Genomic DNA, 54,947 nt, shown 5'->3' with positions numbered 1-54,947 from the left:
ATCTGGAGCTCCCCAAGTACCTGCTCTGGTACATCCTGCCGCAATCGGTGGACTGGATCCTGCTGGCGGTTCTGGCGGTGTTCCTGCAGGCGATCAGCCCGCACAAGTTCATCGGCTGGGGCCTGATGGTGATCTATCTGGTCGCCACCATCACCCTCTCGAACCTGGGATTCGAGCACAAGCTCTACAATTTCGGCGCCGTCACCGACACGCCCTTCTCCGACATGAACGGCCAGGGCAAGTTCTGGATCGGGGCCTGGTGGCTGCGGCTGTACTGGACGGCCTTCTCGGTCGTGCTGCTGGTTCTGTCCTATGGCCTGTGGCGTCGCGGAACCGAGAGCCGCCTGTGGCCCCGCCTGGTGCGTCTGCCGAGCCGCATGACCGGCAAGGCCGGCGCGACCCTGGCCCTGGCCCTGACGGTGTTCGTCGGAACCGGCCTGTTCATCTACGTCAACACCAATGTCTGGAACACCTACCGGACCAATATCGACAACGAGAAATGGCAGGCTGACTACGAAAAGACCCTGCTGCCGTTCGAGACCCTGCCCCAGCCCAAGATTGTGTCGATGATGCTGGACGTCGACCTCTATCCGGGCGAGCCGCGCGTCGACACCAAGGGCTCCTATGTCCTGGAAAACCGCACGGGCGCGCCCCTGAAGGAAATCCATGTCCGGTTCGACCGCGACCTGACGGTCAAGGGCCTGTCGATCGAGGGGGCCCGGCCCAAGAAGACCTATGACCGGTTCAACTATCGGATCTTCGCCTTCGACACGCCGATGGTGCCGGGCGAGCGGCGCAAGATGAGCTTCATCACCCAGCGCGCCCAGAAGGGCTTTCCGAACAGCGGCGCGGAATCGCGGGTGGTCGCCAACGGCACCTTCCTGAACAATATGGAGATCGCGCCGATCCTGGGCATGTCGCGCGACGGTCTGCTGACCGATCGGGCCAAGCGCCGCAAATACGGCCTGCCCGCCGAGCGCCGTGTGGCCAAGCTGGGCGATGTCGCGTCGCGGCAGTTCAATGGTCTGCGCAAGGACTCCGACTGGGTGTCGTCCGACATCACCGTCACCACGGTCAGCGACCAGACGCCGATTGCACCGGGCTACAAGGTCTCAGACCAGGTCAGGGGTGATCGCCGCGTGGCCCGCTTCGTCACCGAGGCCCCGATCCAGAACTTCATCTCGATCCAGTCGGCCCGCTACAGGATCGCCAGCGAGACCTACAAGGGCGTCGATCTGGCGGTCTATTATGACCCGCAGCACCCCTGGAACATCGACCGCATGAAGACGGCGATGAAGGTCTCTCTGGACTATATGGGTACCGAGTTCAGCCCCTATCAGTTCCGCCAGCTGCGCTTCCAGGAGTTCCCCGACTACGCCCAGTTCGCCCAGTCGTTCGCCAACACCATTCCGTGGTCCGAAGGCCTGTTCTTCATCTCCAACTACAAGGATCCGGAAAAGATCGACATGGTCACCTATGTCGGGGCTCACGAGATCGGCCACCAGTGGTGGGCTCACCAGGTGATCGGTGCCGACCAGCAGGGCGGGGCCATGCTGTCGGAGACCTTCGCCCAGTATTCGGCCCTGATGGTCATGAAGCGGATGTATGGCGAGGCCCAGATCCGCAAGTTCCTGAAGTTCGAGCTCGACAGCTATCTGCGCGCCCGCGGCGGCGATCCGCTGGAAGAGCAGCCGCTCTACAAGGTCGAGGCCCAGCCCTATGTCTATTATCGCAAGGGCTCGCTGGTCATGTACCGGCTGCAGAGCGAGATCGGCGAGGCTGCGGTCAACCGGGCCCTGCGCAAGCTGATCGCCCAGTACGGGTTCAAGGGCGCGCCCTATCCCAACACCCTGGACTTCATGACGGCGATCCGGGCCGAGGCTCCGGCCGACAAGCAGGCCCTGATCACCGACCTGTTCGAGAAGATCACCCTCTATGACCTGAAGACCAAGGCCGCGACCGTGAAGAAGCGCGCCGACGGCCGCTTTGACGTGACCCTGACGGTCGAGGCCAAGAAGCTGTATGCCGACGGCAAGGGCAAGGAGACCGAAAGCCCCCTGAACGAGACCATGGACATCGGCCTGTTCACGGCCGAGCCGGGCAAGAAGGACTTCAAGGCCGACAAGGTCGTGCTCTATCAGCGTCGGATGATCCGTTCGGGGACCCAGAACCTGACCTTCACGGTCGACAAGGCCCCGAAGTTTGCCGGGATCGATCCCTACAATACGATCATCGACCGCAACGGAGACGACAACACCCTGAAGGTCGACGGATGAGTGAGGGTGGACTGAAGCTGGACGCGGCGGCGTTCAACGCCTTTCTGCGGGGGGCTTTCCCCGAGGGCGATGGGGACGCCTTTCCGACCGTGGTGGAGGTGGCCGAAGGCCGCGTCCTGATGCGCCAGCCCTTTGCGACCCGGCAGTTGCGACCCGGCGGCGTGATCTCCGGCCCGACCCTGATGGCCCTGGCCGACACCGCCGCCTATGCGGTGATCCTGACCCATATCGGCGAGGTGCCGCTGGCGGTGACGACCTCGCTGACGATCCACTTCCTGAGGGGCTGCAAGCCGGGCGACCTCTATGCCGAGGCCACCCTGCTCAAGCTCGGCCGCCGCATCGCGACGGCCGATATCCTGATGTGGACGGAATCGCGCGAGCGCGCCGCCGCCAAGGCGACGGTGGCCTACGCAATTCCCTAGGCCTCGTGACTAGTTCACGAAGCCGTTCTTCAGACCCTCGGCCTTGTTCAGGTGTTCCTGAATGGTCGGGGCGGTCTCGGCGGCGAAGGTCTTGATGACCGGGGTATCGCCGTCCTGAGCGTAGCGCTGCAGCAGGTTCAGCATCGCCTGATGCGCATCGACCTGGCTGTCGGCATATTTCTTGTCGAAGTCGTCATTGCCGGCCTTGGTCAGGGCGTCGAGGTCATCCTGCATGTCCTTGGTCAGGGCCATCGGCAGGGTGATTGCAGCACCTGACGCCGCAATGGCGACCTTCAGGGCCTCGGCGGTCTTGCCGTGAGCGGTCTCCATCGACTTGGCGAAGGCCTTGACCTGGGCGTTGGTCGAGCGCGAGGCGGCCAGCCTGGCGGATTCGATTTCGAACAGGTTCAGGTCAGCGGCCTTCAGGGCGAAGACCTCGGCCTTGGTCTCGTCGGCCAGGGTCGGGACCGTGGCGACGGGGTTGGCATCCGGGGTGGCGGCCTGTTCCGATGGCGTTGCGGCACCCTTGGATTCGGTGGCCTTGGGCCCGCAGGCGGTCAGGCTGAGGGCGGCGAAGGCGGTACCGATGAGGAGGAGATGGCGGGTCATGACTGTCTTTCCCTGCGCGTTTTTTCTAGAGGTTGAAGTCCGGCAGGCGTCGCGCGGCGCCTCTGGAGGGAAGAACATCACAGGGCCGTGATCGGTTCCGTGCGCGCGGGGGAAGTTCGACATGGCACAGTCACCGCTGACAGGGCTGAGGGTCATCGAAATGGGCTCGCTGATCGCGGGTCCGTTCTGCGGCCAGATCCTCGGGGACTTCGGGGCCGAGGTGATCAAGCTCGAGGATCCCAGGGCCGGCGATCCCATGCGGCAGTGGGGCCGCAGCAAGCCCCAAGGGCTGTCGCCCTGGTGGCCGGTGATCGGCCGCAACAAGAAGTCGGTCACTGTCGATCTGCGGACGGACGAAGGCCGCGACCTGGCCCGGGCCCTGATCGCCAAGGCCGATGTCGTGGTTGAAAACTTCCGCCCCGGCACACTGGAGGCCTGGGGCATGGGCTATGAGGCCCTGTCGGCCGACCATCCGGGCCTGGTCATGGCGCGGGTGTCGGGCTTTGGCCAGACCGGGCCCTATTCGCACCGGGCCGGCTATGCCCTGGTCGGCGAGGCCATGGGCGGCCTGCGTCACATCACCGGCGAGCCGGACCGCAACCCGGCCCGGGCCGGGATCTCGATCGGCGACAGCCTGTCGGGCCTGAATGCCGCCCTCGGGGTGATGATGGCCCTGCATTCGCGGGATCGCACCGGTCGGGGCCAGGTGGTCGATGCGGCCATCTATGAGAGCGTGCTGACTGTGATGGAGAACCTGATCACCGAATATGACCTGACCGGCTATATCCGCGAGCGCTCCGGGGCCGTTCTGCCCGGCATTGCGCCCTCGAACGTCTATCCCACCAAAACCGGCGAGCTGATCCTGATCGGGGCCAACCAGGACACCCTGTTCCGGCGGCTGTGTGACCTCATGGGCCGGCCCGACCTGGCCGATGACGTTCGCTACAAGGATCACGCGGCGCGGGGTGCCCATCAGGGCGAGCTGGACGCCCGGATCGCCGCCTGGACCGCCGATCAGGAGATCGAGACCCTGCTGCCGCGCCTGGAGGAGGCGGGCATCGCCACCGGCCGGATCTATCGCGCGCCGGACATGCTGGCCGATCCGCATTTCGCGGCCCGCGAGTCCATCGTCACCGTGCCGCATCCGGTCTTCGGCCAGGTGAAGATGCAGAACGCCTTTCCGCGCCTGTCGGAAACCCCGGGGGCGGTGCGCTGGACGGCGCCGACCCTCGGCGAACATACCGACGCCGTCCTCAGCGAGGTGGCGGGGCTGAGCGACGCGGCGATCGCGGGCCTGCGGGCGCGGAAAGTGCTTTGAAGGGGTAGAGCCGTCTGACCGCGGCTTCAAAAATCTCCGCTCTCCCCGGCGAAGGCCGGGGCCCAGGTTCAGCCTGAGCCTTTGGAGTGGATGCGCCATCGACCTCGTCAGGGTCGACAGCCTGTCTGGGTTCGATCTGGGTCCCGGCCTTCGCCGGGAAGAGCGGAATCAAAAGGCCCTAGTGCCGCCCCGTCACATCCGCGATGGCCCGGGCGATCTGGTGCACATTGTAGGGCTTGCGGACGATCGGCGCGTCAAAGCCCATGGGTGCGGCCTTGTCTGCATAGCCGGTGGCGAACACGAACGGACGGCCCTCGCGGCGCAGGATCTCGGCCACCGGCGCGACGGACTGGCCATTGAGGTCGGCATCGAGCACCGCCACGTCGAAGTCCTGGTCCAGCATCGACAGGGCCTCGCCCAGTTCGGCGGCGCAACCGACCACCACCACCCCGGCATCTTCCAGCCCGGCTTCCAGCTCCAGGGCCAGGAGCAGGGAGTCCTCAACGATCAGGACCCTCAGTCCGGCTATGGCGCCGGGCCGGATGTTTTCATCGGCGGCGATCAGGGTCTCGACGATCCGTTCGGGCGCGGCGGCCTTTTCCGGTTCCGGCGGCGGGCCGCTGGCCAGGGCCTCGGGCGCGGCCTGGATCAGGGCGCTGACCCCGCTGCGGCGATAGTCGATCCGGGCGCTGCCGCCCAGTTCACGGCCCACCACGTCCTCGACGAGGGTCGCGCCAAAGCCGCGGCTGACCGGCTCGCTGGCGGGCGGGCCACCGCTTTCAAGCCATTCCAGCGCAAAGCCGCCCTCGGGCGACCGCCGCCAGACCACCTCGACCTTGCCGTTCTCGGTCGACAGGGCCCCGTACTTGACCGCATTGACGGCCAGTTCGTGCAGGGTCAGGGACAGGGCCGAGGCCGCGCGGGGCGTCAGGAACAGTTCGGGCCCGTCCCAGCGGGTCTGGGTCGGGGCCAGACCGCCCAGCTCGGCGGCGGCGATCCGTGCCAGGGTGGCCCCCCGCCAGCGGGCGGCGCTGAGCAGGTCGTGGGCCGAGCTCATGGATTTCAGCCGGCCGGCAAAGGTCTTGAGGAACACGTCGAGGGACGACGACTTGCGGGCCGAATGGGCAGCGACCGACTGCACGACCGCCAGCAGGTTCTTGATGCGATGGTCCAGCTCGGCCAGCAGGCTCTCGCGCTGCTCGTCCTGCTGCTTGCGGTCGGTGATGTCCTGGATCACGCCGATCAGACGGGTATGGTCACCCACCGCGTCGGGCATCATCACCCCGGCGGCACGGTTCCACTGCACCCGCCCCTTGTCGTCAGGATTGCGGCGGAACTCGACCTCATAGCGGCCGCGCTTGCGGAGCTGTTCGTCCACGCCCCGCTGGATCTCGGCCCGGTCGTCGGCATGGACATAGCGGAACAGGGCCTGGCCGTCCTCGGCGGGGATCACGCCGACGGGCAGGTTGGCGATCTTGGCCAGGCGTGGACTGATCCGGTAGATGTCGAGGGTGCGGTCCCATTCGAACTCGCCCAGGCTGGCTGCGCCAATGGCCAGGGCCAGGCGTTCGGTGTCCAGCGAGCGCAGCCCGGGGGGAACAGGTTCTGCGGGGTCGTGGAGCAGGGCCTCCATGGCCAGGGCCGCGAGATCGGTCAGGGCCTCGAGCGCCTCGGCCCCCGGCTCGGCTCGCGGACAGGCGTCCTCAACGGCCAGATAGCCCACGACGGAGCCGTCGGGATGGATCAGCGGTGCGCAGGCGAAGAACCCGCCAGGGCCATGGGCCTGGCCAAGGGCCGCCAGGCTGGCGTCCGCGCCGGCGGTCTGGCCGAACAGGGGTTCGCGCCGGGCGATGAGCTGGTCAGCCGCCGAGCCGGCACGCGGTCGCACGCTGTCCTGACCGCCGCCGAAACTGGCCTTGCAATGCAGTTGGGCCCCGCCGATCAGCCACAGGCTGGCGCGCGGGACATGCAGCCGGCCCGCTGCCAGGCGCATCAGGCGCGCAAAACGTGGATCGTCGCCGGCACGCTCAAAGGCCTTCAGCGCCTGGGTGGCGCGAAGCCTGCCGGCTTCCCTGTCGGCATCGGTTGTGGAACGGGCGTCGTCCATGCTTCGACCATAGACCGGCTTCGCGTCAGACGCGAGTGCTGATACAGATTCCGCAGTGGTGAAGCTTTGTCCCGCGCGCTATCATGGAACCGCTCGGCGGGGCTCCGCGTTCACCGGGCTGACAAACTGGCCGCCCGCCTTACGGGCCGCGTCAAGAACCGGAGATGACCATGCCTGCTGATGCGCTGAAGACCGCCGCCAAGGACGCCGAGAAGGTGAAGAGCGCAGCCGCTGCAGGCGTCGAACACGCTGAACAGAGCTTCGTCGAGGCCGCTGCTGCGGCCAAGGCCTCGCTGGCCGAAGCCGCCAAGCGCGTTGAAAAATCGGTCGCCGAAGGTCTGGATACCCTGCGGGCCCAGAGCCGTACCTATTCCGACACCGCCGGCCAGCAACTGGACGACGCCCAGCGCTATGTCACCGAGCGGGTGCGCGAACGCCCCCTGACCGCCACCCTGGCCGGTCTCGGCGTGGGCGTGCTGATCGGGCTGCTGCTCGCCGGCAACCGCAACAACAACCGGTGATTTTCGAAAAGACCCTGATGACGCTTGCAGCAGCGGCGGCCATAGCGGCCGCGGCCGCCGTCGGCGTGTTCGCTGCCGCCTTCGCACTCTATGCGGTTGTCGAGACCTGGCTGGGCCCGGCCGGAGCCGCCGCCGTGGTGGCGGCCGTGGCCGCCCTGATTGTGGCGGTCGCCGGCCTGCTGGCGGCCCGCAAGGCCGAGTATCGCCAGGCACCCCCGGCCGGCGCGACGCCGGACGCCTTCAGCTTTGCGGAGAAGGTCGTTGATGTGGTCAAGGACCGGCCCCTGCTGTCGCTCGGCGCGGCCCTGGCGGCCGGTGTCTTCGCGCTGAAAAATCCGACCCTGACGGCGGCCGTTGCCAAGGCCTTCATGGAAACCCGGCAACCGCCCCGCTAGATCCCCGTTCGGCGTTCCCATCCTCCTCCTCCCCCCTCCAGGGAACGCCTTCCCATGGAGTAAGCATGTATAAGCTGCCCGAGCTTCCCTATGCCTATGAAGCACTGGAGCCGATCGTTTCGGCCAACACCCTCCACTTCCACCACGACAAGCACCATGCGGCCTATGTGACGGCGCTGAACGGCCTGCTGGACGGAAACGACCAAGGCAGCCTGGAGGCCGTCATCCGCGCCGCCGGGCCGGGCAAGGTGTTCAACAATGCCGCCCAGGCCTGGAACCACGCCTTTTTCTGGGACGCCATGAGCCCGGACAAGACCGCGCCCGGTGCAGACCTGGGGGCGGCGATCAGCCAGGTCTTTGGCGACATGGCAGGCCTGAAGACCGCCTTCGTCACCGAGGGTGTCGGCCATTTCGCTTCGGGCTGGGTCTGGCTGGTCGTCGAAGGCGGCACCCTGAAGATCATCTCGACCCATGATGCGGCTACCACCGTGACCCAGGACGGCGTGACCCCCCTGCTGGTCTGCGACGTCTGGGAGCACGCCTACTATCTGGACCACCAGAACAATCGGAAGGGCTTCCTCGAGGCCTGGTTCGACAGCCTGGCTAACTGGTCCCTGGCCGACCGACAGTTCGCGGCGGCCAAGGGCGAGGGTGAGGCCTGGGCCTATCCGGCTCCGCAATAGCCAAACAGACGGCAACGGCGCGGCCCCCGGGGTCGCGCCGTATTGCGGGTCAGGCCGCCGGCCGCCGATCAAAGGCCCAGCTGCGCCAGACCGTGAAATCCGCCTTGCCGAAGGCTAGGGCCGTCACGCGGATTTCGCCGGGATCGATCTCGATGAGGTTGAAACTGGGCGGCACGCCCCGCTCGCGCAGCGACAGGGTGCCGGACACCACGGCCAGGGTCCGGCCATCGCCGAACGGATAGGGTGCCGCGAACGGCGTATGGATATGGCCTGACAGCACCAGATCGGCACCGGCCCCCGTCAGGTGGCGGGCGGCGCGGCGACCACCGTGCACCTCACTGCTCATCGGCTCGCCGGTCAGTTCCATCAGGGGATGATGGCAGACGACAATCCGGGCATCCCCGGCGGCTGTGGCCAGCCGGCCTTCGAGGTGGCGGATCTGGCGGACCGAGATCGCGCCCTTGGACCAGTTCCAGCGTAGCTGTGCGCGGCGGGCAGTATTGACGCTGAAGACCGACAGGCCCGGTGCCTGCCAGGCGGTGCCGTCAGCGGGCCCGAACCGGGCTTCATAGCGCCGCCAGGGCGTGATCAGGCGCTCAACCAGCTCGCCGGGCCCGGCATAGGGGGTGTCATGATTGCCCGGTGTGGCGAACAATTGGCCGGGCGCGCGGTCAAGCCAGGCCCGGGCGGCGGCGAACTCCGCCTTCGCGCCGTCGCGGGTCAGGTCACCGGCCACCACCAGCAGGTCGGGCTTCTCCTGGTGAAACCAGGCGAGGGCCGCCTCGACCGCCGCCGGGTTCTCGCCGCCGAAATGCAGGTCCGACACCTGGATGATCTTGAAGGTTCTGGTCACGCGGGCAGGGACACTGCCCGGAAGGCCCTGGGGCGAAAGCGGATCTGGACCTCGGAGGGCAGCCGGATCGGCTCGCCGTCGAGAATGGCGGGGATCTGACCGGCGGCCCACACCCGGCCCACCCGGCAGCGCTCGACCCTGACCGAGGGATCATCGCGCCAGTCGCCGGTCAGGGCACTGAAGCCCAGGCGAAAGGCCTCGATGGCATTGGCCGGATCCAGGGCCGCCGCCTCCAGGGCCCGTTCGTCCTCGTCCAGGCCCAGGGAGACCAGGGGACACATCAGGGTCAGGGCCTCGGCCTTCTGTCGCGGGCGACCATCCAGGGAAAAGCGCAGGCGGCCTGAAAAGGCCCGGCGAAAGGCCCGGTGGGCCCGTTGCAGGGTCAGGCCCAGCTTGCCGGCCCGGGCCGCCTCGCGGGCGTCGGCCCACAGGGCCGGGCTGCCAAGGATCGCCGCCACAAAGAACAGGTGCCCTTCGACCTCGCCGCCGGAGACCATGCGCGGCGTCCCTTCGGTCAGGCAGGCCGCCATGGCCTCGGGCCAGGAGCGGTCGCCATAGAAGGCGCGCGGCAGCATGTTCATGGTCCCGCCGGGCAGGGGGGCGATGGGCGGCCCGTCAGGACCCGACAGTTCGGCCGCCGCTCGCGCCGTGCCGTCGCCGGCGATCAGATAGATCGCGTCCGGGCCGGAATCGATCACCTCGCGCAGACAGGCCAGCAGGTCGTCGCCGGGCACATGCACCGACCCGGCCACGCCATGGTCGGCGAGGAGGCGCTCAGCCACGGCCGGCGCATCGACCCCGACAGAGCCGGCCGCGACATTGGCGATGATCTCGATGCGCCGCATGGCTGCTCCGCTGCAAGGCCCCGGTCTCTAACGGCCAAGCTTTGCAGGGGTTCCTGCCAAAGAGGGCTGGCTCCGCGCGCCGCAGACTGGCGGACGGTCGTGTCGAGAGAGGGGGGGGTGCGGAGGCAGCAGGTCAGCTTGCGCTGGCCTCAAGTCGGGGGGGCGTCGCCGCCTCCGCATCATCAAAACGCGATGGGGGAAGCCTGGTTCCGCAAGCGGTCACTTTTTCCGGGCGGGGGAACGCGGCTCGGACAAGGCCGCCCGTCCAGCCCGGTCACGGAACAGGGCGGGGCTGCGAACGTTGTCTGGGTGACGGTCAACCGGGCCGTTGGTGAAGCAAGAGAGCGTATCGTGACCAGTCGCGACCGGGCCGAACAGGGCGGGATGATTTTCTACACGCTGCCGACCCGACGCCAGAGAGCGGCCCGAACCCGCTTCCTGGCTCTGATGGTGATCGCGGCCATGGCGCTGTCGGCCGGGGTTATCCAGGCCTTCAATTCGCGACCGCCGCCGGTCGAGATCCTCGCCTTCGCCCCGACCCAATGACAGTAACAAGGAGTACTCCATGACTGCCGACATTCAACCAAGTCCGCCCCGCCTCAACGCCACCCGGGCGCGACAGGGCCGCTGGGGACAGCACATTTTCTGGATCCTGGTCGTCTCGACCGTCCTGGCGGCCCTCGCCCTGTTCGGGGCCTGGGGCTTCCGGGCCGATGATCTGGCGTCGGTCGAACACAACAACGGCGTCAAGAGCCCGGCCGAGGCCCAACGCTATGACACACCGCAAAGCCCGGCGCGCCAGAGACCGGCCGGCTGAGTCCGGCCCGATCGCCTCTTCCCGGTCACCAACGGCTCGCCTCGCGGGTGGCCGTTGGTGACATCGGGATCAGGCGGCCTTGCGGCTGCGGCGGGGATGGAAAAACAGCGCCTGGCCGATCGCCGCCTTCACCGTTTCCGGCTGGAAGGGCTTGGTGATCAGGAAGGTGGGTTCCGGCCGCTCACCGGTCAGCAGGCGCTCGGGGAAGGCCGTGATGAAGATCACCGGCACGTCGAGACGGGCCAGGATGTCCTTGACTGCGTCGATGCCGGATGAGCCGTCGGCCAGCTGGATGTCGGCCAGGACCAGGCCCGGCATCTGGCGCGACACGGCCTCCAGAGCTTCACTGCGGGTGGCGGCGATATCAGTGACCTCATGGCCCAGTTCGCGGACCAGGGCCTCGATGTCCGCGGCGATCACCGGTTCGTCTTCGATGATCAGCACGGTGGTGGCCAGTTCGGCGTCGATCTCGGTCTGGGCCTCCGAGATCAGGCGCTCGACGTCGCCGAAGGCGCAGCCGAGAATCTGGGCGGCCTCGGTCGGGGTGAAGCCTTCCAGGGCGGTGAGCAGGAAGGCCTGGCGCGAGCGCGGCGCGATCCGCATCAGCCGCTGTGAGGCGTCATCGGCGGGCGAGGCGCGATCGTCCTGGCGGGCCTCAAGCTGGGCACCGGTCGACAGCCAGATCGCATGGAAGACGTGATAGAGCGCGACGCGGGGCGACAGGCCGGCGTCCAGCGAGCGGTCGCCGGAGGCCAGGGCCTCAAGCGCGACCCGGACATAGTGATCGCCGGTGGCCTGGTCGCCGGTCAGGGCGCGGGCGTAGCGACGAATATAAGGCAGATGCGGTGCCAGCCGGGCAAGCAGACTCATGACCCCTCCCGATGCGGTGTCGTCGTAAAGAATGCGAAGTCATGACCAAGCTGGGCCATTCCAACCCGACTAGAACGCGGTCTTGGGAAGCCGGTTCCGCCTTTTGTGGAATTTTGCCAATCTAGGGCCAAGCTTGTGGAACCCGATACGGAAACTCGCGTTGTCGTCTGGCAGGACCATAATCGGCCAAAGGGGGCGGACACCGCAGGTTTGCGGTGTCGTCGAGGACATGATCGAACACGTACCCATGGAAGATCACCGCATGCGCGGCACCGCGCTGGACGAAACGCGCCTGCGCCAGCAGGCCATCGGCGTGAAGCTGCGCCAGATGTTCGACGAGGTCGTCAATGAGGCGGTCCCGGACGAATTCCTCGAGATCCTGCGAAAGGCAGACCAGCCGGCCGGCGAGCCATGAGCCCGCCGGACACGGAAGCCCAGGTCGGTCGCTCGCCCTTTGACCCGCCGCGCGATCAGGCCTTCAAGCGCGAGCTGGTGAAGCTGATCCCCCATCTGCGGGCCTTTGCCCGGACCCTGACCGGGGATCCGACCGCTGCCGACGACCTGGCCCAGGACGCCATGATGAAGGCCTGGGACGCGCGGGCCAGCTTCCAGCTGGGCACCAATATGAAGGCCTGGACCTTCATGATCCTGCGCAACCAGTTCTATTCCGAAAAGCGGCGGTCCTGGCGTCAGAGCCAGCTTGACCAGGAAGCCGCCGAGCGGACCCTGGTGGCGGTCGATGACCCGGAGGCCCCGGTCGCCCTGGACGAATTGCGTCTGAGCCTGGCCATGCTGCCGGCCGAGCAGCGGGAAGCCCTGATCCTGGTCGGGGCCGGTGGCTTTGCCTATGAAGAGGCCGCCGCGATCTGCGGCTGCGCCGTGGGCACGGTCAAAAGCCGGGTGAGCCGGGCCCGTCGGGCGTTGCAGGCCATTCTCGAGGCCGGGGCCTATGATCGCGACGGCCGATCGGCGGGCGAGGCCATGGGTTCGATCCTGGCCGATGCGGAGCGCCTGAGCTCCCTGCGGTGAGAGCCTTTCGTCGCCCGGGCGCGGAGGCTGTAAACTCGATCCGCGTGCGGCTGGCGGTGGCCCTGTTTATCGCCCTGCTGCCGGTGCTGTTGCTGGGCGGACTGCAATCGGTCTTTGCCTTTCGGGCCGAGGCGGATCTGCGCCGGCAAAGCCTGGAACTGGCCGCCGGCCGCAGTGCGGCCATTGCCCGGGCCCGGATCGAGGCGGCCGGGGTTCTGCTCCAGACCCTGGGTCCCGGTTCGGTGGGCCTGGAATGCGCCCAGCGCCTGGCCGATGTGCGCAAGCGCCTGCCGGGCTATGCCAATCTGGTGCGGTTCGACGCCCGGGGCCGGGTGGTCTGCGCCGCCGGAACCACGCCGCTCGACCGCCAGAGGGCCGGACGGATCTGGTTTCGCGAACTGGCGGCCGGTTCCAGCCTGGTGGTGGCCAGTTCACCGGGCGCCGTCTATGCGGCCGAACCGTCAGTGGTCGCCGCCGTGCGGGCCGACGGTCCGGACGGCCGGTTCGACGGGGCCATGGTCGCGGTCCTGACCCTGCGCAGCCTGCGCCTCGAAACGGCCAACCGCTTCATGCCCGAAGGGGCCGAGATTGCCCTAGTCGACTCGCATGGAGCGGTGTTTGCCTCCACCGAGGCCGGGGCCTTCGACACGCCGCCCCAGGGCTGGCGGGAGACGGCCTACCAGCGCGGGGCGGTGCAGTGGTCCGGCCGGGATCGCCAGAACCGCCGCCGGGTCTATTCCGCCGCGCCCCTGACCGAGAGCGGGGTCTTTGTCCTGCTGTCGGCCCCCGCGCCGGGCCTGCTGTCCTGGGCCTGGATCAATCCGATCTCGCGCCTGATCCTGCCCCTGCTCGCCTTTGGCCTCGCCCTGGGCGCGGTGCTCTATGCCACCGAGCGCGCGGTGATCCGCTGGATCGTCTATTTGCAGCGGGTGGCCGCCATCTATGCCCGGGGGCGGTTCACCGTCCGGCCCCTGCAGGCCAAGCGGGCCCCGCCCGAGATCCGCGAACTGGCCGCCACCCTCGACGACATGGCCGCGGCCATCGTCGCCCGGGACGCCTCGTTGATGGACAGCCTGGCCGAGAAGGACGCGCTGATGCGCGAGATCCATCACCGGGTGAAGAACAACCTGCAGATCATCACCTCCCTGCTCAATCTGCAGCAGCGGGCCCTGGCTGATCCGGCGGCCCGGGCGGCGATGAACGACACCCGCCAGCGGATTACCGCTCTGGCCCAGATCTATCGGGCCCTCTATCACGGACCCAATCTAAAGCAGGTGGACCTGCGCGCCTTTCTCGAGGAGCTGACGGCGCAGGTGCTGATCGGCGAGCGGTCCGGGACCGGCTGCGTGCACACCCGGGTCCATGCCGACCCCCTGGTCATCGATCCCGATCGGCTGGCCCCCATTGCCCTCTTTGCCGTCGAGGCGATCTCCAACGCCCGGAAACATGCCTTCGCCGACCGGGGCGGGACCCTGTCGGTGCATTTCGTCGTGCGTGGAGACGAGGCCGAACTGTCGATCGGCGACGACGGCCCCGGCCTGCTGGAAGGGCTGGGCGAGGGGGTTGGCCGTACCCTGATGACCGCCTTTGCCCGTCAGCTTCGCGGCCAGGTCAGTTTTGAGGCCAGCCCCGGGGGCGGCCTGCTCGTCCGCCTGGTCTTCCCGACGCCGCAGCTTCCGGCCCCGTCCGGAACCTAGCGTCACCGGGGGCGTTTTCTGGGGCGACACTAGGTCCCAGGCCCAAACGGGCCAGTCCACCGGAGAACATCATGCGCAAGTTCATCATCCTGGCCGCTCTCGCCGCCAGCCTGTCGGTCGCTGCCTGCAATACCGTCGAAGGCGCCGGCAAGGATGTCTCATCGGCCGGCAAGGCGGTAACCGACACGGCCAAGGACGCCAAGAACTAGGACCTCCGGGTCCGGGACACGATCAGGCTCGCAACGCCCCGGGGCGTTGCGGGCCTTTTTTCTGGGATGAACTGGCCTCAGGCCGCCGCTTCGGCCTGGCGGGCGGACCGGCGGACAAAGACCCCGGCCTGGTCTGAAGCTTCGAACAGCTCTGTGGCCGCGAAGGGCAAGGCATCGTCCGGGCCCAGCACCAGGACCCCGTCATCGGCCAGGCGCGCGGTCAGGCTTTCGATGATCCGGCCATGATACGAGGGCTCAAGGCCGTCCAGCACATGGCGCAGCAGGATCACATCGAACCGGCCGAGGGCGGACAGGTCGCTGAGCAGGTTGATCCGCTTCCAGCGCACGGACTGACGAATGCGCGGCGAGATCTCCCAGGTGTCGTCCTGGTTGGCGAAGTGCTTGACCAGCTGGGCGATGGGCAGGCCGCGCTGGACCTCGAACTGGGTGTAGAGGCCGCTCTGGGCCTTTTCCAGGCAGCGTTCCGACAGGTCGGAGCCGAAGAATTCGAATTTCGCGCCTGGCTCGACATCGCGGCAGTCACCGGCCGCCATGGCCAGGGAATAGACCTCCTGGCCGGTCGAACAGGCAGCGCTCCACAGCCGGATCGGCTGGTCGCGACGGGCCCTGGACAGGGTCGGGAGCACCGTGTCGCGCAGATGGGCAAAGACCGCGCGGTCGCGGAAGAACTGGGTCTCGTTGAAGGTCAGGGCCTCGATGACCGCCCAGATCAGGCGCTCCTCGCGCTTGCTGCGCAGGGTGGCCATCAGGGCATCGATCGAATCGAAGCCTTCGCGGCGAGCCAGGGGAGCCAGGCGGCTTTCGACCACATAGGTCTTGTCGACATCGATGTGGAGGCCGGCGCGGGCGCGGCCGAGGGCGGCCAGGAGTTCCATGTCTTCGGACGTCACAGCAGGCCCGCCTCGGCGAACTTCGCCGCGATGATCTCGCCGTCAAACGGCTTCATGATGTATTCGTTGGCTCCGGCCTCGAGGGCCGTGCGGATATGGTCGACGTCGTTCTCGACCGTGCAGAACACCACGGTCGGTCCGTCGCCACCCGGCTCGTTGCGCAGCTGGCGCAGGAATTCGATGCCGTTCATCACCGGCATGTTCCAGTCGAGCAGAACAGCATCAGGCATGGCGGCGCGACACCACGCGAGGGCCTCCATGCCATCGGCGGCCTCGGCGATCTCAAAGCCGATGTCCTCGAGGACCCGGCGGGCAACCTTGCGGATCACCCGGCTGTCGTCGACCACCAGACAGGTCTTCACGGCATGCTCCAATCCCAGACACCCATCGTCGGGCACCGAGGTTAAGGAGCGGTGAGCATGAGCCCCGAAAGGCGCGCTAGCCTGTGGATCAGGGTCAGGCCGGGACCCAGCAGGCCAGGCTGATGCGATCCTCGGCCGCCTCGACGGCGACCTGACCGCCCGCAGCCCGCACCAGGGCGTGCAGATAGGCCGCCTGCACCCAGGGTCCGCCGAGCCCTTCGGTCAGGGCCTCGCCGCGCAGGCCGGCCAGGACCTCGGGCCGCAGGCGGGCGCGGTTGCCGACGGCGTCGGCGGTGATCAGGAACCGGCCCTCGGCCGTGATCCCCTTCAGGGTGGCGATGCCACCGGCCGGCAGGGCGCTGGCGGCCAGCTGGGCGATATTGAGCACCGCCCGGGCCGCAGCCTTGTTGATCGCCTGGGATTCAATGGCCCAGACCATCTGGGGCCGCACATGGTCGAACACGCCCTGGGCCAGTTTTTCGAGCTCGCGCGAGTCGAAGGCCTCCGCCGAGGCCGAGGCCCCGAAGGCGACGCGGCAGAACTGCAGCAGGTCGGCCAGCTTGCGGGCCGAGGAGGAGATCAGGCTCATGGCGTCTTCGCGCATGTCCTGGGCCGAAGGGTCTTCGAGCAGGTCGAGGCCCGAGACGATGGCGCTGGCCGGACTGATGAAGTCGTGACACAGGCGGGCGGCCAGCATGGCGGCGAAGTCCGGCCCGTTGACGTCAACGGTCGTGGTCGGGGCGGGCTCGAGGGGCGTGTCGGTCATGAGGCCGGAGTTTGGCGTGATTTGAGGCTTTGGCAAACCGGTCGCGCGGCTTATCAGGGCTGCGTCATGGATCCGTTTCTCGAGCCTGGCGTCTTGGTGCGCCACCCTGACCAGCCCGACTGGGGCCTGGGACAGGTGCAGTCGGTGATCGGCCATCGCGTGACCGTCAATTTCGAAGACGCCGGCAAGCAGACGATCGACGCCCAGCGCGTGACCCTCGTCTATGTCGGCGACGACCCCAGAGGGTCGTGATGAGAGGAAGTTTTATGGCCGCGTCCGATCTGTCACCCGCCGACCTGCCCCTCGCGGACTGGGGCCGGGCGCTCGCCCTGATCTGCGAGGAGGCCGCGACGGTCATCCTGCCGTTCTGGCAGACGGAGCTGAATGTCGAGCACAAGGCCGATTCCAGCCCGGTGACCGAGGCCGACAAGGCCGGCGAGATCCTGATCCTCAAGCGGCTGGCCGAGGTCTTCCCCGGCGTGCCGACGGTGTCGGAAGAGCATGCCAGCGAATATGGCGCGCCGGAGGATATCGGCCCGCGCTTCTTCCTGGTCGATCCCGTCGACGGCACCAAGGCCTTCGTGCGCGGCGATCCCAGCTTCACGGTCAATATCGGCCTGATCGAGAACGGTGTGCCGGTGGCGGGGGCGATCGTGGCCCCGGCCACGGGCGAAGCCTGGTTCACCACCGCCGACGGGGTGCTCAAGCGCCAGGCTCCTGGCGGTGCTGACGCCCCGGTCCAGGTCCGCCCCTGGCCGCAGGGCGCGGCCGTGGCCCTGGTCAGCCATACGATGAAGCCGGAACGCGCCGCAGAACTGGCGGCCCAGTACGGTTTTGACCTGCGCACGCCGATGGACAGCTCGATCAAGATGTGTCGCATCGCCGAGGGATCGGCTGACATCTATCCGCGCCATGGTCCGACCATGGAATGGGATACGGCGGCCGGCCACGCGATCCTTGTCGCGGCCGGCGGCCGGTTCACCGCACCGGACGGCGAGGCCTTTGTCTATGGCAAGGCCGACCAGGGATTCCGCAACGGCTGGTTCGTGGCGCGGGGTAAATAACAGCCCTCTCCCTATGGGAGAGGGTCTTCTATTCGCGACTCCGTCGTCAGGATGGTCCCGGCGGAGGCGGCGATGATGCAGCCTATGGCCAGCCATTGCAGCGGGGCCAGGCGTTCGCCCAGCAGGGCCAGGCCGGCCAGGGCTCCGACCGCCGGTTCGGCGCTGAGCATGACGCCGAAGCTGCGCTTGGGGATGCCCTTCATGGCGATCATTTCCAGGGAGTAGGGGATGGCACTCGACAGCACCGCCACCATCAGTCCCATCAGCAGCCAGCGCGGATGGAACAGCTCGGCGCCGGCGCTGACCAGGCCGACAGGCACGACGATCAGGGCCGCCGTGCTCATGCCCAGGGCCACGGTACGGCCCGCATGCAGATGGCCGGTGCGCTTGCCCAGCACGATGTAAAGCGCCCACATCACCGCCGCCGCCCCGGCAAAGCCGACCCCGACCGGGTCCAGGCTGCCGGCTCCGGCCTTCAGGGGCAGAAGCAGCAGCAGGCCCAGGACCGCCAGGCTGATCCAGACGAAATGGATGAGCTTGCGCGAATACAGCAGGGCCAGACCCAGGGGCCCGGTGAACTCGATGGCGATGGCCAGGCCCAGGGGGATGGTCCGCAGCGACATGTAGAAGCAGAGGTTCATCAGACCGATGACCGCGCCATAGAGCGCCACCGTCTTCAGGTCGGTCCGGGTCAGGGGGTGGCGCCAGGGCCGCCAGAGCGCCAGCAGCACCAGGGCGGAGAAACCGACCCGGTAGGCCGTGGTGCCTGTGGCCCCGATGGCGGGAAACAGCTGCTTGGCGAAGGAGGTCCCGACGCACAGCGTCACGATCGCCCCGAACAGGGCGGCATAGGGGGTGATGGATTTGAGGGTCAGCCCGGACATGGGCCGTTCTTAGGGAACCTGGGGCGGTGGTTCCAGTGCGGTAAATACTGGCCCCCTCCGGGCCTGCGGCCCTCCTCCCCCGGAGGGGGAAGATGAGTTCATCCGCCCCCTACGGGGGCGGACGGCTGCGCAGCAGCCCGGTGGGGGCAAGTCCTTGAATCGCTACTTTTTCATCCAGCCGCCGTCGAGCGGCTTCCAGTAGTAGCCCGGGGCCAGGCGGCTGTAGAGTTGCTTGGCGGTGGCCTGGCCGGCGGCTTCGGGGGTCACGCCGGTGCGGGCGGCGATCTCCTTGTAGGCGGCGGCACGGCCGATATTGATCTCGGCGACCGAGGCGCGCAGGGCGTCGTCGCCCCCGGCCACGATACCGAGATAGCCGTCGGCCTGTTCACCCACCACGCCGGCCGCCTTGGCGGCGTCAACAGTGGCCTTGGCGGCGGAGGACTGGGCCAGGACGGCGCCTGTGCCCAGAGCGGTCAGGGTCAGGCCCAGGGCCAGAACCGTCAGTGTCTTGCGCATCATCTCGGGTCCAGTCCTAGAACAGGTTGGGGTTTTGCTGGATCAGGCTCTGGACTTCCTTGTCCAGACGCACCCGGACGTCGGCGTCCAGCTTGGCGTAGATATTGATCGGGTCGACCTTGACGCGGATCGTCGGCGTGCAGGCGGCCAGCGCCCCCGTCGCGATCAGGCCCAATAGCAGGGCGCGCTTTTTCATGCGGGTGTCTCCAAGTTCGGGTGGACGGTGACCGGTCATGGCTGAACCGGGTCTGAACGGGTCTCGTTTGGGTCTTCACCCCGGTAGGCGCGTCGCCAGGCCGCCAGCAGGTCATCGAGATTCAGCGAGGTGTCGAGGGTCAGGTCGACGGGCGTCCTGGCCGGCAGGGCGATGCGCTTGTTGAACGCCTTGCCGCGCAAAAGGTCCAGCAGTCCGATCCGGGCCTTTTCAGCGACCTTGGGATCGTGCTCGCCCTTGATGTGGAACAGGATCGCCAGCCGCCCCTGGTCGGTGCTGTTGACGCTGGCCTCCAGGGTCGTGAACGACAGGTTCTCCATGGCCTGATAGGCGAAGTCCTGAATGGCATTGACGGGGGCTGCGGCCGGGGCGGGCGCGCCGGGACTGTCGCCGCCCGGGGCCTGGACCCCGGCCTGAACTCCGCTCAGGGCCGCGCGCGACAGGGCCAGGCGGCCCGGACGGATGGCGGTGATCCGGCCCTCCAGCAGGCGAAAACCCTTGGGGCCGAGCTCGAACGGCAGCCGACCGTCGACGACGGCGTCCAGCTGGATCTTCTCGACCAGGGACGAGGCGGCGATCAGTTCGCCCAGATCCATGTGCTGGACGACAATTACCCCCCGGATCGGCTGGCCCGGCTCCAGGGAGACCTCGGTCGGCTCGATCGAGACCCGGCCCTTGGCGGCCTCGAACACGGCCGAGTCGATCTGCAGCGCCTCGGACCCGAGGCGGAAGGCGGCGGCAAATCCGTCCAGCGGCACGAAGGCGTCGATCCGGCTGACCCTCAGCCTCTGGTCGGGCGCACTGACCAGGGGTGCCAGGCTGGTGAAGTCGATCTTGCCCTGCAGGTCGGCCACGACGCCGATCGGGCTGGTGAAGTCGAGAGGGCCGACCGAAAGCCGTCCCGAGCTCCGCATGCCGTCGGCGTCCCAGACGAACAGGCCGGTCAGGCTGGCGGGACCGGTGGCCTGTCTTGCCCCGGCGGCCAGCGGCGACAGTTCGCCGGGTTGCAGGCCGTCCGGCTGGAAGGCCAGTCTGGAGGCATCGAGCTCGGCCCGGCCTCGCGCCTGGGCGACGTCGTGGCGCAGGGTGATCCGGCCCAGGGGCTGGCCGAGCGGGGTGGCGGCGTCGAGGCCGCCGGTCCAGAGGCCGTTCGATAGGGCGAGGCGACCGGTGGTCCGGATCGGATTGAACCGCCGGCCTTCGGCGACATCGCGCAATGTGCCCTGATCCAGGCGAACCTCGGCGCGCATCGACCCGCCGGCATTGTCGGCGCTCAGGCTGCCGGCCCCGCCCTCGACGCTGGCCTGGGCCTCGTCCAGCGAGACGGTCAGGTCGCTGAAGCGGGCGGCGGTGGTCCAGAGACCGCTCTCGACGGTGAGCAGGGGCCCGGACCCGGCGCAGAGGGTCGCGCCGGGGTGCGAGAGAGGCGTATCCCCCATGCGCAGGCGCACGGCGGTCAGGGGCTGGCAACGGGCCAGGGTGAAGGTGGCGCGCGACCCCGAAACCTTGGCCAGGCCCTCGAACCGTCCCGCCAGGCCCTGGAGCGGCGCGATATCGAACTGGTCGCCGGCCAGGGTGAGGGGCGCGCTCAGGACAAGGCCGTCCCAGCGCCAGTCCGGCACCTCAAGGTCCAGGCTGGGCAGGCCGCCGCCGGACAGGCTGGCGACCAGGTTGCCGTGCATCCGGCCGTCTGCCGCGTCCAGCAGCGGACCCCGGGGCGCGGCGAGGCTGGCCCGAACGCCCGGCGCGGCGTTCAGGCTGATCGGCCGGCTCAGGCCAAGGCGGGTACGGCCGTCGCCCAGGGTCAGGCTCAGGCCCGGGGCCTTGAGCTCGAAGGTCTGCAGGGCCTGGGTGGCGGCGCGGACATCGGCGGGATCGGGCAGGGCACCGGCCAGGCGTTCGGCGTCGGGCCGGGACAGGCCGCTATCGGCCTCCGCCGACCCGGTCAGGTTCAGGTCCGGTCTGCGCAGGAGGCCATCGGTCCGGCCCCGGGCCTCGACCACCAGGCTGGTGAGGGCCAGGCTGCCGCGGGCCGCGCGGCTGGCCCCCAGCTGCAGGGCCAGGGGGCCGCTGGCCCGCAGACCGTCCGGCTCGGCGGCCAGGCTCAGGTCGGACAGCTGCAGCTGCCCCGCTGCCTCCCTCAGGGCGATGCCGCCGGCCAGGGCCTGTTTGGCCTCAGCCTGGATCTGGCCCCGGCCCCGGGCGGCGATCCTCTCGTCCAGGCGCTCGGCCACGAGCTGATCGAAGTCGAGACCGAGGCCGATCTCGCGGGCTTCCAGACCGGGGGCCTGCAGGGCCTGGCCATGGGCCTCGCCGACCATCCGGCCGCTGAAACGGGGCTGGGTCAGGGAGCCGTCCAGAGCGCCGATCAGGGCCAGGCTGGCCGCAGCCCTGTCGCTGCGGATATCGCCCGTCCGGGCCGAGCCGGCCTTGATCATGGCGCGCAGCTCGGCCGGGCCCCTGGCCGAACGGGTCGTCAGGTCGGGATAGGCGATTTCGGCGTCGATCTGGCCCTGGGCGTCTTCCAGTTCGACCGTCTCGGCGACCAGGGCGTCGAGGTCGAAGCGGGCGGTGACGGCCAGGCGGTCGCCGCGCTTGCGGGCTGTCAGCAGGGCGCCGCGCGCCTCGATCAGCAGCTGATCGGTGACATAGCGCGCGCGACCCAACCGTCCGTCGAGGTGCAGCAACTGGCCCTTGTCGAGACTGGCATCGCCGGTCAGGCGGACCAGACCGCCGGGTGTGCGCAGGTCGAGGCGGGCATTCTCGACCAGGATGGCGGGGCCGCCGGGCCCGGACCGGCGCGGGGCCTTCAGCAGGTCGTTGACCAGGGGCTGCAGCGGGCCAAGGTCGAGACCCTGGTCGGTCAGCCTCGCCTTCAGGCGCGGGCGCACCAGGCGCACGGCGCGGGTTTCAAGCGCGAGGCCGCTGCCCGGTTTCGCCCCGGCCATCCAGGGCGCGCGCAGATCATAGGCCACCTCGATCCGCTCTGCCGTGAAGCTGGGATCATTGCGGGGCCCCAGCCGCACCGAACCGGTAAAGCCGCTGGCGTCGAGCTCGTCGACCGTGATCACGGCATCGACGCCGTGCGCCTGCAGCCAGCTCTGGGCCAGGTCGCGGCTGATCTCGCGCCGGCCGCCATGGATCAGCAGGCCGACGGCGATGACACCCAGCATCGACAGCGAAACGGCCTCAAGCCCGGCATCGACCCACCACGCAGAGCGTCGCCGCCCCGGCAGGGGCGGTGGCCCGTCCGGGCTCGAGGGGGCAGGTTGGGTCGTCGGCTCGGCCATCAGGTCCTGGTCTGAATGCAAGCCCCCCGGCTCGGGTTCCTGTCTAGAGGGCCGAGCCTAGCGACGAAAGCCCAGAACATCCTGCATGTCGTAGTGTCCGGGCGGCTGGCTGACGGCCCAGACCGCCGCGGCCACGGCCCCGCGGGCGAACAGGCCGCGGTCAGTCGCCGAGTGCGACAGGGTCAGGACCTCCTCCTCGCCGGCGAAGAGCACGCTGTGCTCGCCGATGATGCCGCCGCCGCGCACGACCGAAAAGCCGATGTCGCCCTCGGTGCGGGGCCCGGTGACGCCGTCGCGGCCCCGGTCGGACACCGCCTCCAGATCGACCCCGCGGCCCTCGGCGGCCGCCTGGCCCAGCATCAGGGCCGTGCCCGAGGGGGCGTCGATCTTGCGCTTGTGATGGGCCTCGAAGACCTCGATGTCCCATTCGCTGGCCGGCAGGGCTGCGGCAGCCTGTTTCACCAGGCCCATCAGCATGTTGACGCCCAGAGAATAGTTGCCCGAGCGGACGATGGCGATCTTGGTCGCCGCCACGTCGATGCGGGCGATCTGGTCGGGGGTAAAGCCGGTCGAGCCGATCACCACGGCCGGCCCGCCGCGTGCCGCACAGGCCTCGGCCAGCAGCACCGAGGCCTCGGGCAGGGTGAAGTCGATCACCGCCTGGGCGGCCTCGAGGGCGACGTCGCGCGTCACCAGGTCCTCGCCGGTCGCCTCGGGACGGTCGAAGCGGGCCACGGCACGGGCCAGGGCGTGGCCGTCCAGGGTTCTGGCGACGGCCTGGCCCATGCGGCCCAGGGCCCCGGCAATGGCGATGTTCACGGGCTTGGTCATGAGTGCCTAGTCACCCATTCTGCGGGCCCCGGTCAATCGCGGATCGACGTCGCGACCGGGGTCTGACGGTCCGGAAGGCCAAGCCCAACAAGCGTTTGCGCCCGTTTTTATCCCGCACGGCAGGTTGTGAGGCCGGAATCCCGCCGCTACGGTGTCGTCACATAAGGGCGCTCCGCATCGACCGGCTCGTCCCCTCCACTGTCATGCAGGACGGAACCGCGGGTTATGAGCGACACCGAGAAGAAGACCTTCACCGACGCTGAAGCGCTGGCCTTCCACCGCTACCCGACCCCCGGCAAGATCGCCATCGTCCCGACCAAGCCGATGGCCACCCAGCGCGACCTGTCCCTGGCCTATTCGCCCGGCGTCGCCGTTCCGGTCCACGCCATCGCCGCCGATCCGGACATGGCCTATGAATATACCTCCAAGGGCAATCTGGTCGCCGTCATCTCCAACGGCACCGCCATCCTCGGCCTCGGCGACCTGGGGGCCCTGGCCTCCAAGCCGGTGATGGAGGGCAAGAGCGTCCTCTTCAAGCGCTTCGGTGACGTTGACTCGATCGATATCGAGATCACCACCAAGGACGCCGACGAGATCATCACGGTGGTCAAGAACATCGGCGTCACCTTCGGCGGCATCAATCTGGAGGACATCAAGAGCCCCGAATGCTTCCGCATCGAAACCGAGCTGCAGGAGCTGCTCGACATCCCGGTGTTCCATGACGACCAGCACGGCACGGCGATCATCTGCGCCGCCGGCCTGATCAATGCCTGCCACATCACCGGCAAGCGGCTGGAGGACGTCAAGGTCGTGCTCAACGGTCCGGGCGCGGCCGGCATCGCCTCGATGGAACTGATCAAGGCCATGGGCGTGAAGGCCGAAAACGTCATCGCCGTCGATTCCAAGGGCGTGCTCTATCGCGGCCGCACCGAGGGCATGAACCAGTGGAAGAGCGCCCACGCGGTCGACACCGACAAGCGCACCCTGGCCGAGGCGGTCAAGGGCGCGGACGTTCTGCTGGGCCTCTCGGCCAAGGGGGCCTTCACCCCCGAGATGATCGCCAGCATGGCCCCCAACCCGGTGATCTTCGCCATGGCCAATCCCGATCCGGAGATCACGCCGGAAGAGGTCCACGCCGTCCGCAGCGACGCGATCATGGGCACCGGCCGCAGCGACTATCCCAACCAGGTCAATAACGTCCTCGGCTTCCCCTACATCTTCCGCGGGGCCCTCGACGTGCGGGCCCGCCGCGTCAATCACGAGATGAAGATCGCCTGCGCCAATGCCCTGGCCATGCTGGCCCGCGAGGACGTGCCGGATGAGGTGGCCGCCGCCTATCACGGCCGCCAGCTGAAGTTCGGCCCGCAATATATCATCCCCTCGGCCTTCGACCCGCGCCTGATCTGGTATGTGCCGCCCTTCGTCGCCCAGGCGGCGATGGACACCGGCGTGGCCCGCAAGCCGATCGAGGACATGGACGCCTATCGCGCCAGCCTCGCCCAGCGCCTGGATCCCACCGCCGGCTTCCTGCAGAAGATCGCCGGGGCCGTGCTGGCCAATCCCAAGCGCATCGTCTTTGCCGAGGGCGAGGACCCGTCGGTGATCCGCGCCGCCTATGCCTACCAGACCGGTGGCTATGGCAAGGCCATCCTCTGCGGCCGCGAAAACCTGGTGGCCGAGAACATGCGCGTCGTCGGCCTCGACCCCGACACCGCCGGCCTCGAGATCATCAATGCCCGCCTGTCGGACCGCAATCCCGACTATGTCGAGGCCCTGTACAAGCGCCTGCAGCGCAACGGCTATCTGAAGCGCGACGTCCAGCGCCTGATCAACCAGGACCGCAACAGCTTTGCCGCCTCGATGGTCATCCATGGCGAGGCCGATGGCATGGTCACCGGCGTCACCCGCAGCTTCGACCAGGCCCTGGAGGATGTGCTGCGCGTGGTCGATCCCGCCCCCGGCGGCCGGATCATGGGCATGTCGGTGGTCCTGGCCAAGGGTCGCACCATCTTTGTGGCCGACACCAATGTCACCGAGCTGCCCGAGGCCGAGGAACTGGTCGAGATCGCCTGCGAGGCGGCCCGCGCCGTCACCCGCCTGGGCTTCAAGCCGCGCGTCGCCTTCATGAGCTATTCCACCTTCGGCAACCCGATGGGCCTGCGCTCGGAAAAGGTCCGTGAGGCTGTGGCCATGCTCGACGAGATGGATGTCGACTTCGAATATGAGGGCGAGATGCCGCCCGAACTGGCGCTGGACCCGGAAAAGCGGGCGAATTACCCGTTCATGCGTCTGACCGACAGCGCCAATATCCTGATCATGCCGGCCATCCACGCCGCCTCGATCTCGACCAAGCTGGTCCAGAGCCTGGGCGGGGCGACGGTGATCGGGCCGGTGCTGCTGGGGCTGAGCAAGTCGGTCCAGATCACGCCGCTGAGCGCGTCGGTGTCGCGGATTTTGAACATGGCGATGATGGCGGCTTATGACGTGCCGGCGGAGGAAGGGTAGGGGGAGTAGCTTGCGCTTAAAACTATCATCGGTTGTTCAAATCGGATTTACTCCCTCACGAGGTAGGGGGCGATAGATGATTACGATAGGAATACGGGCGGCGCCGAAGGAGGTCACCTTCGCCATTTACGACGCGAAGGAAAACGTCGTCATCAATGTTGAGGCCATCAAAATACCCGCCGCTTTGCATTGGCCCGAAAGCTTGAAATATCTGCGAAGCAACCTTCTAGATATTTTAAGAGAGTATAAAATTGATCGAGCGGGCATTAGGCTAGCAGAGACAAATGCCCAATCTGTAAACTATGAACGAGTTCATATTGAAGGTGTAATACAAGAGGCGTTTGCAAGCAGCGAATTGACCGGGTACTATGCGGGGCCGATTGCAACAATCGCAAAACGTGTGGGGGTCGAACGTACTACCATAAAGAAAATGGTGGATGATGGAATCAACCATTTCAATATTGAGGGATGGGGGAAACTTAGCGACAAACAGCGCGAGGCCGTGCTGGCAGCGATCGGAGCGGCCAATGTTTAATGCGCTTACTAAGGCTCAAGTTTCATTCGAGCTTGGAGACGAAATTGGTGGCGAAGGAAAGAATTCTCACACCTATAAAGCACACGATCCGCAGCTTGGCGCCGATATCGTCGTAAAGAAGATAGATAAAACAAGCATCGCCGATCAGGCAGCCTATTTTTCAGAATCTCGCGCTCTATATGCGAGCGCCCATCCTAACGTTGTGCAGGTGCATTACGCTTGCGAAGATGATGATAGCATTTTTGTAGCGATGCCTTTCTACCAAAAGGGATCTGTAAAAAAACTCTTGGGAGATAGGCACGTCACAGTGCGTGAGATTGTGCAGATTGGATGTCAAATCCTGTCAGGGCTGCACAATATTCACTCCAAAGGACTCGTGCATTTCGACATTAAATCTGACAACGTGCTACTTTCTGACCGTGGGGAAGCATTGATATCTGATTTTGGCTTGTCGAAACCACTAAAGAATGGATTTGCTACTCCGGAAGGGATATACGAACCCAACTTCCCTCCCGAAGCGTTGACTACTCATGAATTCGACGCCAGTTACGACGTCTTCCAAACTGGACTGACACTTTACGCCATGTGCGTCGGAATAGCGGCTTACAAAGCCCAATATCTTGCTTACTTTGCGAACGGTTCATTTGATGGTGCACGGTTCGTCGCAGACATTAAAAAGGGCACCTATCCGGACCGTGGCGCGTTCCCTCCGCATATTCCCGCTCGGTTGAAAAAGATCGTGAAGAGATGTCTCGAGGTAAATCCAAAGGACCGGTACGGGGCCGCCCTCCATGCGATGAACGATTTAGCCCAGGTGGAGGGCGCCGAGTTGGATTGGCTATATTCCGAGAAAAATGGCGACCGACTCTGGAAAAAGTCCACAGACGACTCCACCTACGAGTTCACGGTTTCTTCCGATTCATCCTCGAAACTGGTTAAGTCCGTTAATGGCGGCGCTTTCAGAAACCAAACTGCCGGCTCGATGAAGGCACCTACTGCCAGAGATATCTCAAGGATTTTAGGCACCTACTAGGTGATGTCGAAAACCAAAAATAATCCTGCGGCTTATCGACAACGCGCGGACATTGCGAAGCTCGCGTCTTCGCCTGGCAGCAAAACTGTGCCTAAGCGTTTGCCTAAATCGAAGCAGGCGTTGCTCGTTTCTTTGTTTGGAACGGCAGGCAACCAGAAGGCTGGATACGTGCCTTTTGGACGCTTAGTGCGCAAGTGACGCGTCGAGAAGCCATCCGCCCCTCAGCGGATGACGCCACGTCCTGAAACCCCTGGTGGAACTGGAGCTCTGTCTGAGGGGCTCGTCAAGGACGACGCGGAGCGTCGCCGCGACGCGGCCGCCAGAGGCGGTCCTTGACGAGACCCTCAGACAGAGCAGGCTCGCCTCCAAGGATTTAGGGCGCGGCCTCGCCGCTGGCGGGCTTTGCGCTTTCGCCCCCCCTCTCAAACGTCATTCCCGCCACAAGGGCGGGAATGACGGAGGTATGGGGATTGGCCGTGCTGTATCCCCGTTCCTTCGAGATCAAAGCCCAGCCTGATCAACCCCTTGTCAGAAACTTGATCGCGCCAATCCGACGCGCTGAAACCGGCCGCATAATCATCCCACCTCGTCGCTAGGAAAGGGCGCAGGGCCAGCGACCGTTGCGGCGGCGGGGGGTGATCGAGCGGGACTGGGCCTCAGGGGGATACTGAAGCGCGTCCGGGGACCTGGTTGCTGGCCAGACCCGCCCGCCGTCGGCGTGGTTGAAGGCAAAAGGGCGTGTCTGGCTGTAAGCCCGTCCTCTTCGACCGCTGGACTGAGCTGGAAACGGCGCGGCCCGGGTCCCGGTAAGGCCTCAACAGGGCCACCTGGCGGGAGGCTGACGGATAACGACCACGTGGAGCGCACGGCTTCGTCGAAACGGTAATCACTCTCTCTTATCCGGACGTCGTCCGGACGCTCCGCGACCCTTTCCATCCCTTCAGCGAGCGATCGCGTGAAGCGGCGACCTCGCGCCTCTTGCGTCCGGACTGCCGCGCACGTAACTCCGGCCCATGAGTATCCGCGCCAAGATCTGTGGCCTTTCGACACCGGAGGCGGTCAGTGCCGCCGTCGAGGGCGGGGCGGCCTATCTGGGCTTTGTGTTCTTCGCCAAAAGCCCGCGCAACCTGACGCCGGAGGCAGCCGGCCGGCTGGTCGAGCCGGTCCGGGGCCAGGGGGTGCGGACCGTGGCGGTCACGGTCGATCCCGACGATGTCCTGATCGACCGCCTGATGGCGACGATGAAGCCCGACCTGATCCAGGTGCACGGCAAGGAGACGCCGGCCCGGGTGCGCCAGATCGCCGAGCGGTCCGGGGCCGGGGTGATCAAGGCCTTTTCGGTCTCGTCGGCCTCCGACGTCGATCAGGCCCGGGCCTTCGAGCCGGTCACCGAGCAGTTTCTGTTCGATGCCCGTCCGGTGGAAGGATCGGCCCTGCCCGGCGGAACCGGCGCAAGGTTCGACTGGACCCTGCTGGAAGGCCGGCGATTTTCTCGCCCGCATTTCCTGGCCGGAGGGCTGGATCCGTGGAACGTGGCCGACGCGATCCGGGTGTCGGGGGCCCCGCTGGTGGACGTTTCCTCTGGCGTGGAGCGCGGTCCCGGCCTAAAGGACCCGGCTCTGATCACGGCGTTCCTCGATGCCGTCAAACGCCTGTAGCTCTGCCCAGCCTTTGGATGATCTCGTGAACGCCCCCTCAAAGCCCAACGACTATTCGGCCTATCCCGACGCGGAAGGCCGCTTCGGCGGCTTTGGCGGCCGCTATGTGGCCGAGACCCTGATGCCGCTGGTGCTCGACCTGGGCAAGGCCTATGCCGAGGCCAAGGCCGACCCCAAGTTCCAGGACGAGCTGAAGAGCTTCAACACCCACTATGCCGGCCGGCCCAGCCCGCTCTATTTCGCCGAGCGCCTGACCGAGCACTTCGGCGGGGCCAAGATCTACTTCAAGCGCGACGAGCTGAACCACACCGGCTCGCACAAGATCAACAATGCCCTGGGCCAGATCCTGCTGGCCATGCGCATGGGCAAGACCCGGATCATCGCCGAGACCGGGGCCGGCCAGCACGGCGTGGCCACCGCCACCGTCTGCGCCCGCTTCGGCCTGCCCTGTGTGGTCTATATGGGCGCCACCGACGTCGAGCGTCAGAAGCCCAATGTGTTCCGCATGAATCTTCTTGGGGCGGAAGTCCGCCCTGTGACCTCGGGCACCGGCACCCTGAAGGATGCCATGAACGAGGCCATGCGCGACTGGGTCACCAATGTGCATGACACCTATTACCTGATCGGCACCGCCGCCGGTCCGCACCCCTATCCGGTCATGGTCCGCGACTTCCAGAGCGTGATCGGCACCGAAGCCCGCCAGCAGATGCTCGAAATGGAAGGCCGTCTTCCCGACGCCGTCGTGGCCTGTATCGGCGGCGGCTCCAATGCCATCGGCCTGTTCCATCCCTTCCTGGCCGACGAGGGCGTGCGCCTGATCGGCGTCGAGGCGGCCGGCCACGGCGTCTCCACCGACAAGCATGCCGCCTCCCTGACCGGCGGCCGTCCCGGCGTGCTGCACGGCAACCGCACCTATCTGCTGCAGGACGACGACGGCCAGATCATCGACGCCCACTCGATCTCGGCCGGGCTCGACTATCCGGGCATCGGCCCCGAGCACTCGTTCCTGCACGAGATCGGCCGGGCCGAATATGTCTCAACCACCGACGAGGAGGCCCTGGCGGCCTTCCAGCTGTGCTCGACCCTCGAAGGCATCATCCCGGCCCTGGAACCGGCCCACGCCCTGGCCCGGGTCGGCGAGATCGCCCAGGAGCTGGGCAAGGGCAAGATCGTGGTGATGAATCTCTGCGGTCGCGGCGACAAGGACATCTTCACGGTGGCCGAGGCCCTCGGGCGCAAGATCTAGGACCTATCCAGCGTGACCAAAGACCGTATCGACCGTCGCTTCGCGGCGCTGAAGGCCGAGAACCGCGCCGGTTTCGTGACCTATATCATGGCCGGTGATCCCGATGCCGCCACGACCCTGTCCGTACTCAAGGGCCTGCCCGGTGCCGGTGCCGACCTGATCGAGCTGGGCTTTCCCTTCTCCGATCCGATGGCCGAGGGCCCGACCATCCAGCGCGCCGCCCAGCGCGGCCTGAAGTCCGGCATGACCCTGCAGGGCACGCTCGACCTGGTCGCCGCCTTCCGCGAAGGCGACAGCGACACCCCGGTCATCCTGATGGGCTATCTCAATCCGGTCCTGAACCGGGGCTTTGAAAGCTTCGCCGTCGCCGCGGCCACGGCCGGGGTTGATGGCCTGATCATCGTCGACTGCCCGCCGGAAGAGGCCGACCCGCTGTCGGACGCCCTGGAGGCCGAGGGCATCGCCCTGATCCGCCTCGCCGCCCCGACCACCGATGATGCGCGCCTGCCGATGGTGGTCCGCCGCACCTCGGGCTTTGTCTATTATGTCTCGGTCGCCGGCGTTACCGGGGTCAAGTCTGCGGACGCGGCCGATGTCGCCCCGGCCGTCGAACGCCTGCGCAAGGCCTCGGGCCTGCCCGTCGCGGTCGGCTTTGGCATCCGCACCCCGGACCAGGCCGCGGCCGTCGCCCGGGTCGCCGATGCGGCGGTTGTCGGATCGGCGCTTGTGGATGAAATCGAATCGGCGGCCCAGTTGAACGAAAATGTGACTGAGAAGGTCCTTCTCAAGGCGTCGGAGCTGGCTAAGGCTGTACGTTCTGCGCGCGTCGGGCACGAAGTGAGGCTTTAAGGCTATGGCTATGGCTGAACCCCAGGACCCGAAAAAGGGCGACAAGAAATCGGCGGCGGAAGGCCGTCGCGGCGGCTGGCTGTCGCGCATCGCCCCCGGCGTGCGCGGGGCCTTTGCCAAGCGCGAGACGCCCGAGAACCTCTGGGTCAAGTGTCCCGATACCGGCGAGATGATCTTCCGGTCCGATCTGGAAGCCGCCCTGTGGGTGACTCCGGCCGGACGCCACATGCGGATCGGGCCCGAGGCCCGCTTCAAGTTCACCTTCGACGACGGCGTCTATGAGACCCTGCCGACCCCGGCCGTGCCCGAGGACCCGCTGCATTTCTCGGACGGCAAGCCCTACAAGGACCGCCTGATTGCGGCCCGCAAGGCGACCGGAGAGCCCGATGCCATGGCCATCGCCCATGGCCTGGTCGGCGGTGCGCCGGCCGTGGTGCTGGTCCAGGACTTCGCCTTCATGGGCGGTTCGCTGGGCATGGCCGCCGGTGAAGGCTTCATCGCCGCCGCCCGCGCCGCCCTGGAACGCGAGCTTCCGCTGGTGGTCTACACCGCCGCCGGTGGGGCCCGGATGCAGGAAGGGGCCCTGTCCCTGATGCAGATGGCCCGCACGACCCTGGCCATCAATGAACTGAAGGACGCGGCCCTGCCCTATGTGGTGGTCCTCACCGACCCGACCACCGGCGGCGTGACGGCCTCCTATGCCATGCTCGGCGATGTTCACCTGGCCGAGCCGGGGGCCCTGATCGGCTTCGCCGGTCCGCGCGTCATCGAGCAGACCATCCGCGAGACCCTGCCGCCGGGCTTCCAGCGTTCGGAATATCTCGTGGAAAAGGGCATGGTCGACCGCGTCACCCCGCGCAAGGAGCTGCCGGCCGTGCTGGGCTCGATCCTGACCACCCTGATGATGGGGCGTCGCCGGGCGGCCTGACGCGGAAGCGAGCCTCGTCCTTCGACAAGCTCAGGATGAGGCTTGACCCTGACGCCGGGCGTTCAATTGACCTCATCCTGAGCTTGTCGAAGGACGAGGGCGGATCCCCCTGATGACCGACCATCTACACACCCACGACGCCGCCCTGGCGCGACTTCAGGCCCTGCATCCCAAGCTGATCGACCTGTCCCTGGACCGGATGTGGCGGCTGTGCGCGGCCCTGGGCCAGCCGCAGGACCGACTGCCGCCGGTGATCCATGTGGCCGGCACCAATGGCAAGGGCTCGACGGTCGCCTATCTGCGGGCCATGGCCGAGGCGGCCGGCCTGAAGGTGCATGTCTTCACCTCGCCGCATCTGGTCCGCTTTGCCGAACGCATTCGTCTGGCCGGGACCCTGATCACGGACGACCACCTTGCCGAGGTGCTGGAGCGGGTCGAGGCGGCCAATTCCGGCCTGCCGATCACCTTCTTCGAGATCACCACGGCCGCCGCCCTGGTCGCCTTCGCCGAAACCCCCGCCGACCTGTGCATCGTCGAGGTCGGGCTGGGCGGGGTGCTGGATGCGACCAATGTCGTGACCCCGGCCGTCAGCGTCATCGCCCCGATCGACCTCGATCACCGCGAGTTTCTCGGCGACACCATCGGCCAGATCGCCGCCGAGAAGGCCGGCATCATCAAGCCGGGGGCCCCGGTGGTCTCGGCGCGCCAGTGGCAGGAGGCCGAGGATGTCATCGACACCGCCGCCGCCCTGGCCGGTATCGAGCCGGTGATGATGGGCCGCGAGTTCGACGCCTGGAACGAGCGCGGCCGCCTGCTGGTGCAGATGCCGGATCGCCTGCTCGACCTGCCCGCGCCGTCCCTGCCCGGCGATCACCAGTTCGCCAATGCCGGTCTGGCTGTCGCGGGGCTGCTGGCCCTGGCCGATCCGCGGATCGACGAGGCCGCCATGGCGGCCGGGATCGCCGGGGCGGTCTGGCCGGCGCGCTTCCAGCGCCTGACCGCCGGACCCCTGGCCGTTCAGGCCAGAGCGGCCGGCGCGGACCTGTGGCTCGACGGCGGGCACAATCCCCATGCCGGTCAGGCCGTGGCCCGGGCTCTGGGCGATCTGGTGGCCCGCGACGGCCGGCCCGTAGTGCTGATCTCGGCCCTGCTGGCCAACAAGGATGCCACCGGCTTCTTCAGTCCCTTCGTGCCGCTGAAAGCCGAGGTCTATGCGGTGAGCTTCGCGGCTACGGCCGCCGCGCCGGCCGCCCAGACCGCCGCCGCCGCCGAACTGGCCGGATTGCGGGCCCATGCCTGCGAGACTCTGCAGGACGCCCTTGCCAAGGCCCTGGCCCTGTCGCCGGTCCCGCATGTGCTGATCTGCGGTTCGCTCTATCTGGCCGGCGAGGTGCTGGCGATGAGCGAGGAGACCTGGCCGCAATGAGCGGCTTGCCGACCGCCGTGACCCCGGCAGACCTCTCGGGCTCGCCGGCCCTGGCCGGGGCGCTCCTGGCGCTCAACAATGCCCATGCGCGGGAACTGTCCTGGCTGGAGCCCGGGCGACTGTCGGATCTTGTGGACCAGGCGTTCGTCGCCTGGCGGATCGGCCAGGCCGAGGCCCTGCTGCTGACCTTCGACCAGGCCGCCGACTATGACAGCCCCAACTTTCTGTGGTTCCGCGAGCGCTATCCGCGTTTCGTCTATGTCGACCGCATCGTTGTGGCGGAAGAAGCCCGGGGGCGGGGTCTGGCGCGGCGGCTCTACAAGGACCTGTTCACCGCGGCCCAGGCGGCCGGGCACGAGCGGATTGTCTGCGAGGTCAATGCTGATCCGCCCAATCCGGCCTCCGATGCCTTCCATGCAGAGCTCGGTTTCGTGCCGGTCGGAACCGCCGCCATCCACGGTGGGGCCAAGACGGTGACCTATCTGATGCGGGAATTGCGCTACCCGCCGGCCTGAGACGGGCGTAAGGCTCGTTCACGCCGATAGGGCGGCACGGCCCGCTGGACATCCCCGGCCGGCGCGCCCGTCCTGGCAGGAGCCGCCGATGGCCAAGGGTCAGAAGAAGTCCAACAAGGAAGTGCGCAAACCCAAGGCCGACAAGAAGGCCGCCCCGGTCTCGGTCTCGCCGTTCATCGTCACGCCCGCCAAGAAGTAGGCCTGAAACCAAACCGCCCACCCCGCGAGGCGGGATGGGCGGCTGGATTTCAAATTCGACAGGTCGGCTCAGGCGGGTTGCTGGACGCCGGCTTCGTTCAGCCATTCCAGGATCTTCTGCTTGGGCATGGCCCCGACCTTCATCGAGGTCATCTGGCCGCCGCGGAACAGCATCATGGTCGGAATGCCGCGCACGCCGTAGCGCGACGGGGTCGTGGGGCTGTCCTCGATATTGACCTTGGCCACCACCACGTGGTCGGCGAGCTCTTCGGAGATCTGCTCCAGGGCCGGGGCGATCTGTTTGCAGGGACCGCACCATTCGGCCCAGAAGTCGACGAGCACCGGCCCTTCAGCCTGCAGCACGTCGCGTTCGAAGGTCTCGTCGGTCACCGTCACGGTGCTCATGGGGTCTGCTCCATCTGGGCGCGGATCCCCTCCCGATTCCGGGCAAGGAAGGCGCGAAAACAACAATGCCCGCGAGTCGGTCGCGAGCGCTTATTCAAGATGTAGGAGGCGGCCGCTCTCCCGGCAACGGGTTAGCCGATCCGCCGCAGGGCGTCGGCGATCACCTTTTCTGGAACCGGCATCAGTTTGGGACCGTCGGTCCAGACGAGGGCCCCTTCCACGGGGCGGTCCGGAAAGACCTCGCCCAGCACGGCGACATAGACCGCCATCTGGGCCAGATAGGCGGGATCGGCCTGTTCGATACTGTCGGGTGCCGGACGGTTGGTCTTGTAGTCGACGACCAGAACCCGCGTGTCGGTCACCACCAGCCGGTCGACCCGGCCCGAGATCGCCAGGCCCTTGGGCAGCAGGGCGCTGGTCCCGGCCAGGGCCACCTCGGCGCGCGAACCGGGCCCGAACACCGCGGCGAAGCGCTCATCCTCCAGCACCCCGAAGGCGGCGGCAGCCATTTCGGCACGCTGGTCGTCAGCCAGATCGCGCTCGGCGGCCAGCAGGCGTTGTCCGGCCGCGCGACGCTCGGCCGGTGCCACATCGGGCAGGATCTGCAGCAGGCGGTGGATGATCTCGCCGCGCCGATAGCGGCCCAGTCCCTCGACCTTGGCCAGGGGCGAGGGGGCCGGGGCGCGGCTGTCGGCCTCGTCCTCGATCCGCGAGGGCGCGGCGTAGCGCGCGGTGGCGGGTTCCGGCGTGGCCAGACCCTGCGCCCAGCCGGGCAGGGGCATTTTCATGGCCTCGGCCAGGGCTTCCTTTGGCTGGGTCCTGGGATCGGGTCCATAGCGCAGGGTCGGTGCCTCGGGATCGCCGATCTCGCGGACCTCGGGCGCGATGTCGGGGTGGGCGAAGGCCGCCCTGGCCGCCGCGTACCAGCCCCCGACATTCTCGTCCTTGGTGCGGGCGTCGATGCGGCCGCACAGGATCAGTCTGTCCCGCGCCCGGGTCAGGGCCACGTAATAAAGACGCAGGGCCTCTTCGGCTTCCTTCCTGTCGCGCAGTTCGCGGGCGCTGGTCGAGGCGGCGCAGTCGGCGTTCTTGCCGGTCGACCAGAGGACACCGCCCTCAGCCGTCGCCAGCAGCGGTGAACCGCCGGCACCGCGTTTCACCGTAGTCTCGGGCAGGAAGACGATCGGTGCCTCCAGGCCCTTGGAGCCGTGAGCGGTCATCACCCGCACCTCGCGGCGGGCGCCTTCCATCTCGCGCTTGACGATGATGTCCAGGGCCGCGAAGTCGGCGACCAGGGCTTCCAGGTCGCGGATATTGCGCTGCTCGGCGGCCATCACCTGGGCCAGGAACTCGTCCAGCGCTTCGTCGGCCTCGCCGCCCAGGCGGGTCAGCACCTTGGCGCGATTGGACAGGCCGGCGGCGTCGACCTTGCCCAGCAGGGTGGCGAAGAACTCGAACGGCTGGCGCCTGCGGCCCTCGACCAGGGCCCAGGCCAGCAGGTCGCTGGCGGCGGTCCAGCGCGGGTTCTCGTCGGCCCGCGCCGACAGTACCGACCACAGGGTCTCCTTCCGGTCCTTGGCCAGGGCGTAGACGTCCTCGTCGGTCAGACCGCAGAACGGGCTCTTGAGCAGGGCCGCCAGGGTCAGATCGTCGTCGGGGAACAGCACGAAGCGGCCGAGGGCCAGCAGGTCGTCGAAGGCGATATGGGCCGACAGCGACAGCCGGTCGGCCCCGGCCACCGGCACATTGCGCCGCTTCAGCGCGCGGATGATCTCCTCGAACAGCACCTTGCGGCGCCGGACCAGGATCAGGATGTCGCCGGCGTGGGCGGCGCGGCGCTTTCCCGTCTCCTTGTCGTGCACCTCGTCGCCGCGATCGAGAATGCCCTTGATCTCGGCGGCCATGGCCTCGGCCAGACGGCGGTTGGCGCTGTGCTCGGCCTCGGCGTCGAGCGGTGCCTCCCAAGCGTCGCGCTCCTCGCCGGGCCTTTCGCGGGTCAGGGGCCACAGGTCGACGCAGCCGGGTCCGTCGGTGCGGAAGGGCTGGTGGGTGACCACATCGTCGCCGGCCGGGGGTGGCACGCCCTCGCGGGTGGCCGGGTCGGAAAACAGGGCATCGACGAAGCTCAGCACTTCACGGGTCGAGCGGTAGGACATGGTCAGGGGCACGCCCATGCCGACCTGACCCACCGCCTCGATCTGGGCGATATAGGTCTGGGTTTCGCTCAGCAGTCGCTGTGGATCGGCCCCCTGGAAAGAATAGATCGACTGCTTCTCGTCTCCGACCACGAACAGGGTCCGCACGTCGCGGCTCCTGCGCCAGCCGCCCGCGCCCGCCCCGGCAAAGAAGTCGGCGGTCAGGGCCCGCAGGATCGCCCACTGGTCGGGGGCAGTGTCCTGGGCTTCGTCCAGCAGGATGTGATCGACCCCGCCGTCCAGCTTGTAGAGCACCCAGGCCGCATCGACCTTTTCGGTCAGCAGCACCTTGGCCGCCTCGATCAGATCGACGAAGTCCAGCGCGCCGCGCGACGCCTTCTCCAGCCGGTGGGCCTCGATATAGAGCGACGCCAGCCGCAGGGCACCGGCTGTGTCATGCGCCACCCCGGCGGCGCGGACCTGCTGGCGAACGAAAGACAGCCGGTCTGTCTCCTCCAGCAACGCCTCGCGCAGATCCTCCCGTGCCTTGAAGGTCGTGGTCGTCTGCAGGTGTTTGCGGGGCTCTTCCTTGTCAGTGAACAGCGCCGAGAGGGCGTCGTCGAAGGCCAGGGTGGCCAGGGTTACGCGCATCCGGGCGGCATGTTCGGTGTCGCGGGCCTTGCCGCTGGACTCCAGCAGGCTGGCGCAGGCTTCCCACAGGTCGGGATCCAGCTCGTCCATCGCCCCTGCGGCGACGGCTTCGGGGTCGGTGGGCGCGTCGAAGCCGCAGACGCGCCAGACATCCTCGATCGCGCCAGTAAGGTCGCCATGCCGGCCCAGATACTCGGCGATCGCGCCGCGCCGGATTTCGAAGGTTCCGAACATCGACTCGAAGGCCGCGAAGTCCAGCGCCACCGAGAACCGGGCATAGGCCTCGGCATAGGCGTCGTCGTGGGTGTCGACATAGGTCGCCACGGTGCGGCGGGCGGCGCGGGCCACGGCGGCCCCGGCCGAGTCGTCCATCACCACAAAGCCCGGCGACACCCCGGCCTCCAGCGGAAACCGCCGCAGCAGCTTTTCGCAGAAGGCGTGGATGGTCTGAATCTTCAGGCCGCCGGGGGTTTCCAGGGCGCGGGCGAACAGGGCGCGGGCCTTGGAAAGCTCGCCGGCGTCAAACGTCGCCTCCGGCGCGCCGACCAGTTTGGACAATTCCGTGCGCAGCGCGCCGTCGGCGGTCACCGACCACTTGCCCAGCCGTTCGAACAGCCGTCGCTGCATCTCGGCGGCGGCGGCCTTGGTGTAGGTCACGCACAGGATCGCCTCGGGCGTGGAGCCGGCCAGCAGCAGTCGCGCCACCCGGTCGATCAGGGTCTTGGTCTTGCCCGATCCGGCATTGGCGGTGACGAAGGCCGAGATGGCTGGATCTGCGGCGATGCGCTGGGGGTCGGGAAGGCCGGTCATAACGAAGATCCTCCCCCTCTGGGGGAGGTGTCGCCGGAGGCGACGGAGGGGGCGAGCTGGAGGTCGGCCGCGCTGGCCCCCTCCGGCCCTCTGGGCCACCTCCCCCAGAGGGGGAGGATCTGTTCAGCGTTCCTCATTCACCCTCCCCGTCATCGCCGCTGGTCGACCATTCGAACACCCGCGCCAGGTGGGCGTAGTCGCCGGGGTGGTCCTTGACGAACTGCGGCGCGGTGCGTGAGCGATAGGGCTGGGCCGGGTCGTCGTAGCGGGTGATCAGGGTGCGCAGGCCGTCCAGCGCCTCGAACGCCGCCTGCTCGCTGTCGGCGGCCGTGACCCGCACCTCCTCCAGCCCCGCCGGCTTGCGGCCGGTGACGCGGACATAGGTCAGGTCGCCGGGCTTGCGACCGGGCAGATCCGGAAAGCCGCCGTTCAGCAGGATCGCTGCCGTCAGGGTCAGCTGCGGCGAGAAGCCGGTCTCGACCTGCTTCTTCGACGGCGCCGCGCCGGTCTTGTAGTCGAGGATGTGGGCCAGGCCATCGGCGGTGGGCTCGATGCGGTCAGCCTTGGCGGTCAGGGTGAAGTCCCGGCCGTTGATCGGGAAGGTCAGGCGGCCCTCGGCTTCGACGATGATCTTTTCGGCCCGCGCCCGCCGGTCACGCTCCCAGTCGGCGACCCAGGCGGCCGCCTCCTTGGCAAGGGCCCGCTCACGGGCCAAGGCCGTCGGCGGCATGCCGGCGGCGACCAGCTCGCTCATATAGAGCGCCTCGAAGATGGCGGAGGCGTCGGCGGGGACCGGTCCCGGATGCTGCTCAGCGAATTTCTCGAAGGCCGCATGGATGGCGGTGCCGCGGGCCCGGGCCTCGACCGGCTCGTCGGGACGCTCCAGCGGATAGAGCTTGAGGATGTCGCGGGCCCAGACGGCATAGGGATCGCGGGTCAGGGCCTCGACGCGGGTGACGGCCATCCGGCGCGGCCGCTCGGCGACCGGCGGGGTCGGGGCCGGGCGGGCGTAGGGCGCATAGGGCTTCGGCGCGTCGAGGGTGCGGGCCCAGTCCAGGGCGTCCTGGCGCTGCGGCAGTTTCAGGCCCGCGCCCTTGGCCAGGGTCTTCAGCCGCCACAGCCAGCGGGACTCGACGGCGGGGGCACCGGCGCGCCGCTCGCAATGGACAAGGATGACGTCTGGTGCGCTGGCGGCCTGGGCGAAATCGTGGGCGGTCAGGCCGACCCGGCGCTCGGGCGGCGGCAGGCCCAGCTTTTCGCGCATGGGCCGCGACAGGAACGGATCGATCGGCGCGCCCTGCGGCCAGATGCCTTCCTCCAGCCCGGCCAGCACCAGCCGGTCGGCGCGGACCAGGCGGGCCTCGATGGCCCCCAGGATCCGCAGGCGCGGATGGGTGGCGCCGCCCACACGCAGGGTCTCCTCATTGACCAGCCGGTCGAGGATGTCGGCGAAGGCTCGGGGACTCGCTTCAGGCAGGACAACCCCGTCCTCGATCAGGGCCGAGAGCAGGGATCCCAGACTCTCGCCGGCCTGGCCGACCCACAGGCGGTCGGGGCCGGTCAAGGCCTCGAGGGCTTCGGTCAGGGCGAGGGCCGCTTTGGCGGGTGGTGCCAGCCCATCGACATAGGGCGCAGCGGCGTGGTCGACGGCGGCGAGCAGGCGCTGGGCCAGAGCTTGCGCGGTCGGGTGTTCCGCCAGCTTCGCCAGCAGGGCCTCGGCCGAGCGCGGAGCGGGGCCGCGCAGGCCCTTCAGCTCCAGCGTCGTCGAGGCTTCCAGGTCATCTTCTGATCGCACCAGCGGATGCTTGGCCAGGGCCAGCAGGCGCACGGGGTCCAGTGGGTCAGCGACCAGACCGGCCAGGTGCTGGGCCAGGATCGCGGCCGGGCTGGCGGCCAGGGGTGCGCCGGCCGAGCTGTCGGGGATGACGCCCCAGCGCAGAAGACGGGCATTGACCCGGCGGGCCAGGGTCTGGTCGGGGGTGACGAGGGCGGCGGTGCGGTCAGGATCCTCAAGGGCTTCGCGCAACAGCAAGGCGCAGGCGCTGGCGGCCTCCTCTTCGGTGCGGGCCGAGATCAGCGACAGGCCCTTCAGCCCCTCGGCGACGGGGTCGAGATCGGGGGCTTCGGCACGCAGGCTTTCGATCTGGGCCAGCCAGTCGGCCGTGGCCTCGGCCGGACGCAGGGCCTCGTTGACGATGCGGCGACGCCAGCGGCCCCGGCTGTCGCTCTGTGGAAACCACGGCCGGACATCGGCGCGGGTGATGCCGGCCCGGTCCAGCAGGCGGCGCATGGCCCCCTGCGGATGCTGCTCGCCGACCTTGTCCCAGGCGCTTTCGGCGAGGTCTTCGTCCAGACCGGGAAGCACCACGGCACCCAGCGGTGCGGCGGCGACGACGCGCAGCAGGTCGGCGGTGGCGGGGGCGGTACCGGTCGAACCGGCGGCGACCAGGACCTCGGTCGGCGGATGCTCGGTCCAGCGTTTGGCCAGGGCCCGCAGCAGAAGCACGCGGCGGTCGGCGACGTCGATCAGGCCCAGCTCTGTCAGCCGGGCAGGCCAGGCGGCGAGAACGGCTTTCAGGAACTTCGCCGAGACTTGCCAGTGTTGGGCCAGATCGCCGTCGGCCAGGCCGTCGAGCCTGCCGTCGGTATCGATCTCCTCGATCCGGCAGCTGTCGAGAAAGTCGGACAGGGCCTTGGCCATTTCCAGGGCCTGTGATGCGCCGGGGGAAAAGTTCAGGAGGTCGGCATGATCGACCACGATCCGGGCCAGTTCGAACCTGCGGCGGCGCGATGAGATGGCGGGCGGCAGGTCCAGGGCCAGATCGCCCGGCTCGAACGGCGGCTCGCCCTCGTCCAGGTCGCCCAGGGGGCGGATCTGAGGAAGAAGCAGGGCCTTGCCGTCACTGGCGGCCAGCAGGGCATCGGCCACGGCGCGCGCGCCGCGTCGCGTGGGGGTCAAGAGGGTGGCCCGCGGCAGGGCTTCGGGCCCCAGATGCGACAGCGCGGCGAGAAAGCCCCGGGCCAGGTCGTCCACGAATGGGCGATGGGCCGGGATCGAGAACCAGCGCGGCCCCTCTCGGCCGAAGGGACCGCTGACGGTCATGCCAATCTGGCTTCGGCCAGGTCACGGGCGACCGGATCTCCGACATGCATCCAGAGGCCATCGGGCGCCACGCCATGCACGCGTCCCCGGGCGGCCAGGTCTCGCCAGATCGGCGTCAGGGAGAAGGGGCCGTCGGGGCCGTCGGCGGTGATCGCCGGCTTGCAGATATGCACCCCGACATAGACCAGCGGTGCCATCTCTCCCGAGCCCTTGAACCGCACCATCCCGTCGTCGAGGAAGACGTCACCGCTGTCGTGGAACCCTAGCGAGCCCGCCGTCGGTGCCAGCATCAGACAGACGTCCATGGTCCCGGCATCCCAGGCCTCGGCCACCGCTTCCAGGGCCGGCACGCCCTCCTCGATCCAGACCGAATCGATATTGGCGACCCAGACGGGGCCTTCGCCCAGCAGGGGCAGGGCCTGCTTGATGCCGCCGCCGGTCTCGAGCGCTTGCGGGCGTTCGTCCGAGATGACGATCTGCGGCCCAAGACCCCTGGCCTGACGAGCCATCAGGTGGGCCTCCAGCCGGTCGGCAAAGGCGTGGACGTTGACCACGGCGGTCTCGACTCCGGCCGCAACCAGGCGATCCAGCATGTGGTCGATCAGGGCCCGGCCTCCGACCTCGACCAGGGCCTTGGGCCGGTCGTCCGTCAGAGGGCGCATGCGGGTGCCGAGACCGGCGGCCAGGACCATGGCGATCTTCGGGGCGGTGCTCATCGGCGGGCTTCCGCCGGAACGTGGGTGTCGAACCAGGCCTTGAGGTCCTTGAGGGCGGGATTGGCGAAGCAGACGTCCAGATAGGTCCACAGCCGGGGAATGAAGTCGGCATAGCGCGGCTTGCCGTCGCGGGTGACCAGTCGGGCGAAGATGCCGAGGATGCGGACGATATTGAGCGCGCCCAGGGCGTGATAGTCGGCCATGAAGGCGGTGCGATCGAGGTCCGGACGGGCGGTCAGATAGCGGTCGAGGCACGCGGCCTCGCGCTCGGGCGAGACGGTGCGCCGCGCATCGTGCAGCAGCATCGACAGGTCCCAGGCCGGATGGGCCAGAACGGCGTCCTGGAAGTCGAGCATACCGACCCGCGCCGGACCTTCGCGCTGAGGCAGCCAGATCAGGTTCTCGGCGTGATAGTCGCGATGACAGAAGACCGTGGCTCCGGCCTCGCCGATCGCGCGGATCGGTGACCAGAGCGCTTCCCAGTCTGCCAGGGCGGCAGCGCCGAACGCCAGGTCGCGATACTTGGGCTGCCACTCGACGAAGATGTCATGGGCGGTCTTCAGGGCCAGGTCATCATAGGTCAGCAGCGGCCAGGCCGAACCGTCAAAATCCAGCGTCTTGGCGGTCGGCGCGGCGTGCAGGGCCAGAAGGCCGTCTATGGCAGTGTCATAGAGCGGGGCCTCGTCGGTCCCGGTCTCGATCAGGCGGGCATAGAGGTCGTCGCCCAGGTCTTCCAGCACAGCGAGACCGGCGGAGGGGTCGGCGGCCAGCACCTTCGGCGCGGACAGGCCCTGAGCGTTCAGCCAGCCGGCGCAGGCGACAAAGGCGTCCACCCGGCCCGCCGCGAGACGGGCGAGGGCGTTATAGCCGAGCGTCGCGCGTACGGCGGGCGTGGCGTTGGGTGGGCAGGGCGCAGTCTCGACCGACGGCGGTTGGTCCATGAAGATGAAGCTGGGGCCACCCTCCCGGTGCAGGCGCTCATAGCTGCGGGTCGAGGCATCGCCCCCCAGGCTCTCGCGGCGGACGTCGCCATAGCCGTGGGCCATCAGAAACGCGGCCTTGGCCGTCTCGCGCTCAGAACTCAAGGGTACGTCCTTCAAATCCGCCGTGCCGGGTGAGGGTGACGCGTCGCGCGTCGCCGTCGAGGGCGATGTCTATATCGAGCCGGTTGAGGGGCAAACGCCCTTCCAGCCTCTGGGGCCATTCAATCAGGGCAACCCCGCTGTCGAGCGCCTCGTCGAGGCCGATCTCATAGGCCTCGTCCGGATCGCTCAGGCGGTAAAGGTCGAAATGGGCCAGGGGGAAATCGGCCGTCTCGTAGAACTGCACCAGGGTGAAGGTCGGGCTGGGCACCTCCTCGTCCGGCGTGGTCAGGGCGCGGATCAGGGCCCGGGCCAGGGTCGACTTGCCAGCCCCCAGCGGACCGGTCAGGCACAGGGCGTCACCGGCCTTCAGGATGCGGGCCAGGGCCATGCCCAGGGCCTGGGTGGCAGCCTCGTCAGGGAGGACTCGGGGGGTCACGTCGGCAAACTCTCGGGGTGCGGTTGCAGATCCTCTTCCACATAGCGCTTCAGGAGGACCGTGGCTGCCGTCGAGTCGGTCGGCAGGTCGTTCGGATCGATCGGGCGGCCCACGGTGAGGCTGAACGGGCGCCCCTGCTTGTTGAGCAGTTCGTGGAACAGGGTGATGTCGCGCAGTTCCCGCGAATAGCGGTCGAACAGGTGGAACAGGGTCGACCACGGGCCCGCCACATGCACCGGCAGGATCGGCGCAGCATGTTTGCGGGCGATGGACACCGCCGAGGCCGCCCAGGGCGGATCGCTCAGCCGACCTGTAGCGTCCTTCACGGCCAGTCGCCCGGCCGGGAAGATCATCAGGGCCCGTTCGGCCTCCATGGCCTCGCGGGTCTGGGACAGGGTCAGGCGCAGGCGGTCGCGGGTCCGCTTGGCCTCGACCCACTCGACCGGAATCAACACCTCGTCGAACCTGGAGCAGACCCGGTGGGCGTCGGCATTGGCGTAGAAGACGATGTCCGGACGCACGGCCTTCAGGGCGTCATAGACCGCGACCCCGTCGGCGATCCCCGTGGGATGGTTGGCGACGACTATGACCCTGCCGGTGGCGGGCAGGTGCTCCAGCCCCCGGACCTCGACCTTGAGGGCCAGCAGGTCGGAGACATGGTCCAGCGCGCTGCGGCCGCCTAGGGGGGCGATGGAATCGGCCATCCGGCGGGCCCGGCCATAGCCCAACAGGCCATATAGAGGGGGCCTGATCCATGGCCAGAGCGGCGAGGCCGTCAGGCGCGGCGCGCGCTCGGCGATCAGGGTGTCGACGATGTGGGGCTCTGACGCGTTGAGCATGGGGCGAGCTTAGCCTTGGCCGGGCCCGCCTGTCAGAACATTTGACGCGCTGCGCCTGAGGGTTGAGCTTGTGAGCCTGGACCGGTGTCTGGAGGAACCGATGAAGACGTTCATGCGCTGGCTTGCAGCCGCCGCCGTGCTGGCCGTGATCGGGTTCGGGGCCTTTGCCTACTGGAACCTCGAACTGCGCTGGCAGCCCAAGACCATCACCCGTCACCAGGCCGAGATCGCCCAGATCCTCGAGCAGTCCGGCTGGGTGTCGCCGGGACTGCCGGGCCCGAAGCTCTACATGGTCAGCTTCCGCAACTGCCCGGACTGTGCACGCTTCAAGGCCGGGGAGTTTCCGAAACTGCACAAGGCAGGAGTCGATACGCGCCTGATCGAGATCGCGCCGGCCGACCGCAATGGCGTCACCAAGTCCACGCCGGTCGAACGCGCCACGGTAGCCGAGCTATGGGTCAACCGTAGCTGGAGCCTTGCTGAACGCTGGGACGCAACCCCCGTCGAGGCCTGGACCGCACCGGGGATCAAACCGGCCGACGGCGACATCGCCCGGACTGCGGTCATCGAGGCCGGCCGGGCCAATGTCGACAAGCTGATCCCGCTGCTGAAGGCCAACGGCGTCAGCTTTGGCTGGCCGCTGATGGTCTGGTGGACCCCCGACGGCCAGATGAAGGCCTGTGCCTGCGAGCGCCCCGAGACCTATCGCTTCCTGCGCAAGGATCTGGGGGCATGAGGCGTGGCCTGACCCTCGCCCTCGGCGCGATCATCGCTACGGCATGGATTGGACCGGCCCAGGCCCAGCCGGCAGGACCGAAGCCGCTGGCGGCTCTGGCAGCGTCCGGCGGGCCCGCCCTGACCGGCCGGGTTCTGGTGGCGGATACGGAGCGCATCCTGTCGGATGAACGCGCCGGAGCCTATGGCGCGGCACCTGTCTGGCCCTGGGGCTCGGTGAGCAAGCAGGTGGCGGCGGCGCTGGTCATGATCGAGGTCGATCGGAAGGCGCTCTCGCTCGACGATTCGGTCACCTCGCGCTGGAAGGCTTTTCCCAATGCCGCGACCGGGGCCGTGACGGTCCGCCAGTTGCTACGGCATACCAGTGGCCTGCCCAACCCGGATGAGACTCCGGAAACGGGCGGGATCCCGGCCTTCTACCTGCGCCGCGATGCCGGGGCGGCTGCGTCGAACGCCGATGCAATGGGCTTTTGCGCCAGCCCGGCCAAGAATCCGCCGGAGACCCGGTTTGAATACAACAACTGCGACACCCTGGTTCTGGCCGGGGTGCTGGAGGCGGCGACCGGCAAGTCCTATGGCCGCCTCCTGGCCGAGGCGATTGCCCAGCCCCTCAAACTGACGTCCCTGCGCCTGGCCAGGCCCCAGGAGCGACCGATCATCGCCAGGGCCAATGGCCAGTCCGTGCCGCCGGTCAATCTTGCCACCTTTGGTGCCGCCGGGGCCCTGCTCGGATCACCGGAGGATCTCGTGCGATTTGACCAGGCGCTGCTGGCCCGACGCCTGGTGAGTCCGGCCTCGACGGCGGTGATGTGGACCGGCGATCCGGCGATCGGCTATGTGGCCCTGGGAGCCTGGTCTTTCAGCGCGCCGCTCAAGGGCTGTACCGGCGAGGTGGCGATGGTCGAGCGACGGGGGGCCGTCGACGGGGTGCAGGTGCGCAATCTCATCGCGCCGGCGCTTGGCCGGATCCTGGTGGTCTTTACCGATGATGCCGGGTTCGAATTCGGCGAACTGTGGCAGGGATCGGGACCAAGCTTCGTCATGGCCTCGGAAGCTTTTTGCCGCTGACTCCGGCCGCAGACGGTGACGGCCTTGAACTGGCTGCCGACAAGACCCTTTTCCCCGGGCCCGGCCCGCGCTAACCGCAGTCCCGATGCCGACTTCACTCCGTACCGCCTATCGCGAACGCCTGGCGCAAGGCGAGATCCGCCCCGATGCGGCCCAGGCTGCGGCCGTCGAGGCCCTGTCGCGTCTGGAGGCTGATCTCGACTCGGCCGGCGAGCCCGGCTTTTCGCTGTTCGGCCGCAAGCCCAAGAGCCAGAGGGGGGTCTATCTCTGGGGACCGGTCGGGCGGGGCAAGTCCATGCTGATGGACCTGTTCTTCGAAAGCGCCCCGGTGACGCGCAAGCGGCGCATCCATTTCCACGCCTTCATGGCCGAGGTCCATGGCCATATCGACGCCTGGCGCAAGGGCGACGCCGCTGCCCGCAAGGCCCGTTTCGGCCAGTCGAAGGGCGATGATCCGGTGGCCCCGACCGCCGAACTGATCGCCGGTGAGGCCCGACTGTTGTGCTTTGACGAACTGCAGGTCACCGACATCGCCGATGCGATGATCCTGGGCCGGCTGTTCGAGGCCCTGTTTGCACGGGGTGTGACCCTGGTCGCCACCAGCAACCGGCCGCCGGACGACCTCTACAAGGACGGCCTGAATCGCCAACTGTTCGTGCCCTTTATCGACATGCTCAAGGCGGCGCTCGACGTTGAGGCCGTGCGCGGCCCGGTGGATTTCCGGCTGGACCGGCTCAGGGCTGCCCGCACCTGGCTGTCGCCCAATGACAAGGCCTGCCAGGCAGAGTTCGAGCGGCTGTGGACCGATCTCCTGGACGGGGCTGCCGAAACCGGGGTCAATCTCGAGGTGCTGGGCCGGAGGATCCGCCTGCCCCGCGCCGCCGGCGGACTGTTGCGGTCGTCATTTGCGAGCCTGTGCCAGCAGGCCCTGGGGCCGCAGGACTATCTGGCCCTGGCCCAGCAGTTCCATACCGTCTTCCTGGAAGACATCCCGCGCCTGACGCCCGAACGGCGGGATGCGGCCAAGCGCTTCAACACCCTGATCGACGCCCTGTACGAGGCCGACGCCAAACTGGTGGCCCTGGCCGAGGCCGAACCCGAGGCGCTTTATCCAGCTGGCGACGGGGCCTTCGAGTTTGAGAGGACGGTGTCGCGCCTGCAGGAAATGCGCTCGGCGGACTATGTCGCCCGGGTTCGGGATTGAGGAGGCCGGGATGAGCGTCAGGGACAGGGTCCGCATTGGCGACACGAAGCTGCTGTCGGACAACTGGTATGTCCTGAAGACCACGACCTTTGACTGGAAGCGGCGAGACGGGACCTGGCAGACCCAAAGCCGCGAACATTATGATCGGGGCAATGGGGCGGTTCTGCTGCCTTACAATCTGCGCGCCCGGACGGTGCTATTGGTGCGGCAGTTCCGTTATCCGGCCTTCGTCAACGGCTATGACGACCTGCTGATCGAGGCGGCTGCCGGCCTGCTGGACGATGCTGAGCCTGAGGTTCGGATCCGGGCCGAGGTGGAGGAGGAGCTGGGCTATCGCCTCGGCGCGGTCCGCCAGGTCTTCCAGGCCTATATGAGCCCCGGCTCGGTGACCGAGATTCTCTACTTCTTCGTCGCCGAATATGACACGGCCATGCGGATCGGAGACGGCGGCGGCCATCCCGATGAGGGCGAAGACATTGAGGTGCTTGAGCGCTCGATCGACGAGGCCCTGGTGATGATCGCCGACGGCCGCATCCGCGATGCCAAGACGATCATGCTGCTCCAGCACCTGGCCCTGACGGTGTTCCGGAGCTAGGGGCCGAGCGCGCGGCGTTACGCCGGCGGGGGTGGAATGCATCCCTACGGTCAGTGGGGGCGTAGCTCCCTGCGTAAAACCCGCAATGGCTCTGAGAACGTTTCTCAACAAGGACCGCTTCGTTGACACCCCCGTCCCCGCGCTTAAAAGCATCCCGCAACGCACAAAGGCTACTGGGGTTGGACCGATCATGACCGACACGAGCCGGGGGCTGCCCGAGCGCCCGATGTCGCCGCACCTGCAAGTGTGGCGTTGGCATATCACCATGGCGTGCTCCATCCTGCATCGCGGCTGCGTGATCGGCCTCTATGCGGGCACTGTCCTGCTCGCGCTTTACGCGCTTGCCCTGGCCGCGGGACCGGAAAGCTATGATCTCTATGGCGAGATCATGGGCAGCTTGCTGGGCAGGCTGGTCCTGCTGGGTCTGACCTTCGCCCTGTTCTTCAACATCGCCTATGCGATCCGCCAGACCTTCTGGGACGCGGGTATCGGTTTTGCGCCGAAGACTGCTGATCTGACAGGCGCAACCGCTATTGCCTTCGCCGTGGTCGCCACGGCTGTCACCTGGGTGATCGCCTCCGCCACGGGAGCCTTCTAATCATGGCCGAGAAAGCATCGGAACGCTTCCGCACCCCCCTGTCCCGCGCGCGCGGCATGGGTGCCGCACGCCACGGCGTCGGCCATTTCATCACTGAACGGGTGTCGGGCATCGCCCTGATCCCCCTGTCCCTCTGGGGCGTTTTCGCCGGCCTGGAGTTGGCGGCCAGTGATTTTGATGGGGCCACCCTGTGGCTCACCGAACCGCTGAACGCGGTGCTCCTCGGCCTGCTGCTGATCGCGGCCCTGATCCATCTGCAGGCCGCTGTCCAGGTCGTGATCGAGGACTATATCCACCGGTTCACGACCAAGAGCGCCCTGGTCATTCTCAATCTCTTCGTCTGCGTGCTTAGCGGCGCCCTTGGGATCTTCTCGATCCTGAAGGTCGCCCTCACCGGAGCCTTTTGATGTCGGCCTACAAGTTCATCGACCACAAGTTCGACGTCGTCGTCGTCGGCGCTGGCGGCTCGGGCCTTCGCGCGGCGCTCGGCTGCGCCCAGGCCGGTCTGAAGACCGCCTGCGTCACCAAGGTGTTCCCGACCCGCAGCCATACCGTGGCGGCCCAGGGCGGCATCTCGGCCTCGCTGGGCAATATGGGTCAGGATGACTGGCGCTGGCACATGTACGACACCGTCAAGGGGTCGGACTGGCTGGGCGACCAGGACGCCATCGAGTACCTGACCCGCAATGCGCCCGCCGCCGTTTATGAACTCGAGCACTGGGGCGTGCCCTTCTCGCGCACGGCCGAGGGCAAGATCTATCAGCGTGCCTTTGGCGGCATGACCAAGAACTATGGCGAAGGCCCGATCCAGCGCACCTGCGCGGCGGCTGACCGCACCGGTCACGCCATGCTGCACACGATGTACGGCCAGTCCCTGGCGCACGACACCGAGTTCTTCATCGAGTACTTCGCCCTCGACCTGATCATGGAAGATGGCGTCTGCCGTGGCATCACGGCCTGGAAGCTCGATGACGGCACCCTGCACCGCTTCCAGGCCCAGATGGTGATCCTGGCCACCGGCGGTTACGGCCGCGCCTATTTCTCGGCGACCTCGGCCCATACCTGCACGGGTGACGGTAACGCCATGGCTCTGCGCGCCGGCCTGCCGCTGCAGGACATGGAATTCGTCCAGTTCCACCCGACCGGCATCTACGGCGCCGGCTGCCTGATCACCGAGGGTGCCCGCGGCGAAGGCGGCTATCTGACCAATTCCGAAGGCGAGCGCTTCATGGAGCGCTATGCGCCGTCCGTGAAGGACCTGGCTCCGCGCGACATGGTCAGCCGGGCCATGACCATCGAGATCCGCGAAGGCCGCGGCGTGGGTCCCAACAAGGACCACATCTTCCTGCATCTGGATCACCTGGATCCGAAGATCCTGCACGAACGCCTGCCCGGCATCTCCGAGACCGCCAAGGTCTTTGCCGGCGTCGACGTGACCAAGGCCCCGATCCCGGTGCTGCCGACCGTCCACTACAATATGGGCGGCATCCCGACCAACTATCACGGCGAGGTCGTCACCAAGGCGGGCGACAATCCCGACCAGGTGATCCCCGGCCTGATGGCCGTGGGCGAGGCCGCCTGCGTCTCGGTGCACGGAGCCAACCGCCTGGGCTCCAATTCGCTGATCGACCTGGTGGTGTTCGGGCGCGCGGCTGCCCTGCGCTGCGCCGAGATTCTCAAGCCCCTGGCGACCCAGCCGGAGCTGAAGAACGCCAATACCGACGCCCACCTGGCCCGTTTTGACCGTTATCGCAACGCCAGCGGAACCCAGGGCACAGCTGCTCTGCGTCTCGAGATGCAGAAGGCCATGCAGGAAGACGCCGCTGTGTTCCGTACCGGCGAAACTCTGGCCGGCGGTGCCCAGCGCCTGGCCGGGGTCTGGGAGAAGGCCAAGGACATCAAGGTCAGCGATCGTGGTCTGGTGTGGAACACCGACCTGATGGAGACCCTGGAGTTCGACAACCTGATCGGCCAGGCCGTGGTGACGGTAGCCGGCGCGGTCAACCGCACGGAAAGCCGCGGTGCTCACGCCCGCGAGGACTTCGGCGATCGCAATGACGGCGAGTGGATGAAGCACACCCTGGCCTGGCTCGACGTCGACACCGGCAAGGTGAAGATCGATTACCGCCCGGTCCACAGCTACACGATGTCTGACGACATCGCCTACATCCCGCCTAAAGCACGGGTTTATTGAGGGTCCGATGGTCGAGCTCGCGCTTCCCAAGAACTCCCAGGTCAAGGCCGGCAAGCACTGGCCGGCCCCCGCCGGAGCCACGAAGGTCAAGACCTTCAAGATCTATCGTTACGATCCCGAGGCGGGCGGCAATCCGCGTTGGGATACCTATGATGTCGATATGGATGCGGTGGGGCCGATGGTCCTGGACGCCCTGCTCTTCATCAAGAACACCATCGATCCGACCCTCGCCTTCCGTCGATCGTGCCGGGAAGGGGTCTGCGGCTCCTGTTCGATGAACATTGGCGGCCGCAACACCCTGGCCTGTACCAGCGGCTGGGCGGATGTGCCGGGCAAGGCCGTGCAGATCGCGCCCTTGCCGCATGCGCCGGTGGTCAAGGACCTGATCCCGGACCTGACCCTGTTCTACGCCCAGTACGCCTCGGTCGAACCCTGGCTGCACACCGATACCCCCGAGCCCCAGGCTGAATGGCGCCAGAGCCCGGAAGACCGTCTGAAGCTGGACGGTCTCTATGAGTGCATCCTTTGCGCCTGCTGCTCGACCTCATGCCCCAGCTACTGGTGGAACGGCGACAAGTATCTGGGCCCGGCGTCCCTGCTGCATGCCTATCGCTGGCTGATCGACAGCCGCGACGAGGCAACCGGCGACCGTCTCGATGCGCTGGAAGATCCGTTCAAGCTCTATCGCTGCCACACCATCATGAACTGCGCCCAGGTCTGCCCCAAGGGCCTGAATCCCGCCAAGGCGATCGCCGAAATCAAGAAGATGATGGTCGAGCGCGTCGTCTGACGCGTTCTGCAGCGGTTCGTCCCTGAAGGCGCTTGCCAAAAGGTGACGCCGCCGTCATTTTTGACGAAAGGGAGGGCGCGTCTTGAGCGTATCTGAGTTGGGCGATCTGAACGCGCGCGTGGTCATCGTGGGAGCTGGTCATGCCGGCGGATCTGCGGCGGCTTTCCTGCGGCAGTACGGCCATACCGGACCCATCGTTCTGATCGGTGACGAGCCCCTTCTGCCCTATCAGCGTCCGCCCCTGTCCAAGGCCTGGCTCAAGGGTGAGGCCACGGCCGATTCCCTGGCCCTGAAGCCGGCCAGTTGGTACGCGGAAAATCAGGTTTCCCTGCGCTTGAGTGGCCAGGCTGTGCGGATCGATAGGACCGCTCAGGTCGTTCATCTGGCGTCAGGTGAGACCTGTGCCTATGACGCCCTGATCCTGGCTACCGGGGCCCGCGCCCGCAAGTTGCCGATTCCCGGAGCAGACCTGGCCGGGGTCATGGCTCTGCGCACGGCCGCCGATGCCGAGGATCTCAAAGCGGCCCTGGGTCCGGACAAGCGCCTGGCCGTGGTCGGAGGCGGCTATGTGGGCCTTGAGGTCGCAGCCTCGGCCCGGGCCCTCGGCAGCCATGCCATGATCATTGAGCGCGAGGCCCGGGTGTTGGCCCGCGTCGCCTGTCCCATATTGTCGACCTTCTTTCAGGACTATCACGCCGCGCGGGGCGTCGCCTTCGAACTGGCGGCCGCTGTTGAGGCCTTCGAGGGGCGGGACGGTCACGTCTCCGGGGTGCGGTTCGCCGATGGTCGGGTGGTGGCCTGTGATGTGGCCCTGGTGGGCGTCGGGGCCATCCCGAATGATGAGTTGGCCCGCGAGGCCGGTCTCGACTGTGCCAATGGAGTCGTGGTCGATGCAGAAGCCCGCACCATCGATCGGCGAATCTTCGCCATCGGGGATGTCAGTGATCGTCCGCTGCCGCTCTATGATCGCCGGGTCCGGCTGGAGAGTGTGCCCAATGCTCTAGAGCAGGCCAAGCAGGCCGCTGCCGCCATTGTCGGGCGCCCTGGCCCCGCACCGGAAGTGCCCTGGTTCTGGTCCGACCAGTATGACCTGAAGCTGCAGATCGCCGGCCTGCCCTTTGACGCGGACCAGATCATTGTCCGGGGTGATGTCGCAGCGGCGAAGTTTGCGGTCTTCCATCTTAAGGGCGATTGCCTGCAGGCCGTCGAGGCGGTCAATGCCCCGCCCGAATTCATGGCGGGCAAGCAGCTGATCGGCAAACGCACGCCGATCGCGGTGGCAAAGCTCAGCAATCCGGCAATATCAATGAAGGACGTGGCGGCCTGAAGCCGCCCAGCAGGGGAACCCAAGGAAACCTCATGGCCAAGATCACCTATATCGAGCACGACGGCTCCGAGCACGTCCTGGATGTCAAGCCGGGCCTGACGGTCATGGAGGGCGCGGTCAAGAACAACGTGCCCGGCATCGACGCCGACTGCGGCGGGGCCTGCGCCTGTGCAACCTGCCATGTCTATGTTGATGATGCCTGGCTTGCGAAGACCGGCGACAAGTCGGCCATGGAAGAGTCGATGCTCGACTTCGCCGAAAACGTCGAACCCAACAGCCGCCTGTCCTGCCAGATCAAGGTGAGTGACGCCCTGGATGGCCTGGTCGTCCGCTTGCCGGAAAGCCAGCATTAAGCCTGACGGCCAGAAAGCGTCGTTATATCGTCACGAAGGGCTTGCCATGGGCGGGGAGCGGGCCTAAATCCGCCCCTCGCTCGGAACCGCATCGCGGCCGAATGGCGCAGTCCCCAAAAGGGGCCTTGCATCGTTCGAACCGCTTCGTTAGTTTCCGCGCTCCAATCGACTCGGTCATGGACACACGAGGGAAGCCTAGGCGGCCCATGAGTGTCTTTTGCACTTTGGCCTCCGGTGCGCCGGCTTGCTGAATGTGCAAACGGATCGGTTGACACTGGGGTGTCGCTTCTCTAGAAGCGCCGCTCCGGGCATCGCCGCCAAGTATTCGTAAGAATTCAGAAGCGCGATGTTAAGTCTTTCAGCCAGGTGTTTTGAGTTTATTCAAAATAATCAGTTGACTGACTTGAATGGCTTCTTTAGAAGCTGTTCGCTCGAACGGTTCCGGTTTTCCGGACACGCCGAGCAAATTCAAAACGTTTTGTAAAAAACGGTTTGACACGGAATTCGGGGTTGGATAGATAGCCGCCTCCGCCGACACCGGGCGTTAAGCGGTGGTGCTGCTGAGAGGCGGTTCTGGGAGCTTCGGCTCTGGGTCTTTGACATTGTTGATTTGGAAAGAGAAACGCAGGCGGCGGCGCTCTGGCGATGGACTGAAAAGGTTCATCTCGAACGCTGACAAATGCGGTCTCTTGAAGACACCATGAATATCATGGACTGAAGGTTTCGATCTTCAATCCATCGATGTGATTGGGAACTCGTCAAGATACTATGCAAACCAGAACCAATTCCTCGGTTTTCCCCTTGGAATTGAAGTCTGTGTTAGCGGTCAACTCAACCTGAGAGTTTGATCCTGGCTCAGAGCGAACGCTGGCGGCAGGCCTAACACATGCAAGTCGAACGGATCCTTCGGGATTAGTGGCGGACGGGTGAGTAACACGTGGGAACGTGCCTTTTGGTTCGGAACAACTCAGGGAAACTTGAGCTAATACCGGATAAGCCCTTCGGGGGAAAGATTTATCGCCATTAGAGCGGCCCGCGTAGGATTAGCTAGTTGGTGGGGTAAAGGCTCACCAAGGCTACGATCCTTAGCTGGTCTGAGAGGATGATCAGCCACATTGGGACTGAGACACGGCCCAAACTCCTACGGGAGGCAGCAGTGGGGAATCTTGCGCAATGGGCGAAAGCCTGACGCAGCCATGCCGCGTGAATGATGAAGGTCTTAGGATTGTAAAATTCTTTCACCGGGGACGATAATGACGGTACCCGGAGAAGAAGCCCCGGCTAACTTCGTGCCAGCAGCCGCGGTAATACGAAGGGGGCTAGCGTTGCTCGGAATTACTGGGCGTAAAGGGAGCGTAGGCGGATAGTTTAGTCAGAGGTGAAAGCCCAGGGCTCAACCTTGGAATTGCCTTTGATACTGGCTATCTTGAGTACGGAAGAGGTATGTGGAACTCCGAGTGTAGAGGTGAAATTCGTAGATATTCGGAAGAACACCAGTGGCGAAGGCGACATACTGGTCCG

General features: G+C 67.2%; 54 protein-coding genes and 1 rRNA gene (2 of these 55 running past the window's edge). 35 read left to right on the top strand and 20 right to left on the bottom strand.

Annotated features, from left to right (window positions below; translation table 11 throughout):
- Window positions 1-2,276: the 3' portion of an ABC transporter permease/M1 family aminopeptidase gene (locus ACW17U_RS16600; protein ID WP_492053897.1), read on the top strand. Its footprint begins 1,312 nt before the window's first position; only the last 2,276 of its 3,588 coding nucleotides appear in the window; its start codon lies beyond the left edge, outside the window; the stop codon is at window positions 2,274-2,276.
- Entirely contained in the window at window positions 2,273-2,698 is a 426-nt protein-coding gene (locus tag ACW17U_RS16595) for a PaaI family thioesterase (protein WP_492053895.1), read from the top strand. The genes ACW17U_RS16600 and ACW17U_RS16595 overlap by 4 nt, the downstream gene beginning before the upstream one ends.
- A 9-nt stretch (window positions 2,699-2,707) precedes the next feature.
- Here the strand turns inward: ACW17U_RS16595 and ACW17U_RS16590 are convergent, their stop codons facing one another.
- A complete protein-coding gene (locus ACW17U_RS16590; protein ID WP_492053893.1) occupies window positions 2,708-3,307 on the bottom strand; it encodes a DUF4142 domain-containing protein in 600 nt (199 codons plus the stop codon).
- Between the two features lie 121 nt (window positions 3,308-3,428).
- On the opposite strand from ACW17U_RS16590, the gene ACW17U_RS16585 reads away from it, so the two are divergent.
- The gene (locus ACW17U_RS16585) at window positions 3,429-4,625 is read left to right on the top strand and encodes a CaiB/BaiF CoA transferase family protein (RefSeq protein ID WP_492053891.1); all 1,197 of its coding nucleotides are present in this window, start codon (window positions 3,429-3,431) and stop codon (window positions 4,623-4,625) included.
- A 178-nt stretch (window positions 4,626-4,803) separates the two neighbouring features.
- On the opposite strand, the gene ACW17U_RS16580 is transcribed toward ACW17U_RS16585, so the two are convergent.
- On the bottom strand, window positions 4,804-6,732 hold the full coding sequence (locus ACW17U_RS16580) for an HWE histidine kinase domain-containing protein (protein WP_492053889.1): 1,929 nt from the start codon (window positions 6,730-6,732) through the stop codon (window positions 4,804-4,806).
- Between the two features lie 164 nt (window positions 6,733-6,896).
- Here ACW17U_RS16580 and ACW17U_RS16575 point away from each other — a divergent pair, with 164 nt between their 5' ends.
- The 3 genes from ACW17U_RS16575 to ACW17U_RS16565 all read left to right on the top strand — a co-directional run bounded on the left by ACW17U_RS16575 (window position 6,897) and on the right by ACW17U_RS16565 (window position 8,331).
- Window positions 6,897-7,253, top strand: a complete 357-nt coding sequence (locus ACW17U_RS16575; RefSeq protein WP_492053887.1) for a hypothetical protein — start codon at window positions 6,897-6,899, stop codon at window positions 7,251-7,253.
- A 17-nt stretch (window positions 7,254-7,270) separates the two neighbouring features.
- Complete coding sequence (locus ACW17U_RS16570) at window positions 7,271-7,648, top strand: hypothetical protein (protein ID WP_492053885.1); 378 nt, start codon at window positions 7,271-7,273, stop codon at window positions 7,646-7,648.
- Between the two features lie 65 nt (window positions 7,649-7,713).
- A complete protein-coding gene (locus tag ACW17U_RS16565) occupies window positions 7,714-8,331 on the top strand; it encodes a superoxide dismutase (protein ID WP_492053883.1) in 618 nt (205 codons plus the stop codon).
- A 49-nt stretch (window positions 8,332-8,380) separates the two neighbouring features.
- Here the strand turns inward: ACW17U_RS16565 and ACW17U_RS16560 are convergent, their stop codons facing one another.
- The gene (locus ACW17U_RS16560) at window positions 8,381-9,184 is read right to left on the bottom strand and encodes a metallophosphoesterase family protein (RefSeq protein WP_492053881.1); all 804 of its coding nucleotides are present in this window, start codon (window positions 9,182-9,184) and stop codon (window positions 8,381-8,383) included.
- Window positions 9,181-10,029, bottom strand: a complete 849-nt coding sequence (locus ACW17U_RS16555; RefSeq protein ID WP_492053880.1) for a diacylglycerol/lipid kinase family protein — start codon at window positions 10,027-10,029, stop codon at window positions 9,181-9,183. Before ACW17U_RS16555 ends, ACW17U_RS16560 begins: the two co-directional genes overlap by 4 nt.
- Before the next feature lie 351 nt (window positions 10,030-10,380).
- Here ACW17U_RS16555 and ACW17U_RS16550 point away from each other — a divergent pair, with 351 nt between their 5' ends.
- Together ACW17U_RS16550 and ACW17U_RS16545 are read left to right on the top strand one after the other, a co-directional pair.
- Window positions 10,381-10,575 (top strand): hypothetical protein, encoded by a 195-nt coding sequence (locus tag ACW17U_RS16550; protein WP_492053878.1) that lies wholly within the window; start codon window positions 10,381-10,383, stop codon window positions 10,573-10,575.
- A gap of 19 nt (window positions 10,576-10,594) precedes the next feature.
- The gene (locus ACW17U_RS16545) at window positions 10,595-10,846 is read left to right on the top strand and encodes a hypothetical protein (protein WP_492053876.1); all 252 of its coding nucleotides are present in this window, start codon (window positions 10,595-10,597) and stop codon (window positions 10,844-10,846) included.
- A gap of 69 nt (window positions 10,847-10,915) precedes the next feature.
- On the opposite strand, the gene phyR is transcribed toward ACW17U_RS16545, so the two are convergent.
- Window positions 10,916-11,716 carry an anti-anti sigma factor/receiver protein PhyR gene (phyR, locus tag ACW17U_RS16540; protein WP_062142731.1) on the bottom strand — a complete coding sequence of 267 codons (801 nt, stop codon included), beginning with the start codon at window positions 11,714-11,716 and terminating at the stop codon, window positions 10,916-10,918.
- Between the two features lie 229 nt (window positions 11,717-11,945).
- On the opposite strand from phyR, the gene nepR reads away from it, so the two are divergent.
- The 4 genes from nepR to ACW17U_RS16520 all read left to right on the top strand — a co-directional run bounded on the left by nepR (window position 11,946) and on the right by ACW17U_RS16520 (window position 14,651).
- Entirely contained in the window at window positions 11,946-12,131 is a 186-nt protein-coding gene (nepR, locus tag ACW17U_RS16535) for an anti-sigma T factor NepR (RefSeq protein ID WP_062142734.1), read from the top strand.
- The gene (locus ACW17U_RS16530) at window positions 12,128-12,745 is read left to right on the top strand and encodes a sigma-70 family RNA polymerase sigma factor (protein WP_062142737.1); all 618 of its coding nucleotides are present in this window, start codon (window positions 12,128-12,130) and stop codon (window positions 12,743-12,745) included. Before nepR ends, ACW17U_RS16530 begins: the two co-directional genes overlap by 4 nt.
- The gene (phyK, locus tag ACW17U_RS16525) at window positions 12,742-14,442 is read left to right on the top strand and encodes a sensor histidine kinase PhyK (RefSeq protein WP_492053873.1); all 1,701 of its coding nucleotides are present in this window, start codon (window positions 12,742-12,744) and stop codon (window positions 14,440-14,442) included. The genes ACW17U_RS16530 and phyK overlap by 4 nt, the downstream gene beginning before the upstream one ends.
- Before the next feature lie 68 nt (window positions 14,443-14,510).
- Window positions 14,511-14,651, top strand: a complete 141-nt coding sequence (locus tag ACW17U_RS16520) for an entericidin A/B family lipoprotein (RefSeq protein WP_492055755.1) — start codon at window positions 14,511-14,513, stop codon at window positions 14,649-14,651.
- Window positions 14,652-14,728: 77 nt separating this feature from the next.
- Here the strand turns inward: ACW17U_RS16520 and ACW17U_RS16515 are convergent, their stop codons facing one another.
- The 3 genes from ACW17U_RS16515 to chpT form a co-directional block, all read right to left on the bottom strand.
- Complete coding sequence (locus tag ACW17U_RS16515) at window positions 14,729-15,562, bottom strand: CheR family methyltransferase (RefSeq protein WP_492053871.1); 834 nt, start codon at window positions 15,560-15,562, stop codon at window positions 14,729-14,731.
- The gene (locus ACW17U_RS16510; RefSeq protein ID WP_492053869.1) at window positions 15,559-15,936 is read right to left on the bottom strand and encodes a response regulator; all 378 of its coding nucleotides are present in this window, start codon (window positions 15,934-15,936) and stop codon (window positions 15,559-15,561) included. Before ACW17U_RS16510 ends, ACW17U_RS16515 begins: the two co-directional genes overlap by 4 nt.
- Before the next feature lie 82 nt (window positions 15,937-16,018).
- Entirely contained in the window at window positions 16,019-16,690 is a 672-nt protein-coding gene (chpT, locus tag ACW17U_RS16505) for a histidine phosphotransferase ChpT (protein WP_062142751.1), read from the bottom strand.
- Window positions 16,691-16,756: 66 nt separating this feature from the next.
- Here chpT and ACW17U_RS16500 point away from each other — a divergent pair, with 66 nt between their 5' ends.
- Both ACW17U_RS16500 and cysQ read left to right on the top strand, forming a co-directional pair.
- The gene (locus ACW17U_RS16500) at window positions 16,757-16,942 is read left to right on the top strand and encodes a DUF3553 domain-containing protein (RefSeq protein WP_062142754.1); all 186 of its coding nucleotides are present in this window, start codon (window positions 16,757-16,759) and stop codon (window positions 16,940-16,942) included.
- Window positions 16,943-16,956: 14 nt separating this feature from the next.
- Window positions 16,957-17,754 carry a 3'(2'),5'-bisphosphate nucleotidase CysQ gene (cysQ, locus tag ACW17U_RS16495; RefSeq protein ID WP_062142757.1) on the top strand — a complete coding sequence of 266 codons (798 nt, stop codon included), beginning with the start codon at window positions 16,957-16,959 and terminating at the stop codon, window positions 17,752-17,754.
- Window positions 17,755-17,765: 11 nt separating this feature from the next.
- Here the strand turns inward: cysQ and ACW17U_RS16490 are convergent, their stop codons facing one another.
- The 5 genes from ACW17U_RS16490 to dapB form a co-directional block, all read right to left on the bottom strand.
- The gene (locus tag ACW17U_RS16490) at window positions 17,766-18,638 is read right to left on the bottom strand and encodes an EamA family transporter (RefSeq protein WP_062142760.1); all 873 of its coding nucleotides are present in this window, start codon (window positions 18,636-18,638) and stop codon (window positions 17,766-17,768) included.
- A gap of 162 nt (window positions 18,639-18,800) precedes the next feature.
- Window positions 18,801-19,157 (bottom strand): YdbL family probable chaperone protein, encoded by a 357-nt coding sequence (locus tag ACW17U_RS16485; protein ID WP_492053866.1) that lies wholly within the window; start codon window positions 19,155-19,157, stop codon window positions 18,801-18,803.
- Between the two features lie 13 nt (window positions 19,158-19,170).
- Window positions 19,171-19,350 (bottom strand): YnbE family lipoprotein, encoded by a 180-nt coding sequence (locus tag ACW17U_RS16480; protein WP_062142766.1) that lies wholly within the window; start codon window positions 19,348-19,350, stop codon window positions 19,171-19,173.
- Window positions 19,351-19,385: 35 nt separating this feature from the next.
- Window positions 19,386-22,679, bottom strand: a complete 3,294-nt coding sequence (locus tag ACW17U_RS16475; RefSeq protein WP_492053865.1) for an intermembrane phospholipid transport protein YdbH family protein — start codon at window positions 22,677-22,679, stop codon at window positions 19,386-19,388.
- Window positions 22,680-22,715: 36 nt separating this feature from the next.
- Window positions 22,716-23,489, bottom strand: coding sequence for a 4-hydroxy-tetrahydrodipicolinate reductase (dapB, locus tag ACW17U_RS16470; RefSeq protein WP_492053863.1), 774 nt, complete (start codon window positions 23,487-23,489; stop codon window positions 22,716-22,718).
- A 225-nt stretch (window positions 23,490-23,714) separates the two neighbouring features.
- Here dapB and ACW17U_RS16465 point away from each other — a divergent pair, with 225 nt between their 5' ends.
- The 10 genes from ACW17U_RS16465 to ACW17U_RS16420 all read left to right on the top strand — a co-directional run bounded on the left by ACW17U_RS16465 (window position 23,715) and on the right by ACW17U_RS16420 (window position 34,383).
- Window positions 23,715-25,994, top strand: coding sequence for an NADP-dependent malic enzyme (locus tag ACW17U_RS16465; protein ID WP_492053861.1), 2,280 nt, complete (start codon window positions 23,715-23,717; stop codon window positions 25,992-25,994).
- A gap of 76 nt (window positions 25,995-26,070) precedes the next feature.
- Window positions 26,071-26,529, top strand: coding sequence for a hypothetical protein (locus tag ACW17U_RS16460; protein WP_492053860.1), 459 nt, complete (start codon window positions 26,071-26,073; stop codon window positions 26,527-26,529).
- On the top strand, window positions 26,522-27,562 hold the full coding sequence (locus ACW17U_RS16455; protein ID WP_492053858.1) for a serine/threonine-protein kinase: 1,041 nt from the start codon (window positions 26,522-26,524) through the stop codon (window positions 27,560-27,562). The genes ACW17U_RS16460 and ACW17U_RS16455 overlap by 8 nt, the downstream gene beginning before the upstream one ends.
- Before the next feature lie 1,013 nt (window positions 27,563-28,575).
- Entirely contained in the window at window positions 28,576-29,220 is a 645-nt protein-coding gene (locus tag ACW17U_RS16450; protein WP_492053856.1) for a phosphoribosylanthranilate isomerase, read from the top strand.
- Between the two features lie 25 nt (window positions 29,221-29,245).
- Window positions 29,246-30,466 (top strand): tryptophan synthase subunit beta, encoded by a 1,221-nt coding sequence (gene trpB / locus ACW17U_RS16445; RefSeq protein ID WP_492053854.1) that lies wholly within the window; start codon window positions 29,246-29,248, stop codon window positions 30,464-30,466.
- 12 nt (window positions 30,467-30,478) lie between these two features.
- Window positions 30,479-31,315 carry a tryptophan synthase subunit alpha gene (gene trpA / locus ACW17U_RS16440; RefSeq protein ID WP_492053852.1) on the top strand — a complete coding sequence of 279 codons (837 nt, stop codon included), beginning with the start codon at window positions 30,479-30,481 and terminating at the stop codon, window positions 31,313-31,315.
- A gap of 4 nt (window positions 31,316-31,319) precedes the next feature.
- Window positions 31,320-32,243, top strand: coding sequence for an acetyl-CoA carboxylase carboxyltransferase subunit beta (locus tag ACW17U_RS16435; protein ID WP_492053850.1), 924 nt, complete (start codon window positions 31,320-31,322; stop codon window positions 32,241-32,243).
- 112 nt (window positions 32,244-32,355) lie between these two features.
- Window positions 32,356-33,669, top strand: coding sequence for a bifunctional folylpolyglutamate synthase/dihydrofolate synthase (locus tag ACW17U_RS16430; protein WP_492053849.1), 1,314 nt, complete (start codon window positions 32,356-32,358; stop codon window positions 33,667-33,669).
- Entirely contained in the window at window positions 33,666-34,184 is a 519-nt protein-coding gene (locus tag ACW17U_RS16425; RefSeq protein WP_492053847.1) for a GNAT family N-acetyltransferase, read from the top strand. Before ACW17U_RS16430 ends, ACW17U_RS16425 begins: the two co-directional genes overlap by 4 nt.
- Window positions 34,185-34,272: 88 nt before the next feature.
- Window positions 34,273-34,383 (top strand): hypothetical protein, encoded by a 111-nt coding sequence (locus ACW17U_RS16420; protein WP_145686504.1) that lies wholly within the window; start codon window positions 34,273-34,275, stop codon window positions 34,381-34,383.
- A gap of 68 nt (window positions 34,384-34,451) precedes the next feature.
- On the opposite strand, the gene trxA is transcribed toward ACW17U_RS16420, so the two are convergent.
- From trxA to ACW17U_RS16385, 7 genes are all read right to left on the bottom strand, one after another.
- Entirely contained in the window at window positions 34,452-34,787 is a 336-nt protein-coding gene (gene trxA / locus ACW17U_RS16415) for a thioredoxin (protein WP_062142793.1), read from the bottom strand.
- A gap of 131 nt (window positions 34,788-34,918) precedes the next feature.
- A complete protein-coding gene (gene addA, locus ACW17U_RS16410; protein WP_492053845.1) occupies window positions 34,919-38,383 on the bottom strand; it encodes a double-strand break repair helicase AddA in 3,465 nt (1,154 codons plus the stop codon).
- A gap of 133 nt (window positions 38,384-38,516) precedes the next feature.
- Entirely contained in the window at window positions 38,517-41,486 is a 2,970-nt protein-coding gene (gene addB, locus ACW17U_RS16405; RefSeq protein ID WP_492053843.1) for a double-strand break repair protein AddB, read from the bottom strand.
- Window positions 41,483-42,202: an N-acetylmuramate alpha-1-phosphate uridylyltransferase MurU gene (gene murU, locus ACW17U_RS16400; protein ID WP_492053841.1), complete on the bottom strand. Its 720-nt coding sequence runs from the start codon at window positions 42,200-42,202 to the stop codon at window positions 41,483-41,485. Before murU ends, addB begins: the two co-directional genes overlap by 4 nt.
- The gene (gene amgK, locus ACW17U_RS16395) at window positions 42,199-43,248 is read right to left on the bottom strand and encodes an N-acetylmuramate/N-acetylglucosamine kinase AmgK (protein WP_492055754.1); all 1,050 of its coding nucleotides are present in this window, start codon (window positions 43,246-43,248) and stop codon (window positions 42,199-42,201) included. Before amgK ends, murU begins: the two co-directional genes overlap by 4 nt.
- Window positions 43,249-43,276: 28 nt before the next feature.
- Window positions 43,277-43,675, bottom strand: a complete 399-nt coding sequence (gene tsaE, locus ACW17U_RS16390; RefSeq protein WP_062151078.1) for a tRNA (adenosine(37)-N6)-threonylcarbamoyltransferase complex ATPase subunit type 1 TsaE — start codon at window positions 43,673-43,675, stop codon at window positions 43,277-43,279.
- A 44-nt stretch (window positions 43,676-43,719) separates the two neighbouring features.
- Window positions 43,720-44,562 (bottom strand): GNAT family N-acetyltransferase, encoded by an 843-nt coding sequence (locus ACW17U_RS16385; protein WP_492053839.1) that lies wholly within the window; start codon window positions 44,560-44,562, stop codon window positions 43,720-43,722.
- A 100-nt stretch (window positions 44,563-44,662) separates the two neighbouring features.
- Between ACW17U_RS16385 and ACW17U_RS16380 the strand changes: the two genes are divergently transcribed.
- The 11 genes from ACW17U_RS16380 to ACW17U_RS16330 all read left to right on the top strand — a co-directional run.
- Window positions 44,663-45,298 carry a hypothetical protein gene (locus tag ACW17U_RS16380; protein ID WP_492053837.1) on the top strand — a complete coding sequence of 212 codons (636 nt, stop codon included), beginning with the start codon at window positions 44,663-44,665 and terminating at the stop codon, window positions 45,296-45,298.
- Window positions 45,295-46,365, top strand: coding sequence for a serine hydrolase domain-containing protein (locus ACW17U_RS16375; protein WP_062142808.1), 1,071 nt, complete (start codon window positions 45,295-45,297; stop codon window positions 46,363-46,365). Before ACW17U_RS16380 ends, ACW17U_RS16375 begins: the two co-directional genes overlap by 4 nt.
- 85 nt (window positions 46,366-46,450) lie before the next feature.
- Complete coding sequence (gene zapE, locus ACW17U_RS16370; RefSeq protein WP_492053834.1) at window positions 46,451-47,569, top strand: cell division protein ZapE; 1,119 nt, start codon at window positions 46,451-46,453, stop codon at window positions 47,567-47,569.
- A gap of 10 nt (window positions 47,570-47,579) precedes the next feature.
- A complete protein-coding gene (locus ACW17U_RS16365; protein WP_062142814.1) occupies window positions 47,580-48,164 on the top strand; it encodes an NUDIX hydrolase in 585 nt (194 codons plus the stop codon).
- Window positions 48,165-48,354: 190 nt separating this feature from the next.
- Entirely contained in the window at window positions 48,355-48,762 is a 408-nt protein-coding gene (sdhC, locus tag ACW17U_RS16360) for a succinate dehydrogenase, cytochrome b556 subunit (RefSeq protein WP_492053832.1), read from the top strand.
- A 2-nt stretch (window positions 48,763-48,764) separates the two neighbouring features.
- A complete protein-coding gene (gene sdhD, locus ACW17U_RS16355) occupies window positions 48,765-49,169 on the top strand; it encodes a succinate dehydrogenase, hydrophobic membrane anchor protein (protein WP_062142819.1) in 405 nt (134 codons plus the stop codon).
- Window positions 49,169-50,956 (top strand): succinate dehydrogenase flavoprotein subunit, encoded by a 1,788-nt coding sequence (gene sdhA / locus ACW17U_RS16350; RefSeq protein WP_062142822.1) that lies wholly within the window; start codon window positions 49,169-49,171, stop codon window positions 50,954-50,956. The genes sdhD and sdhA overlap by 1 nt, the downstream gene beginning before the upstream one ends.
- A 7-nt stretch (window positions 50,957-50,963) precedes the next feature.
- Window positions 50,964-51,746, top strand: a complete 783-nt coding sequence (locus ACW17U_RS16345) for a succinate dehydrogenase iron-sulfur subunit (protein WP_062142825.1) — start codon at window positions 50,964-50,966, stop codon at window positions 51,744-51,746.
- Window positions 51,747-51,843: 97 nt separating this feature from the next.
- Window positions 51,844-53,073, top strand: coding sequence for an NAD(P)/FAD-dependent oxidoreductase (locus tag ACW17U_RS16340; protein WP_492055753.1), 1,230 nt, complete (start codon window positions 51,844-51,846; stop codon window positions 53,071-53,073).
- Between the two features lie 32 nt (window positions 53,074-53,105).
- Window positions 53,106-53,426 carry a 2Fe-2S iron-sulfur cluster-binding protein gene (locus ACW17U_RS16335; protein ID WP_062142831.1) on the top strand — a complete coding sequence of 107 codons (321 nt, stop codon included), beginning with the start codon at window positions 53,106-53,108 and terminating at the stop codon, window positions 53,424-53,426.
- Window positions 53,427-54,258: 832 nt separating this feature from the next.
- Window positions 54,259-54,947, top strand: a 16S ribosomal RNA gene (locus tag ACW17U_RS16330) (it continues 795 nt past the right edge of the window).

Source organism: Caulobacter sp. AVps16 (assembly GCF_058681455.1).
The sequence above is the reverse complement of the archived record's forward strand: the minus strand, read 5'-3'. Positions and strand labels throughout refer to the sequence as shown.

What these genes read in the sequence shown, in the direction of transcription:
- ACW17U_RS16595 (WP_492053895.1), top strand. Translation starts at nt 2,273, where the DNA reads ATGAGTGAGGGTGGACTGAAGCTGGACGCGGCGGCGTTCAACGCCTTT.
- ACW17U_RS16590 (WP_492053893.1), bottom strand. Translation starts at nt 3,307, where the DNA reads ATGACCCGCCATCTCCTCCTCATCGGTACCGCCTTCGCCGCCCTCAGC.
- ACW17U_RS16585 (WP_492053891.1), top strand. Translation starts at nt 3,429, where the DNA reads ATGGCACAGTCACCGCTGACAGGGCTGAGGGTCATCGAAATGGGCTCG.
- ACW17U_RS16580 (WP_492053889.1), bottom strand. Translation starts at nt 6,732, where the DNA reads ATGGACGACGCCCGTTCCACAACCGATGCCGACAGGGAAGCCGGCAGG.
- ACW17U_RS16575 (WP_492053887.1), top strand. Translation starts at nt 6,897, where the DNA reads ATGACCATGCCTGCTGATGCGCTGAAGACCGCCGCCAAGGACGCCGAG.
- ACW17U_RS16570 (WP_492053885.1), top strand. Translation starts at nt 7,271, where the DNA reads ATGACGCTTGCAGCAGCGGCGGCCATAGCGGCCGCGGCCGCCGTCGGC.
- ACW17U_RS16565 (WP_492053883.1), top strand. Translation starts at nt 7,714, where the DNA reads ATGTATAAGCTGCCCGAGCTTCCCTATGCCTATGAAGCACTGGAGCCG.
- ACW17U_RS16555 (WP_492053880.1), bottom strand. Translation starts at nt 10,029, where the DNA reads ATGCGGCGCATCGAGATCATCGCCAATGTCGCGGCCGGCTCTGTCGGG.
- ACW17U_RS16545 (WP_492053876.1), top strand. Translation starts at nt 10,595, where the DNA reads ATGACTGCCGACATTCAACCAAGTCCGCCCCGCCTCAACGCCACCCGG.
- phyR (WP_062142731.1), bottom strand. Translation starts at nt 11,716, where the DNA reads ATGAGTCTGCTTGCCCGGCTGGCACCGCATCTGCCTTATATTCGTCGC.
- nepR (WP_062142734.1), top strand. Translation starts at nt 11,946, where the DNA reads ATGATCGAACACGTACCCATGGAAGATCACCGCATGCGCGGCACCGCG.
- ACW17U_RS16530 (WP_062142737.1), top strand. Translation starts at nt 12,128, where the DNA reads ATGAGCCCGCCGGACACGGAAGCCCAGGTCGGTCGCTCGCCCTTTGAC.
- chpT (WP_062142751.1), bottom strand. Translation starts at nt 16,690, where the DNA reads ATGACCGACACGCCCCTCGAGCCCGCCCCGACCACGACCGTTGACGTC.
- ACW17U_RS16500 (WP_062142754.1), top strand. Translation starts at nt 16,757, where the DNA reads ATGGATCCGTTTCTCGAGCCTGGCGTCTTGGTGCGCCACCCTGACCAG.
- cysQ (WP_062142757.1), top strand. Translation starts at nt 16,957, where the DNA reads ATGGCCGCGTCCGATCTGTCACCCGCCGACCTGCCCCTCGCGGACTGG.
- ACW17U_RS16490 (WP_062142760.1), bottom strand. Translation starts at nt 18,638, where the DNA reads ATGTCCGGGCTGACCCTCAAATCCATCACCCCCTATGCCGCCCTGTTC.
- ACW17U_RS16485 (WP_492053866.1), bottom strand. Translation starts at nt 19,157, where the DNA reads ATGATGCGCAAGACACTGACGGTTCTGGCCCTGGGCCTGACCCTGACC.
- ACW17U_RS16480 (WP_062142766.1), bottom strand. Translation starts at nt 19,350, where the DNA reads ATGAAAAAGCGCGCCCTGCTATTGGGCCTGATCGCGACGGGGGCGCTG.
- dapB (WP_492053863.1), bottom strand. Translation starts at nt 23,489, where the DNA reads ATGACCAAGCCCGTGAACATCGCCATTGCCGGGGCCCTGGGCCGCATG.
- ACW17U_RS16465 (WP_492053861.1), top strand. Translation starts at nt 23,715, where the DNA reads ATGAGCGACACCGAGAAGAAGACCTTCACCGACGCTGAAGCGCTGGCC.
- ACW17U_RS16460 (WP_492053860.1), top strand. Translation starts at nt 26,071, where the DNA reads ATGATTACGATAGGAATACGGGCGGCGCCGAAGGAGGTCACCTTCGCC.
- ACW17U_RS16455 (WP_492053858.1), top strand. Translation starts at nt 26,522, where the DNA reads ATGTTTAATGCGCTTACTAAGGCTCAAGTTTCATTCGAGCTTGGAGAC.
- ACW17U_RS16450 (WP_492053856.1), top strand. Translation starts at nt 28,576, where the DNA reads ATGAGTATCCGCGCCAAGATCTGTGGCCTTTCGACACCGGAGGCGGTC.
- ACW17U_RS16435 (WP_492053850.1), top strand. Translation starts at nt 31,320, where the DNA reads ATGGCTATGGCTGAACCCCAGGACCCGAAAAAGGGCGACAAGAAATCG.
- ACW17U_RS16430 (WP_492053849.1), top strand. Translation starts at nt 32,356, where the DNA reads ATGACCGACCATCTACACACCCACGACGCCGCCCTGGCGCGACTTCAG.
- ACW17U_RS16425 (WP_492053847.1), top strand. Translation starts at nt 33,666, where the DNA reads ATGAGCGGCTTGCCGACCGCCGTGACCCCGGCAGACCTCTCGGGCTCG.
- ACW17U_RS16420 (WP_145686504.1), top strand. Translation starts at nt 34,273, where the DNA reads ATGGCCAAGGGTCAGAAGAAGTCCAACAAGGAAGTGCGCAAACCCAAG.
- trxA (WP_062142793.1), bottom strand. Translation starts at nt 34,787, where the DNA reads ATGAGCACCGTGACGGTGACCGACGAGACCTTCGAACGCGACGTGCTG.
- addA (WP_492053845.1), bottom strand. Translation starts at nt 38,383, where the DNA reads ATGACCGGCCTTCCCGACCCCCAGCGCATCGCCGCAGATCCAGCCATC.
- addB (WP_492053843.1), bottom strand. Translation starts at nt 41,486, where the DNA reads ATGACCGTCAGCGGTCCCTTCGGCCGAGAGGGGCCGCGCTGGTTCTCG.
- murU (WP_492053841.1), bottom strand. Translation starts at nt 42,202, where the DNA reads ATGAGCACCGCCCCGAAGATCGCCATGGTCCTGGCCGCCGGTCTCGGC.
- amgK (WP_492055754.1), bottom strand. Translation starts at nt 43,248, where the DNA reads ATGGCCCACGGCTATGGCGACGTCCGCCGCGAGAGCCTGGGGGGCGAT.
- tsaE (WP_062151078.1), bottom strand. Translation starts at nt 43,675, where the DNA reads ATGGCCCTGGCCCGCATCCTGAAGGCCGGTGACGCCCTGTGCCTGACC.
- ACW17U_RS16385 (WP_492053839.1), bottom strand. Translation starts at nt 44,562, where the DNA reads ATGCTCAACGCGTCAGAGCCCCACATCGTCGACACCCTGATCGCCGAG.
- ACW17U_RS16380 (WP_492053837.1), top strand. Translation starts at nt 44,663, where the DNA reads ATGAAGACGTTCATGCGCTGGCTTGCAGCCGCCGCCGTGCTGGCCGTG.
- ACW17U_RS16375 (WP_062142808.1), top strand. Translation starts at nt 45,295, where the DNA reads ATGAGGCGTGGCCTGACCCTCGCCCTCGGCGCGATCATCGCTACGGCA.
- zapE (WP_492053834.1), top strand. Translation starts at nt 46,451, where the DNA reads ATGCCGACTTCACTCCGTACCGCCTATCGCGAACGCCTGGCGCAAGGC.
- ACW17U_RS16365 (WP_062142814.1), top strand. Translation starts at nt 47,580, where the DNA reads ATGAGCGTCAGGGACAGGGTCCGCATTGGCGACACGAAGCTGCTGTCG.
- sdhC (WP_492053832.1), top strand. Translation starts at nt 48,355, where the DNA reads ATGACCGACACGAGCCGGGGGCTGCCCGAGCGCCCGATGTCGCCGCAC.
- sdhD (WP_062142819.1), top strand. Translation starts at nt 48,765, where the DNA reads ATGGCCGAGAAAGCATCGGAACGCTTCCGCACCCCCCTGTCCCGCGCG.
- sdhA (WP_062142822.1), top strand. Translation starts at nt 49,169, where the DNA reads ATGTCGGCCTACAAGTTCATCGACCACAAGTTCGACGTCGTCGTCGTC.
- ACW17U_RS16345 (WP_062142825.1), top strand. Translation starts at nt 50,964, where the DNA reads ATGGTCGAGCTCGCGCTTCCCAAGAACTCCCAGGTCAAGGCCGGCAAG.
- ACW17U_RS16335 (WP_062142831.1), top strand. Translation starts at nt 53,106, where the DNA reads ATGGCCAAGATCACCTATATCGAGCACGACGGCTCCGAGCACGTCCTG.